The organism is Hyphomonas atlantica corrig. (genome assembly GCF_000682715.1).
Taxonomy (GTDB): Bacteria; Pseudomonadota; Alphaproteobacteria; order Caulobacterales; family Hyphomonadaceae; genus Hyphomonas; species Hyphomonas atlantica.
This window is the reverse complement of the sequence record NZ_AWFH01000006.1, coordinates 1-56306: the sequence shown is the minus strand read 5'-3', so window position 1 is coordinate 56306 and position 56306 is coordinate 1. Positions and strand designations below refer to the sequence as shown.

Annotated in this window: 56 protein-coding genes (1 of these 56 running past the window's edge); 28 read left to right on the top strand and 28 right to left on the bottom strand. The window is 58.6% G+C overall.

Annotated features, from left to right (window positions below; genetic code table 11):
* On the top strand, positions 1–786 hold the 3' portion of the coding sequence (gene amt / locus HY36_RS05710) for an ammonium transporter (RefSeq protein ID WP_035549687.1). 594 nt of this gene lie to the left of the window's left edge; the window shows 786 of its 1380 coding nt (coding positions 595–1380); its start codon lies beyond the left edge, outside the window; it ends in the stop codon at positions 784–786.
* An 85-nt stretch (positions 787–871) separates the two neighbouring features.
* On the opposite strand, the gene HY36_RS17690 is transcribed toward amt, so the two are convergent.
* Positions 872–1747 carry a fasciclin domain-containing protein gene (locus HY36_RS17690; RefSeq protein WP_051602540.1) on the bottom strand — a complete coding sequence of 292 codons (876 nt, stop codon included), beginning with the start codon at positions 1745–1747 and terminating at the stop codon, positions 872–874.
* 274 nt (positions 1748–2021) lie between these two features.
* Between HY36_RS17690 and HY36_RS05700 the strand changes: the two genes are divergently transcribed.
* Positions 2022–4481: a DNA translocase FtsK gene (locus HY36_RS05700; protein ID WP_035549685.1), complete on the top strand. Its 2460-nt coding sequence runs from the start codon at positions 2022–2024 to the stop codon at positions 4479–4481.
* Positions 4482–4560: 79 nt separating this feature from the next.
* Here the strand turns inward: HY36_RS05700 and HY36_RS05695 are convergent, their stop codons facing one another.
* Both HY36_RS05695 and HY36_RS05690 read right to left on the bottom strand, forming a co-directional pair.
* On the bottom strand, positions 4561–5577 hold the full coding sequence (locus tag HY36_RS05695) for an aldo/keto reductase (RefSeq protein WP_035549683.1): 1017 nt from the start codon (positions 5575–5577) through the stop codon (positions 4561–4563).
* A 62-nt stretch (positions 5578–5639) separates the two neighbouring features.
* Positions 5640–7148 carry a tetratricopeptide repeat-containing sulfotransferase family protein gene (locus tag HY36_RS05690; RefSeq protein ID WP_051602539.1) on the bottom strand — a complete coding sequence of 503 codons (1509 nt, stop codon included), beginning with the start codon at positions 7146–7148 and terminating at the stop codon, positions 5640–5642.
* 263 nt (positions 7149–7411) lie between these two features.
* Here HY36_RS05690 and HY36_RS05685 point away from each other — a divergent pair, with 263 nt between their 5' ends.
* Positions 7412–9916: a TonB-dependent receptor gene (locus tag HY36_RS05685; RefSeq protein WP_035549681.1), complete on the top strand. Its 2505-nt coding sequence runs from the start codon at positions 7412–7414 to the stop codon at positions 9914–9916.
* A gap of 79 nt (positions 9917–9995) precedes the next feature.
* Here the strand turns inward: HY36_RS05685 and HY36_RS05680 are convergent, their stop codons facing one another.
* On the bottom strand, positions 9996–10505 hold the full coding sequence (locus tag HY36_RS05680) for a prolyl-tRNA synthetase associated domain-containing protein (RefSeq protein WP_035549792.1): 510 nt from the start codon (positions 10503–10505) through the stop codon (positions 9996–9998).
* Positions 10506–10563: 58 nt separating this feature from the next.
* Here HY36_RS05680 and HY36_RS05675 point away from each other — a divergent pair, with 58 nt between their 5' ends.
* Positions 10564–11298, top strand: a complete 735-nt coding sequence (locus tag HY36_RS05675) for a DUF6065 family protein (protein ID WP_035549679.1) — start codon at positions 10564–10566, stop codon at positions 11296–11298.
* A 114-nt stretch (positions 11299–11412) separates the two neighbouring features.
* Entirely contained in the window at positions 11413–12384 is a 972-nt protein-coding gene (locus HY36_RS05670; RefSeq protein WP_035549677.1) for a glycosyltransferase, read from the top strand.
* Here HY36_RS05670 and hisE read toward each other — a convergent pair.
* A complete protein-coding gene (gene hisE / locus HY36_RS05665) occupies positions 12381–12722 on the bottom strand; it encodes a phosphoribosyl-ATP diphosphatase (RefSeq protein WP_051602538.1) in 342 nt (113 codons plus the stop codon). The genes HY36_RS05670 and hisE overlap by 4 nt on opposite strands.
* Before the next feature lie 109 nt (positions 12723–12831).
* On the opposite strand from hisE, the gene HY36_RS05660 reads away from it, so the two are divergent.
* Positions 12832–13650 (top strand): crotonase/enoyl-CoA hydratase family protein, encoded by an 819-nt coding sequence (locus tag HY36_RS05660; protein ID WP_035549673.1) that lies wholly within the window; start codon positions 12832–12834, stop codon positions 13648–13650.
* Here the strand turns inward: HY36_RS05660 and HY36_RS05655 are convergent.
* Both HY36_RS05655 and hisF read right to left on the bottom strand, forming a co-directional pair.
* Positions 13647–14063: a GFA family protein gene (locus tag HY36_RS05655; RefSeq protein WP_035549672.1), complete on the bottom strand. Its 417-nt coding sequence runs from the start codon at positions 14061–14063 to the stop codon at positions 13647–13649. The two genes, HY36_RS05660 and HY36_RS05655, sit on opposite strands and share 4 nt — an antisense overlap.
* An 89-nt stretch (positions 14064–14152) precedes the next feature.
* Entirely contained in the window at positions 14153–14920 is a 768-nt protein-coding gene (gene hisF / locus HY36_RS05650; RefSeq protein ID WP_035549669.1) for an imidazole glycerol phosphate synthase subunit HisF, read from the bottom strand.
* A gap of 147 nt (positions 14921–15067) precedes the next feature.
* On the opposite strand from hisF, the gene HY36_RS05645 reads away from it, so the two are divergent.
* The 5 genes from HY36_RS05645 to HY36_RS17680 all read left to right on the top strand — a co-directional run bounded on the left by HY36_RS05645 (position 15068) and on the right by HY36_RS17680 (position 17756).
* The gene (locus HY36_RS05645) at positions 15068–15280 is read left to right on the top strand and encodes a hypothetical protein (protein ID WP_155841732.1); all 213 of its coding nucleotides are present in this window, start codon (positions 15068–15070) and stop codon (positions 15278–15280) included.
* A gap of 165 nt (positions 15281–15445) precedes the next feature.
* On the top strand, positions 15446–15646 hold the full coding sequence (locus tag HY36_RS05640; RefSeq protein ID WP_155841729.1) for a hypothetical protein: 201 nt from the start codon (positions 15446–15448) through the stop codon (positions 15644–15646).
* A gap of 65 nt (positions 15647–15711) precedes the next feature.
* On the top strand, positions 15712–15900 hold the full coding sequence (locus HY36_RS05635; RefSeq protein WP_035549661.1) for a hypothetical protein: 189 nt from the start codon (positions 15712–15714) through the stop codon (positions 15898–15900).
* A 178-nt stretch (positions 15901–16078) separates the two neighbouring features.
* Positions 16079–16858 carry a GGDEF domain-containing protein gene (locus tag HY36_RS17685; protein ID WP_051602537.1) on the top strand — a complete coding sequence of 260 codons (780 nt, stop codon included), beginning with the start codon at positions 16079–16081 and terminating at the stop codon, positions 16856–16858.
* 115 nt (positions 16859–16973) lie between these two features.
* The gene (locus HY36_RS17680) at positions 16974–17756 is read left to right on the top strand and encodes a GGDEF domain-containing protein (RefSeq protein ID WP_051602536.1); all 783 of its coding nucleotides are present in this window, start codon (positions 16974–16976) and stop codon (positions 17754–17756) included.
* A gap of 842 nt (positions 17757–18598) precedes the next feature.
* Here HY36_RS17680 and HY36_RS05620 read toward each other — a convergent pair.
* The 3 genes from HY36_RS05620 to hisH all read right to left on the bottom strand — a co-directional run bounded on the left by HY36_RS05620 (position 18599) and on the right by hisH (position 21241).
* The gene (locus HY36_RS05620) at positions 18599–18886 is read right to left on the bottom strand and encodes a GIY-YIG nuclease family protein (RefSeq protein ID WP_206741156.1); all 288 of its coding nucleotides are present in this window, start codon (positions 18884–18886) and stop codon (positions 18599–18601) included.
* A gap of 893 nt (positions 18887–19779) precedes the next feature.
* Positions 19780–20502 carry a 1-(5-phosphoribosyl)-5-[(5-phosphoribosylamino)methylideneamino]imidazole-4-carboxamide isomerase gene (gene hisA, locus HY36_RS05615; protein WP_035549659.1) on the bottom strand — a complete coding sequence of 241 codons (723 nt, stop codon included), beginning with the start codon at positions 20500–20502 and terminating at the stop codon, positions 19780–19782.
* 91 nt (positions 20503–20593) lie between these two features.
* Complete coding sequence (gene hisH / locus HY36_RS05610; RefSeq protein ID WP_035549657.1) at positions 20594–21241, bottom strand: imidazole glycerol phosphate synthase subunit HisH; 648 nt, start codon at positions 21239–21241, stop codon at positions 20594–20596.
* A 113-nt stretch (positions 21242–21354) separates the two neighbouring features.
* Between hisH and HY36_RS05605 the strand changes: the two genes are divergently transcribed.
* Complete coding sequence (locus HY36_RS05605) at positions 21355–22791, top strand: amidohydrolase (protein WP_035549779.1); 1437 nt, start codon at positions 21355–21357, stop codon at positions 22789–22791.
* A gap of 58 nt (positions 22792–22849) precedes the next feature.
* The gene (locus HY36_RS05600) at positions 22850–23437 is read left to right on the top strand and encodes a class I SAM-dependent DNA methyltransferase (protein ID WP_035549655.1); all 588 of its coding nucleotides are present in this window, start codon (positions 22850–22852) and stop codon (positions 23435–23437) included.
* Here HY36_RS05600 and hisB read toward each other — a convergent pair.
* Positions 23434–24030 carry an imidazoleglycerol-phosphate dehydratase HisB gene (hisB, locus tag HY36_RS05595; protein ID WP_035549652.1) on the bottom strand — a complete coding sequence of 199 codons (597 nt, stop codon included), beginning with the start codon at positions 24028–24030 and terminating at the stop codon, positions 23434–23436. The genes HY36_RS05600 and hisB overlap by 4 nt on opposite strands.
* Before the next feature lie 123 nt (positions 24031–24153).
* Between hisB and HY36_RS05590 the strand changes: the two genes are divergently transcribed.
* Positions 24154–25905, top strand: a complete 1752-nt coding sequence (locus tag HY36_RS05590) for a putative bifunctional diguanylate cyclase/phosphodiesterase (RefSeq protein WP_155841725.1) — start codon at positions 24154–24156, stop codon at positions 25903–25905.
* Here the strand turns inward: HY36_RS05590 and HY36_RS05585 are convergent.
* The 5 genes from HY36_RS05585 to HY36_RS05565 form a co-directional block, all read right to left on the bottom strand.
* Positions 25902–26423 carry a GNAT family N-acetyltransferase gene (locus HY36_RS05585; RefSeq protein ID WP_035549649.1) on the bottom strand — a complete coding sequence of 174 codons (522 nt, stop codon included), beginning with the start codon at positions 26421–26423 and terminating at the stop codon, positions 25902–25904. The genes HY36_RS05590 and HY36_RS05585 overlap by 4 nt on opposite strands.
* 14 nt (positions 26424–26437) lie before the next feature.
* On the bottom strand, positions 26438–26866 hold the full coding sequence (locus HY36_RS05580; protein WP_241764152.1) for a nuclear transport factor 2 family protein: 429 nt from the start codon (positions 26864–26866) through the stop codon (positions 26438–26440).
* Between the two features lie 12 nt (positions 26867–26878).
* Entirely contained in the window at positions 26879–27310 is a 432-nt protein-coding gene (locus HY36_RS05575; RefSeq protein ID WP_051602534.1) for a hypothetical protein, read from the bottom strand.
* A 59-nt stretch (positions 27311–27369) separates the two neighbouring features.
* A complete protein-coding gene (locus tag HY36_RS05570) occupies positions 27370–28425 on the bottom strand; it encodes an HpcH/HpaI aldolase/citrate lyase family protein (RefSeq protein ID WP_035549646.1) in 1056 nt (351 codons plus the stop codon).
* Between the two features lie 64 nt (positions 28426–28489).
* Complete coding sequence (locus HY36_RS05565; RefSeq protein ID WP_155841723.1) at positions 28490–29134, bottom strand: putative 2OG-Fe(II) oxygenase; 645 nt, start codon at positions 29132–29134, stop codon at positions 28490–28492.
* A gap of 209 nt (positions 29135–29343) precedes the next feature.
* On the opposite strand from HY36_RS05565, the gene HY36_RS18085 reads away from it, so the two are divergent.
* On the top strand, positions 29344–29517 hold the full coding sequence (locus tag HY36_RS18085) for a YqaE/Pmp3 family membrane protein (RefSeq protein WP_081806048.1): 174 nt from the start codon (positions 29344–29346) through the stop codon (positions 29515–29517).
* A gap of 1 nt (position 29518) precedes the next feature.
* On the opposite strand, the gene HY36_RS05560 is transcribed toward HY36_RS18085, so the two are convergent.
* From HY36_RS05560 to HY36_RS18815, 4 genes are all read right to left on the bottom strand, one after another.
* A complete protein-coding gene (locus HY36_RS05560) occupies positions 29519–29755 on the bottom strand; it encodes a hypothetical protein (protein ID WP_035549640.1) in 237 nt (78 codons plus the stop codon).
* Between the two features lie 89 nt (positions 29756–29844).
* Positions 29845–30762 carry a tyrosine recombinase gene (locus HY36_RS05555; RefSeq protein WP_035549636.1) on the bottom strand — a complete coding sequence of 306 codons (918 nt, stop codon included), beginning with the start codon at positions 30760–30762 and terminating at the stop codon, positions 29845–29847.
* A gap of 40 nt (positions 30763–30802) precedes the next feature.
* Complete coding sequence (locus tag HY36_RS05550; protein ID WP_035549633.1) at positions 30803–32404, bottom strand: hypothetical protein; 1602 nt, start codon at positions 32402–32404, stop codon at positions 30803–30805.
* Positions 32394–32528 (bottom strand): hypothetical protein, encoded by a 135-nt coding sequence (locus tag HY36_RS18815; protein WP_272981750.1) that lies wholly within the window; start codon positions 32526–32528, stop codon positions 32394–32396. Before HY36_RS18815 ends, HY36_RS05550 begins: the two co-directional genes overlap by 11 nt.
* A 149-nt stretch (positions 32529–32677) precedes the next feature.
* Between HY36_RS18815 and HY36_RS05545 the strand changes: the two genes are divergently transcribed.
* The 3 genes from HY36_RS05545 to HY36_RS05535 are packed head-to-tail and all read left to right on the top strand — an operon-like array spanning position 32678 to position 35610.
* Positions 32678–33196: a shikimate kinase gene (locus tag HY36_RS05545; protein WP_241764151.1), complete on the top strand. Its 519-nt coding sequence runs from the start codon at positions 32678–32680 to the stop codon at positions 33194–33196.
* The gene (gene aroB, locus HY36_RS05540) at positions 33193–34323 is read left to right on the top strand and encodes a 3-dehydroquinate synthase (protein WP_035549768.1); all 1131 of its coding nucleotides are present in this window, start codon (positions 33193–33195) and stop codon (positions 34321–34323) included. The genes HY36_RS05545 and aroB overlap by 4 nt, the downstream gene beginning before the upstream one ends.
* 24 nt (positions 34324–34347) lie before the next feature.
* The gene (locus HY36_RS05535) at positions 34348–35610 is read left to right on the top strand and encodes an HlyC/CorC family transporter (RefSeq protein WP_035549627.1); all 1263 of its coding nucleotides are present in this window, start codon (positions 34348–34350) and stop codon (positions 35608–35610) included.
* Here HY36_RS05535 and HY36_RS05530 read toward each other — a convergent pair.
* Entirely contained in the window at positions 35590–35934 is a 345-nt protein-coding gene (locus HY36_RS05530; protein ID WP_035549625.1) for a hypothetical protein, read from the bottom strand. The genes HY36_RS05535 and HY36_RS05530 overlap by 21 nt on opposite strands.
* Positions 35935–36012: 78 nt before the next feature.
* Positions 36013–36285 (bottom strand): BolA family protein, encoded by a 273-nt coding sequence (locus HY36_RS05525; RefSeq protein WP_035549623.1) that lies wholly within the window; start codon positions 36283–36285, stop codon positions 36013–36015.
* A gap of 31 nt (positions 36286–36316) precedes the next feature.
* Between HY36_RS05525 and HY36_RS05520 the strand changes: the two genes are divergently transcribed.
* From HY36_RS05520 to HY36_RS05510, 3 genes are all read left to right on the top strand, one after another.
* Complete coding sequence (locus HY36_RS05520) at positions 36317–36940, top strand: J domain-containing protein (protein ID WP_035549620.1); 624 nt, start codon at positions 36317–36319, stop codon at positions 36938–36940.
* A gap of 1 nt (position 36941) precedes the next feature.
* Positions 36942–38429, top strand: coding sequence for a glycerol-3-phosphate dehydrogenase (locus HY36_RS05515; RefSeq protein WP_035549619.1), 1488 nt, complete (start codon positions 36942–36944; stop codon positions 38427–38429).
* 165 nt (positions 38430–38594) lie between these two features.
* Positions 38595–39599, top strand: a complete 1005-nt coding sequence (locus tag HY36_RS05510) for a complex I NDUFA9 subunit family protein (protein WP_035549617.1) — start codon at positions 38595–38597, stop codon at positions 39597–39599.
* A 1-nt stretch (position 39600) separates the two neighbouring features.
* Here HY36_RS05510 and HY36_RS05505 read toward each other — a convergent pair whose 3' ends face one another.
* Positions 39601–40452 (bottom strand): undecaprenyl-diphosphate phosphatase, encoded by an 852-nt coding sequence (locus HY36_RS05505; protein ID WP_035549615.1) that lies wholly within the window; start codon positions 40450–40452, stop codon positions 39601–39603.
* A gap of 233 nt (positions 40453–40685) precedes the next feature.
* On the opposite strand from HY36_RS05505, the gene HY36_RS05500 reads away from it, so the two are divergent.
* Together HY36_RS05500 and gltB are read left to right on the top strand one after the other, a co-directional pair.
* A complete protein-coding gene (locus HY36_RS05500) occupies positions 40686–42131 on the top strand; it encodes an NAD(P)-dependent oxidoreductase (RefSeq protein ID WP_035549613.1) in 1446 nt (481 codons plus the stop codon).
* Between the two features lie 4 nt (positions 42132–42135).
* The gene (gene gltB, locus HY36_RS05495; protein WP_035549612.1) at positions 42136–46668 is read left to right on the top strand and encodes a glutamate synthase large subunit; all 4533 of its coding nucleotides are present in this window, start codon (positions 42136–42138) and stop codon (positions 46666–46668) included.
* Between the two features lie 42 nt (positions 46669–46710).
* Here the strand turns inward: gltB and HY36_RS05490 are convergent, their stop codons facing one another.
* Together HY36_RS05490 and HY36_RS05485 are read right to left on the bottom strand one after the other, a co-directional pair.
* A complete protein-coding gene (locus HY36_RS05490; RefSeq protein WP_035549611.1) occupies positions 46711–47607 on the bottom strand; it encodes a DUF4349 domain-containing protein in 897 nt (298 codons plus the stop codon).
* A 78-nt stretch (positions 47608–47685) separates the two neighbouring features.
* Positions 47686–49233, bottom strand: coding sequence for an acyl-CoA carboxylase subunit beta (locus tag HY36_RS05485; RefSeq protein ID WP_035549609.1), 1548 nt, complete (start codon positions 49231–49233; stop codon positions 47686–47688).
* A gap of 173 nt (positions 49234–49406) precedes the next feature.
* Between HY36_RS05485 and HY36_RS05480 the strand changes: the two genes are divergently transcribed.
* The 4 genes from HY36_RS05480 (at position 49407) to HY36_RS05465 (ending at position 53293) form a co-directional block, all read left to right on the top strand.
* A complete protein-coding gene (locus HY36_RS05480) occupies positions 49407–49709 on the top strand; it encodes an SCP2 sterol-binding domain-containing protein (RefSeq protein WP_027842057.1) in 303 nt (100 codons plus the stop codon).
* Positions 49710–49785: 76 nt separating this feature from the next.
* Entirely contained in the window at positions 49786–50739 is a 954-nt protein-coding gene (locus tag HY36_RS05475; protein ID WP_035549607.1) for an alpha/beta fold hydrolase, read from the top strand.
* A gap of 15 nt (positions 50740–50754) precedes the next feature.
* Positions 50755–52209 (top strand): AMP-binding protein, encoded by a 1455-nt coding sequence (locus HY36_RS05470; RefSeq protein WP_035549605.1) that lies wholly within the window; start codon positions 50755–50757, stop codon positions 52207–52209.
* A gap of 79 nt (positions 52210–52288) precedes the next feature.
* Entirely contained in the window at positions 52289–53293 is a 1005-nt protein-coding gene (locus HY36_RS05465) for a zinc-dependent alcohol dehydrogenase family protein (RefSeq protein WP_035549604.1), read from the top strand.
* Here HY36_RS05465 and phbB read toward each other — a convergent pair.
* The gene (phbB, locus tag HY36_RS05460; protein WP_035549603.1) at positions 53290–54015 is read right to left on the bottom strand and encodes an acetoacetyl-CoA reductase; all 726 of its coding nucleotides are present in this window, start codon (positions 54013–54015) and stop codon (positions 53290–53292) included. The genes HY36_RS05465 and phbB overlap by 4 nt on opposite strands.
* Before the next feature lie 150 nt (positions 54016–54165).
* Here phbB and phaR point away from each other — a divergent pair, with 150 nt between their 5' ends.
* Positions 54166–54732: a polyhydroxyalkanoate synthesis repressor PhaR gene (phaR, locus tag HY36_RS05455; RefSeq protein ID WP_035549601.1), complete on the top strand. Its 567-nt coding sequence runs from the start codon at positions 54166–54168 to the stop codon at positions 54730–54732.
* A 61-nt stretch (positions 54733–54793) separates the two neighbouring features.
* On the opposite strand, the gene HY36_RS05450 is transcribed toward phaR, so the two are convergent.
* Together HY36_RS05450 and HY36_RS05445 are read right to left on the bottom strand one after the other, a co-directional pair.
* On the bottom strand, positions 54794–55261 hold the full coding sequence (locus tag HY36_RS05450; protein ID WP_035549766.1) for a hypothetical protein: 468 nt from the start codon (positions 55259–55261) through the stop codon (positions 54794–54796).
* A 188-nt stretch (positions 55262–55449) separates the two neighbouring features.
* The gene (locus HY36_RS05445; protein ID WP_035549599.1) at positions 55450–56166 is read right to left on the bottom strand and encodes a hypothetical protein; all 717 of its coding nucleotides are present in this window, start codon (positions 56164–56166) and stop codon (positions 55450–55452) included.
* Between the last annotated feature and the right edge of the window lie 140 nt (positions 56167–56306).

Here is a 56306-nt window from a genome sequence, read left to right as displayed (position 1 = left end):
GACTCCGCTTGGGACTTCTCTGACTTTGCTGGCTCCACTCTGGTTCACTCAACCGGTGGCTGGGCAGCTCTGGCAGGCGCCATCATCATCGGGCCACGTATCGGCAAGTATTTCGGCAAGCAGGTAAATCCGATGCCGGGCAACAACATCCCGCTCGCCGCTCTCGGTACGTTTATCCTCTGGTTCGGTTGGTTCGGCTTCAACGGTGCGTCCCAGTTGGCCGCTGGCTCTATCGCTGACATCAACTCCGTCAGCCAGATCTTCGCCAACACGAACCTCGCTGCAGCAGGTGGCGTAATCGCGGCAATGTTCACGACAGCTATCCTGTACAAGGGCAAGATCGACGCCACGATGGTCTTCAATGGTGCGATCGGTGGTCTGGTGTCCATCACGGCTGAGCCGCTGGCACCAAGCATGGGTGCGTCCATCCTCATCGGCGCTGTCGGTGGTATCCTGGTTGTTGTCTCCGTACCGCTGCTCGACAAGTTCAAGATCGACGATGTGGTCGGCGCTATCCCGGCTCACCTGGTCTGCGGCATCTGGGGCACAATGGTGGTTCCGTTCTCCTACACGAACGCCATCATGCCGAACGAAGCTGGTGACCCGAACTATATCGGCCAGTTGGTCGGCGTGGTTCTGACCGGTGTCTTCGTGATGATCGTGTCTGCCATCATCTGGTATGTTCTCAAGCTCACCATCGGCGTGCGTCCGACGGCCGAGGAAGAGGAACTCGGTCTCGACAAGTCCGAGATCGGCCTGGAAGCCTATCCGGAGTTTGCAAACTAAACTGCGTAACCTCCCAAGAAAGAAGCCCCGGCAGAGCGATCTGCCGGGGCTTTTTCCTTGGCACATGGCCAGAAGGGGAGGAGCCTTATGACTCTGTCTCTTCTTCGTCGGTCAGATCCAGATCAACTGGAATGATGACCGTATCGACTGCGTGGATCACACCATTTGATGCGTCGATGTCAGCAGCGACGACCGTCGCATTGCCAATTGTAACGCTGTCGCCTGTCTTGCGGACAATCAGGTCTGCGTCTGCCATCGTAGCGACTGTGTTGTCGCCTTCGACCAGCGCGCTGCTCATGGTTTCACCCTCGACAACATGCGTCTTCAGAATTGATTTCAGCGTGTCGTTGGCTTCACCGGATTTCAGCTTGGTGACCAGTTCAGGGTCAAGCTTTTCAAAGGCGGCATTCGTCGGCGCGAAGACAGTGTATTCGCCGTCGGCGTCCAGTTTTTCACTCAGGCCAGCCTGCTCAACCAGTGCAACGAGGGTCGTGAAGCGGGCGTCTTCGGAGGCAAGCTGGGCGATAGTGCCCTGCATCGCGGTATCGGTCATCGCGGCGGTTTCAGACGCGTAATCAGGTCCGCCCATACCCATTTCTGTATCGGCTTCCAGATCAGCCTCTGCAGTGACCTGCTTGTCCATGTCGGCCTTGTCCCATTCATGGGACTTGGTGTCGCCGGTCGGATGTGTGCGATCAGCATCGGCCGTCATCGTGTCGGTGTCTGCCTGCGCGGTGAATATCTGCTCTTCGCTGGCCTCGGTCGTGTCAGATGATTCAAGAACATCCAGCTGAAGCGCGTTCAGCTCTTCAACAGACATTTCATCAGTGTTTACGTCTGCCTCTGCCTCGATTGCGGCCGAGGTGTTAATTTCTGCGGCGGATTCGTTAGTTTCCTGCGCCGTAGCGGCCATACCGGTTAACAGGGCGATGGTTGCGGGAACGATCAGTGTGCGTTTCATATCGAGCTCTCCTTTGGGGTTGGTCTCGCTCGATCAATGGCGCCCCCGGCCTGAGAGTTCCCAAGGTTACAGAGAATACACGCGATTCCGCACACGCGATCAGCCTTCTTGATCTGGATCAATTCGGTCTTCAAAATCATCAAGGTCCAGGCACTCATGGTCTCCGAAAAGTTAATTTGCGCGCTGCAAAAGTTTTACGCGCGTTTGCCGGGCGTTAAGCGTGTTGCGGCAGAGTGAGGGCTCCCCCGCGACCCCAGTGGAGATGCCTCACCCCATGACAGATTACGTTTACACTGAAGACGACCTCCCAAGTGTTAGTGACCCGATCTGGCGGATCCTGACAGGGGCGGCGGCCTTCGGTCTGGGCGTATTCATCTGCGGAAGCGTTGGCTCTTACATGCCCAGCGATCCCAGCTGGAATGCAGCAACAGACGCGGAAGTGCAGAACCTGTTCGGCGGGCCCGGCGCGATCTTTGCGGACTTGTCGCGGCAGATGCTCGGCTGGTCGGCCTGGGCGGCGGGTCTTGCCATGATGATTGGCGGTGCCATGCGTACTGTGTTGATCGGCATGCCGCGCGTGCGCCGCTGGCTCATGGGTTTTGCGTTCGTGCCGCTTTCGGCTGCATTCTTCGCGGCATGGCCCGTCCCGGAATCCTGGCCATTGTCCGCCGGGCTCGGCGGCATGGTCGGGGATGCGCTATTCTATTATGCCTCCATGCCTTTCCGCGCCTTGCTCTTGCCATCACCGAACACTTGGGCGGGGGCCTTGCTCGGCGCGGCCTCCATGTGGGCCGCCTTGTCGGCCATGGGTTTCCGTCGCCGCGATGCGCAATTGTTGCAGCATGCCGCGACACAGTCCGGGCGTCATGCCGCGCGCAAGGCAACCGGTATTGGTGGCTTCCTTGTTTCTGTCGCTTCGCACTTCAAGCCAAAGGCCCAGGAAGTGGATGAGGAAGAGGTGGAACGCGTCAACCGCGGCGCACGCGTCGTCAAAGGAGATGAGGAGTACGCCGATGCAGACTCCTATGATGTCGACTTTGACGAGGAAGACGACGAGTCCTATGAGGAAGACGAGACGTCCCTCGATGAGGATGAGATGTATGAAGATGAGGACGACGATTTCGAACCCATCCAGACGCGTCGCCTGTCTGTACCTGTGTCGAAACCAAAGGCGCCGAGCCAGCCGCGCGTGACCAAATCCGAACGTCGCCGCAAATCAACACGCCTGCCTTCCATCGACCTGCTCCAGATGCCAGAGGAGCGCGGCGACACGGTGGACGAGGATGCCTTGCTCGAAAAGGCTGCGCGCCTGACAGATGTGCTGAAAGAGTTCGGCGTGCGCGGCCGTATCAAGGAAGTGCGCCCAGGCCCGGTGATTACTTTGTTCGAGATGGAACCCGCCCCCGGCGTCAAGTCATCTCGCGTGATCTCTCTTGCAGACGATATTGCCCGGTCAATGAGCGCTATCTCTGCCCGTGTGGCCGTCGTGCCCGGCAAGAATGCCATCGGGATCGAGCTGCCGAACGAGGATCGCGATACGGTCTTCCTGCGCACACTGCTCCAGTCCGAAGCCTATGTCGGAACGCGGGCCAGCCTGCCTATGGCGCTGGGCGAAGACATTGGCGGTGTGCCCACCGTGGTCGACCTGTCCAAGATGCCTCACTTGCTGATCGCGGGTACAACCGGATCCGGTAAATCCGTCGGCGTGAATGCGATGATCCTGTCACTGCTCTACCGCCATTCGCCAGAGCAGTGCCGCTTTATCATGATCGACCCGAAAATGCTCGAACTGTCGATCTATGAGGGCATTCCACACCTGCTGGCCCCGGTTGTGACCGATCCGAAGAAGGCCGTGAACGCGCTGCAGTGGACTGTGCGCGAGATGGAAAGCCGGTATGAGCTGATGTCCAAGGCAGGTGTTCGGAACCTGGCTGGCTTCAACGACAAGGCCGCCAAGTATCGCAACAATGGCGACGAACTGATCCGCAAGGTGCAAACAGGCTTCGACGAACACGGCAAGCCGGTTTATGAATCAGAAGTTCTGCCTACAGATCATATTCCTAACATTGTTGTTGTAATCGACGAGATGGCAGACCTCATGATGGTTGCCGGCAAGGAAATTGAGGGCTGTGTTCAGCGACTTGCACAGATGGCGCGTGCCGCGGGCATTCACCTGATCACGGCTACGCAGCGTCCATCTGTAGACGTTATTACGGGTACGATCAAAGCGAACTTCCCGACACGGATTTCCTATATGGTCACCACGAAGATCGACTCCCGGACGATTCTTGGTGAGCAGGGTGCGGAACAATTGCTCGGCATGGGTGACTTGCTCTATCAGGCTCCCGGCAAGAAATCGCAACGTCTTCATGGCCCGTTTGTGTCGGATGAGGAAGTTGGATCTGTTGTCGATTGGCTCAAGGAGCAAGGTGAGCCTGACTATGTCATGGATGTGCTCGAAGCGCCTGACGATGGTTCCACAGGATCAGCTGTCATGGATGCGATGCTCGGCACCAGTTCCGGCGACGAAGAGGATGACCTCTACGCCCAGGCGCTTGCCATTGTTGTGCGTGACCAGCGCGCCTCGACCTCATATCTCCAACGTCGCCTGAAGATTGGCTACAACAAGGCTGCTGGTGTTATCGACAGACTGGAAGAAGAAGGCGCGATCTCTGCGCCGAACCATGCTGGCAAGAGGGAAGTTCTCGCCAGCGCACGGCCAAGCCCGGAATAGTCCCACAAGCTTTGGTGGGTCACAAAGGAAGAGCCTCCATCCGACACAGAAGCGGGTGGGGGCTCGACCTTTTTAAACCTCAGCCCATCGGATACATGACATCCTTGGCAACCGCATCACACGCTTTCATGACATCGTCTGACAACTCCAAGTCAGTTGCCGCCAGTATATCCGCCAGCTGATCGAATTTGGAAACGCCAACAATGGTGGAGGCAACGAAATCATGCTGTTTTGACCACGCTGTGGCAAGCGTCACCGGAGCCATGCCCGCGTCCTTCGCGATGTCCATGTATCGGCGCGTTGCTTCCAGAGACTTCTCATTCACGAAGCGTCCAGCCATCAGTGTCTGGCGCCCGCCATGCTGAAGATAGCTGGAAAAACGTGCGCCTTCCGGAAGCGCGCCGTCCTGATACTTGCCAGACAGAACACCACCCGCAAGTGGTGAGTACGGGATCAGGCTAACGCCTTCGCGCCGACACACTTTGGCGAGCGCATCTTCGAAGCGCCGATTGTTCAGGCTAAAATTGTTCTGAATGGTATGATAGCGCACCGTGCCCAGACGGTTGGACGTCTCGATACTTTTCATCAGGCCCCAGGCGTCTTCATTGCTGCAGCCGACGACGCGAACTTTTCCCTCGCGGACCAAGTCGTCCAGCGTTTCCATCGTCTCTTCGAAATCGGTGCCATGATCTGGCCAGTGCGTCTGGTACAGGTCGACATAGTCCGTCTGCAGGCGTGTCAGGCTGGCCTCGATCGCGCGGCGGATATTGTGTCGGTCCAGCGCCGTCATTTCCCCGCGCTGAGAGCCCTTGATCCATCCATGAGACGGGCCGCACACTTTCGTGGCGACGATGATCCGGTCGCGATCCTTGGTCTTCATCCAGCGGCCAAAGATCTCTTCCGTCCGCCCGGCCCAGTCCACCTTTGGCGGCACGGGGTAGTTTTCTGCCGTGTCATAGAAGTTGATCCCGGCGTCGAAGCAGGCATCCAGGATCTTGTGAGATTCGGCTTCATCGGTTTGCGACCCGAAAGTCATTGTGCCCATGCAGATATCGGACACGTAAATGGCGCTCTTGCCGAGGCGGCGGTGTTTCATGGCGTGTGACTCCCTCTGTCAGGGACAAGTCTAATGCCTCGCTCAGCTATGACCAGAGTTGCCTAAGGGGCAGCGCGCTCGCTTGGCTGGATGCAGTCAGCCGCTTCCAATATGTCCAGCGCCGGGCCGAGATAGGCTTTGTAGCGTTTCCACCGGGCCAGCGCGCGTGTGTAGAGCGGCTCACGTACCTGAGCGGAACTGGCCGTCGCGACAGGCGCAGCATTCCGATGGAAATCAATACATTGCGGCTCAAAGGCAAGCCCGCAGAAGTCAAGCAGGCGCCGGGCTTCGCCCTCAATGTCTGCCACCACGTCCTCATAATGCACTTGCGTAAACCGGTCAGCGGGCAGTGTGTCCGAGAAATGGCGGATCATGCGATCGAAGCCCACATAATAGTTCGCTGTCGCTTCCAGGTTCAGCGCGTAATCATAATACGGATACCGCGTCGCGAACAGTTGGCGGTAATTGCTGAGCACCGTATCGGCCGGATGCCGCCGCAGGCAGATGATCCGCGCGTTTGGCAATGCGGACAGGATAATCGGCGCATAGATCGCGTTTAGCGGCAGCTTGTCGATGAACCGACCCGACAGGCCGAGCGTGGCCTTCACCCGCGCCATATAGGTCTGGCCCACCGTCGCGGCATCCACCCGAGCGGCGGCATTCAGTGTTTCCGCATCCAGCACATAGTTCGACCGCGTGCCTGACAATTGTTTCAGGGCGAGGCCGAAATCAGCCAATTCCCCGGCTGAGGTGACCTCGCTGTGACTGGAGAGGATCCGGTCGACCAAAGTTGTGCCGGTGCGGGGCATCCCCACGATGAAGATCGGCGCGGCATCTGTAAAACCGCCAGCTCCCGGCTCATCCGCCGCGCGCTTTGCGGCCTCGAACACAGCCGCATCGAACGCCTCGTCATGGTGCAGGCCCGCCCATTTTACGGCCTTCGCGCGCGCTAGCCAGTGCATCGCATCTGCCGGACGGTTGAGGTCTTCATGCGCCTTGGCGAGTGCATGGCCGATGCGCAGGGCGTCATCGGCATCGTCCGCAATCGACGGGAAAACCTGCTCCAGCTGAGCGATCTCGTTCTGACTTTCTGTCTGTTTCGTGATCTGCACAATGGCTGCGCGCGCCCGCGTATCGGACGGGTCCAGCGCAAGACATGTGCGGTAGGCATCGCGCGCTTCATCCATACGCCCGGCAAACTGTAGTGCCGCGCCATGATTGTAGTGATAGGCCGCCACATCCGACGCCGCATCTGTGGCACGCTGGTAAAAACCTAGGGACCGCGCGTGCAGGCCGGCCCGGCTGAAGACAACACCAAGCGTGTCCAGCGTGAACGCGTCATCCGGTTCCAGCTTCGCCGCCGCCTCAGCGCTCTGTACAGCTTTTTCCCGCTGGAGCAGGGCGATCTGGCACCGGGCCTTCTGCGCCAGAATGTCCGAACGGGGTGTCCCCACCGCCAGGGCCCGGTCAAACAGCTCAATTGCTTTTGAATGATTTGAATGGTCCGCCGTGAGAATACCAAGCAGGTAAAAGGCGCGCATCTCTGCCGGGTCAGCCTGCAGCGCTTTCATGCACAATCCATGCGCCTCCCGGTATTCCCGTCTGGCCAGCATGGCGGCTGCCTCGTCTAGCAGGGCGCTTTGCGGTGAATTTGCCCAATTATTGGTCAGAGCTGTGCTCCTTTCATCCTGTTCTGCAGACGGGTGACGCACAGGCGTGCCAAAAATCTTACTCCTTGGGAACAATCGTGCTGCCGTATGGGATGGCGGCGTGAGGGAGGGGTCCCTCCGATGTCCTGCTCAGGAAGGTGAGGTAGGAACTTAAGGAGAATTTTATGTCGAAATCCAGCTTGTTAAGACAGACCAGCCTCGCCGTTCTTGCGACGGGCCTGGTCATGGGCGCCAATGCCCAGGAAGACGCCTCAGGCGACAGCGAACTGCGTGCGCAGACAATCACTGTAACGGCAACTCGCCGCGCCGAAAGCGTTCAGGACATTCCGTTGAACATTGCAGCGGTTGGCGGCGAACAGATCGAGGAGCAGGGCTTCGACGAACTGTCCGATATGCTGTCCTACGTGCCCGGTATCAACGTGGTGGATCGCGGGGGCCGTCAGGGCAACCCGTTGATCGTGCGCGGCCTGAATGCGGATGGCCTCGGCTCCGGCGATGGCAACAATGACGGCGGCGGCACGGTCGCAACCTATATTGGCGAAATTCCGTTGTTCGTGGACCTGAAGCTGAACGACATGCAGCGTGTCGAGGTTCTGCTTGGGCCACAGGGCACACTCTATGGTGCCGGCACGCTGGGCGGCGCCATCCGCTACATTCCGAACAAGCCGGATTTCGGGGGCGATCTTCTCGAAGTCCGCTCCGAGGTTTCGAAATATTCCGAAGCCAGCTCGCTCAGCTACGAGACCGGCCTGACCTTCAACAAGGCGCTGGCCCCGAACTTTGCCATCCGAGGCTCGATCGACTTTGAAGATGATTCCGGCTTCATCGATTATCCTTATATCGTTCAGGAAATCGGCGTGTCTGACCCGGATCCGGATTTTTCCGATCCGTCTGATGTGGCCGCAAACCTGCGCGGCGTGACAGATGCGAATGGTGAACGGACGGTGTCGGGACGCCTTGCTGCGCGCTGGGAGCCGCTCGACTGGCTCGATGGTACGGCAACCTATTACTATCAGAAGTCGGACATTGATGGCCGCCAAGGCTCCAGCTGGCGCAATACGCTCAACACCGGCAAGTATGAACTGGCCAAGCGCGTCGAAGAGCCGAACGAGATCACGAACCAGCTGCTCGCGCTTGAGCTGACAGCCGATCTCGGCTTTGCCGAACTGACCTCTGCCACCGGCTATTCCCGCTTTGATGATGACGGCCAGCGCGACCAGACAGATCTGCTGATCTCTCTGGAATACAGCTATGAGTTGTTCCCGACCTTCACCTCCTTCACGCATGAGAAGGGACGTGAAAACACCTTCAACCAGGAGGTCCGCCTCGTCTCGACGACGGAAAGCCGATTCAACTGGATCATTGGCGCGTTCTACAACAACTCAGACGTCACGTCGTATTCACAGGAATACACGCCGGGCTATGCGGACTATGTTGGTTTCGACCGTCCGGACGATCTGGAATACTATTCCCAGTTCTTCTCCGAGCTTGAGGAAATGGCTCTGTTCGGTGAAATCGGGTTTGAGATCACAGACAAGTGGACCGTCACGGTTGGCGGTCGCTACTATGAGTACGATCTTGAATCCTTCAGTGATGTGGATTTCCCCTTGTTTGACAGTGGCCCGGACTATCTGCAGCCGGTCGGCATCAATGATCTGGAAAACAGCCTGAAGTCTGACTTTGCGGCCGGCAGCCCCAACGGTACCGAACGCACCAGCCAGTCAGACGACGGAACACTTTTCAAGTTCAACACGTCTTATGAGTTCACTGACGATATTCTTGGCTATTTCACAGTCAGTGAAGGCTATCGTATCGGTAACTCAAACGGTATCGGCGTTTGCCCGGATTATGATCCGACAGACAACCAGCAGGGCGCCTGTGCGCTGTTGCCGGGGCAGCAGTTCGGGCCGGGTGCGGGCGATATCTCCACACGGGATGAGTCGCAGTACGGTCCTGACACCACAACCAATTATGAGCTCGGATTCAAATCAACACTCATGGATGGCCGGGTGACGCTGAACGGTGCCGTCTACTTCATCGAATGGTCCGATCCGCAGCTCACCTCCGCCACGATCAACGCATCTATTCCGATCACGGTGAACGCCGAAGGTGCGGAATCAAAAGGCTTCGAAGTCAGTGGAGCCTGGGCTGTAAACGAAAACCTGTCTGTCCGCGGCAGCTACAGTCACACTGAGGCCAAACTGACCGCTGACGCGCCGGGTCTTGTCGGTACCATTTCGCCTCCAGGCTTTGGCACAGTCCTTCTGGACGGCAGCGATGGCGACCGCCTGCCGGGCTCTCCTGAAGACCAGCTGTCCGTGTTTGGTACCTATGTCATGCCGTTTGCTGATGGCGAACTCGCCTTCAATGCTGGCTACACATGGCAGGGCGACGTGCTCAGCCGGACCGGCGGACTTGGCGATGGCCTGACGTTGGATTCCTTCGGCCTTGCCAACGTCTCCGCGGTGTATGACACGGGTGACTGGCAGGCGACCTTCTTCGTGAACAATCTGTTCGATGAGTTCTACGAAACCGGCGTCGTCGGCACGAATCTCTACAATCAGGTTCTGTCCGATGATCTCGGCGGTCCAGTCTATCAGCGTACCTACTACACGCACGTCGGCGCACCGCGCTCGATGGGTGTGCGTCTGAAATATACATTCGATTAGTCAGTCAAAAGACTTCTCAGCAAGTCAATCCCCGGGGTCGCCTGTCATGGGCGGCCCCTCCCTTTTTTGGGGCATGGGATCAGCCCTCGTCCAGCAATTGAGTGAAGTCCACCACTTCGAACCCGTGTCCCGTTGCGCGCGCGAATACTTCCAGGTCGTCCCGCGCGATGGCCGTTGTGCCTGTATTGGTCAGCGGGTGGAAGTTCACCGGATCATGCGCCATCAGGGCCGCATCCACCAGAAAGCGCACGCGTCCTTCCCGGTCATTCATCAATGCGAACGCCGTAACGGATCCCGGTGTGACGCCCAGAACCTCTTCCATCAATTCCGGCGCGCCAAAGGAAAGCCGCCGCGTGCCGATCAGCCGGTGCAGCCGGTTCAGCTTCAACTGTGAGTGCGCCTCCGCTGCAATCAGGATGATGGTGCCATCCTTGTCGGTCAGGAACAGGTTCTTCGTATGCCCGCCCGGCATCGACGCTTTCAGGTCCCGGCCTTCCTCCACGGTGAAGACGGGCGCGTGCCAGTGCGTGGTGTGGGCAATGCCCAACTCATCCAAATAGGCGAACAGATCATCGGGGGTTGCGGTCATGGCGCCCTTTGGGCCAAGACTTGAGGCCTCGTCAAGCTTTGCCCCGGATACCGCTTCCATGCACCTCGACTGCTACAAGATCTATGATGTCGCGCCAGACCTTGTGCCCGCGCGCTCCAATCGCGACTGGATGGATGCGTTCACGGATCGCCACCCCTATCGGTGCCTGCCGCTGACCATGGCAAACGCCACCGGCTGGGAATTGCTGTGCCCGATGGACATCAAGATCAAGTGGAATGGCGGCAACCGGAATGAAGACATCCAGTTGCTGACCCGCGGCGATCCGAACGCCATCGCCAGCTTTGCGGATGCTCATTTCATGCGCGGAATCGTCACTTTCCATACAGGCCATCTGTTCCGCACGCCGCCCGGCTGGGGCGTCTGGGTCACCGGCCCGCCAAACTGGCCGAAGGATGGCATCTACCCGCTGACAGGCCTCGTTGAGACAGACTGGCTACCGTTTCCGTTCACGATGAACTGGCAGATGACCCGCCCTGGCGAGGTGATCTTCGAAAAGGGCGAGCCCTTCGCCTTCATCACGCTGATGGAACACAAGAAGCTGGAAGAGATCGAGCCGGAGCGGAAACTGTTACGCTCGAATGAGGAACTGGTGAAGGAATATGACGCGTGGCGCGACAGCCGCGCTGATTTCAATACGCGTCTCGCGGGTGGCGAGGAAAACGCCATGAAAGAACGCTGGCAGCGCCACTATATGCGCGGCGAAAAACCCACCGGCGACAAGGCCGACACCCACCAGACCAAACGCCGCCTGAAACCGCCGAGAGAGGTGTAGCGCGCTGAATATTCGCGCATGTGTCCGGATTTCCCGCCTCGCTGGCACATTCGCCTTGCTTGGCGCGGATATTGCTTTCGCGATAAGGTGTCCCGGCAGGCAGGAACAGATTTTATGACAAGGTATCCCGGCCTTTCGGTCATCATGGAATGGGAGAACGCCAAGCTCGCGGAGGCGGATCGCGCCGCAGGCATGCTCGAATGTGTGTCCGGACAGATTGCGGCCCTGGCTGACCGGTTTGCGGACCCTGCCGAAATCCTGATTCTGCATGATCCAGAGGCCATTGATTCAAGCGCCCTGAAGCAATTCGTGGACTCGGCCTGGAATCCGGAGGCGCGCGCCGAGATCCGCATCGAAGCCGCCCACGATCTGGAATATTACGAGCAGAAGAATCTTGGCGCGACCCTCGCGACGCGGCCCTGGTTATGTTTCATCGACAGTGATGTCGTGCCGGAAGAGGCTTGGCTCGAAACGTTGCTGGAAGCTCGTCGCACCAGCAATGCGGTCATTGTCGGCGGCCAGACCTATGTCGAACCTGTCAGCCTGCTGGACCGGGCCTTCGCCCTGTTCTGGTTCTTCCCGCCGCGGTCGCCTGCGACAGAGGCTTTTGAAAGCGATCGCTTCTTTGCCAACAATTTCCTGATCGAGCGGGAAACCTTTCTCCGCGCACCGTTCCCGGACAGCGACCTGGTGCGGGGGCGCTGCTATGTGCTGGCCGACCAGTTGCGCAAGACAGGAGAACAGATCGAGATCTGTCCGGCCGCGCGCGTTTCCCATCCGCCGCCAAATGGCCTCGGCCACTTTCTGAAGCGTGCCGTCATTGATGGCCATGATGCCTGGTTGATGGACCAGACGCTCCGGCCGCAGTCTGATCCGCGTCCGTCGCTGTTCCCGCTGCGCAAGGCGAAGTGGAATCTCTCAGGTGCGTTCAGGCGCATCGACGAAGGGGCCGATGGTATGAAGCTCGGCGCGCGGGGGCGTCTCGTCGCCAAGGGGCTCGCGACCACCTATTATGGGCTTTCGATGATCGGGCACACCGTGTCCCCGCTTGCGCCCTCGCTCGTTCGCCGGGCGTTCAACGTCTAGCGACTGGCCTTCTCGTCAATCCCGCTGATGCCCTGCCGCTTTTCCAATGCGGCGGCCACATCATCGAGGCTCACACCGCGGGAGCGCAGCGCGACGAAAGCGTGGTAGAGGACATCTGCCGCCTCGCTGGCGACGTTCGCATCACTCTCGCGGCGCACCGCTTCGGCCAGCTCCATGCCTTCCTCATGCACCTTTTCCGCGCAGGATTCCGGCCCCTTGGCCAGCAGCTTAGCCGTCCAGGATTTTGAGGCATCACCTTCCTTCGCGCGCGCGTCGATTGTGCTGCCGAGATGAGCGAGGGCCGCAGCAAGGCGGTCAGAAGAGCCGAGATCCGTCATACCTCCGCCATAGCGCACTTACGCGACGTGAGGAAGCGCGGGCGCTTGACGCGGGGCCCCGCTGGCGCACTTTTACGAAAGGAAACGCCACCAGATCAGGAACAGAGTCATGAAAGACCGGGTCTCAATCACCATGCTGGACGATGGCATTGCCGATGTCCGCTTCATTCGCACCGACAAGATGAACGCCCTCGACCCCGCCATGTTTGACGGCATCAATGAGGCGATTGCCCAGTTGAAAGAGACCAAGGGCTTGCGCGTCGTGGTTGTCTCGGGGGAGGGGCGCGCCTTCTGCGCGGGGCTCGACCTGTCCAGCCTCGGAAGCGATTCCGGCAGCGACAAGTCCAAGAGCGTCACGGGCAGCAAGGCCAGCACGCTGGCCGAGCGGACACATGGCATTGCCAACCGCGCCCAGCATGTGGCCTGGGGTTGGCGCGAGATACCGGCACCGGTCATCGCGGCGGCGCATGGTGTGGCCTTTGGCGGCGGCTTCCAGATCCTTTCCGGCGCCGACATTCGGTTCGTGCATCCCGATACACGCTGCGCCATCATGGAATTGAAATGGGGCCTCGTGCCGGACATGGCCGGCTTCCCACTCTGGCGCGGCAATGTCCGCGACGATGTGCTGCGTGAATTGACCTATACGAACCGTATCTTCAATGGCGCCGAAGCGAAGCATATGGGCTTTGCCACCCATGTCTCCGACACGCCTCTGGAAGATGCGATGGCGCTTGCTACGCAAATCGCGAACAAGAACCCGGACGCCATTCAGGCTTCCAAGCGCATCTTCAACATGATGCAGGATGCAACGGATGCGGAATTGCTGCAGGCCGAATCAGACGAGCAGGACAAGATCATCCGTACACCAAACCAGATGGAAGCGGTGTTCGCAGAAATGCAAAAGCGCAAGCCGTCCTTTGCGGACTAGTCCTCTTCGTTGTTTGAGGCCTCAAATGCAGCGAATGCTTCCTCACCGGTAAGTTTTGGCGTGTCGTTTGCCAATTCGTAAAAGTCTGGCTTCTGATCAATGAAGATCTGCTGGCTGATTTTCTTGAGCGGCACGTCCTGGAATAGCCCGGCTGACAGGGCGAAGTGATCGTGAAATTTCAGATGGTAGAACAAATGGCTACCGCATTTGCTACAGAATGCGCGCTCTGCCCAGTCGGATGATTGGTATTCGGAGATATTCTCCTCGCCCTCAATCTCCAGTTTTCCATCATGGTCTACGGTAAACAACGGCCCGCCACCCCAGCGACGGCATGTTGCGCAATGGCATACAGCGACTTCGCTTATGTCTGGAATGGTGATCTTGACGGCACCACAAATGCACTCGCCTCTCATGTTCGTTCCCTTCCTGTGTTTTGAAGGGAAAGACTACGCCGATGCGCGGATGACGCAATTGAAGCCTTTATGACGAATCTGAAAGGGGCTCAGTTTGCAAGCGGCCGAACAGGCGCGCCTGCGGTGGCAAGGGCGGCGCGCGCCTCGGCAATCGTCGCTTCACCGAAATGGAAGATCGATGCGGCCAGAACGGCAGTTGCCCCACCTTCGATCACCGCGGGGGCGAGGTCTCCCACCTTGCCCGCCCCGCCACTGGCGATGACGGGGATGTTCACCGCGCCGGTGATCGCCTTCAACAGGGGCAGGTCGTATCCCGATTTGGTGCCATCCCGGTCCATGCTGGTCAGCAGGATTTCCCCGGCGCCGCGCGCTTCGGCTTCCTTGGCAAAGGCCACCGCATCAATACCGGTTTCCTTGCGGCCGCCATGGGTGAAGATCTCCCAATGGTCGCCCACGGCCCGCGCGTCGATCGCCACGACCACCGCCTGAGATCCTGCCTTGGCGGCGCAGCGTGAGATCACCGACGGGTCCGCCACGGCGGCGGAATTGATCGCCACCTTGTCTGCGCCCGCGCGGAGCAGGGCCACCATGTTCTCGGCGCTTCTTACACCGCCGCCTACGGTCAGCGGCATGAAGCATTGCTCCGCTGTCGCAGAGACAATGTCCATCAGCGTGCCCCGGCCTTCATGCGTGGCAGAGATATCGAGGAAGCACAGCTCGTCCGCCCCCTGCGCATCATAGGCCTTGGCCAGCGCCACTGGGTCGCCCGCATCTTTCAGGTCAACGAAATTGACGCCCTTGACGGTGCGTCCGTCTTTTACGTCCAGGCAGGGAATGATGCGGGTTTTCAGGGTCATGAAGGGGGCTTTAGCCGTCCGGCGCGCGGAAGGGAAGCGCCTTGCCGCTCTGTCATGGAACATCGATCGGGGCCCACCCATTGATTGGGGGAATGCGATGACAATCCCGCCCCGCATGAAACCGAAGCGAACCAAAGGAGACACGATATGAAGACCCGTAATCAGTTAATGATCGCCGCTGGTGTCCTGGGCGCTGCAGGCGCCGCCTTTGCCGGCCAGAAATATGGCCGCAAATTCCTGCGCCAACACCGCGATGACGACACTTCTGCGAAAGCGCGCAATGGCGAAGATACCTCTAGTGAATTCCGCGCGCACAAGGGCGTGTCCAGCCCACATGGTGACCCGGTCACCGCGCACTGATGCGTGAGAAGATTGATGCTTGAAACGGGGCCGCAATTTATGCGGCCCTTTTTCGTGCGCGCTATCCTGACAAGGCTTTCACTCAGGCTGCCGTCTCCTGTGTGCTATACTCCCCAAATGGCGGGCCTTCCGCCCGCCCTCGCAACATCAGCAAGGGAGACTGAGATGAATTTCTGGAAAACCATGCGCCGCGCCGCTGACAAGGCCGCGACCCGTCCCGAAGATGCCTATGTGCGACAGGGCCTGCGCCACGCACGCCTGGACCCGGAACACCCAGATCGCGCGCCGGACGCGCCCGGCCTGTCAGATGTGGCCCATGCGCTGAAAACTCGCCGGATGATGCCACCCGTGATGGGGCGGCGCTAAGCCATTCGGAACCGGCGGGCGAGGGCGCGCATTGATTGGGTGAACGCCATACAAAGGAGCCTGACATGAAACTCTGGAAACAGATCGCCATCGCCGCCGGAACCGCTGCCGCAACGACGAGCGCAGCCTATGCCGCTCGCCGCGCAACGCTTCACTTCCTCGGGCGTCGCCAGTCCAAAAGCCCGCGCCTCATTCCGGCCGTGGCCGAGCACGTCACGAATGTTGCGAACAAGCCGCGCCAGATGGCACGCTAATCGCGCCCGAATACGCCAGGAAAGCCGGTCCATGAGGCCGGCTTTTTTCATGCGCGGACCCCGCCCCGATCCATCATGGATAATCAGACCCTAACTGCCCCTGACCAATTCCCCTGCGGAAATAGGGACCCGCTTAATGCGGCTATGCGATCAATCTCCGGTGGGACAGGGAGACGCAATGTCTATTTCACAGGATGTGTCGAACGCGATCAGAACAGGAGTTCTGGTAATCGCGGGGTCGGTGTTGGCTTCAGTGGTGATGGTGGCGATCTGGATACAGGCGCTGCAGGAGATCACGCCAATCGATGTGCTGATCATGGCAGCGATCATGCCGATGCTGATTGCGCCGGTTTTCTGCTATTTTGTCCTGAAGGATCATATCCGCGCCGCCCGCCTGGCGCGTGAGAATTACCGCCTCGCCCATATGGACGAGCTGACCGGCCTGCCCAATCGCCGCGCCTTCTTTGAGGCAGCCCGCCAGATCCAGGCCCGCGCAGGCTTTGTCGGCCACCATTTTTACTGCGCCATCGCAGATGTCGACAATTTCAAGCGCGTGAATGACCAACTAGGCCATGAGGCCGGCGACCAGGTGTTGCGAGAGATTGCGGCCACGCTGAATGCCAAGGCGCCGGTTGATTCCATCGTGGCCCGGCTCGGCGGAGAGGAATTCTCCATGGCCGGCATGTTCCCGAGTGAGGCCGATGCGGCCCGCGCCTTCCGGGCCCTTGTTGCCGTGGTGGACCGCACGCCCATCCTGACCCCAGACGGCCCGCTGCCGGTGACGATCAGCCTCGGCTATTGCGAGGGGTCCCGCACGACAGAGCTGTCCTCGATCCTGTCCCAGGCCGATCGCGCGCTCTACGCGGCCAAGCGGGGCGGCAAGAACCGCGCGCTGGACTTCAACCACCCCTCCCGCCAGACCGGCAGCTTCGCCCGCTCGGCCGGCACCGCTGCTTAACAGCCGGTAAACACACTTCCTCAAATCCTTACGCCGCTATGGGTATGGGCGTTAACGGCCTACCGTTACAAACGATTGCAATAATAAATACAAATCGTGTTGGAGGGTCGTCAGGATGACGATTTCAAAGGAAGTCCGCCGCGCCATCGGCTTTGGCGTCTTGATTACGCTAGGCGCAATTGTGCTGGCGGTCGTGCCGGTCATCGCCTGGCTGGCGATGGACCCTGTCACCACCCGGTCTGACACGCTCCTGCGTGCCATCCTCCTGCCCCTGCTGATCGCACCGATCTGCAGCTTCTTCATCCTGCGCGCCGACATGCGCTCGCGAGACCTGGCGCGTGAGAATCATCGCCTCGCCTATCTGGACGAGCTGACCGGCCTGCCCAATCGCCGCGCCTTCTTCGATGGCGTCCGGGAGATGCGCAGCCGTGCCAGCGGGTCCGGTCGCCGTTTCTTCTGTGCGCTGGCCGATGTGGACGATTTCAAGGCCGTGAATGATCGCTGGGGCCATGATGTGGGTGACATCGTGTTGAGGGACCTTGCCGAAACGCTGAACACGCACGCACCAGATGAGTGCCTGATCGCGCGGCTGGGCGGAGAAGAATTCGCGATTGCGGGCATCTTCTCTTCAGAGGTCGAGGCCGTTCGCGCCTTTCGCCGCCTTGTGGAAGTCGTCGGCGCGTCTCCGGTCTACACGCGGGAAGGGGATCTTCCGGTCACGATCAGTCTTGGCTATTGCGAAGGCGCGCGCCCGTCTGAAATCTCCACCCTGCTGTCCCGCGCAGACAAGGCGCTCTATGCCGCCAAACGCGCCGGCAAGAACCGCGCCCTCGGCTTCTCGCGCCCCTATATCGCCATCGACAGCGGCGCCTCTCTCCTCACCCGCCGCGCCGGTTAAGCCGCGCCCTCCATTCTACCGTGTGGGGATAGAGTCCCGCCCTCTCCTCCTGGCGTCACCCCCGACCGCGCCAGCGGTCTGGGGGCCCATCACGGAACAGAGCCGCCAAATGCGTCCTGCACGGTTCAGGGGATTCAGTCTCCTCCGTCCCGTATCTCCGGCGCATGCCGGAGTCTCCTGCGGCTGGCTCCGCGCCCTAACGGCGGGAGACCCCGGCATGCGCCGGGGAGGCGGACTTTGTGGGAGAATTAGGATTTCCCCTCTCCTCCGCAGGCCCCTGCGCAGGCAGGGGCCCATCTCTGGCTGTATCCTCAAGCGCTTCAGGCGATGGCAGGAGATGGATACCTGCCTGCGCAGGCATCTTCGGAACGGGGGAATCCGTCTGATAGCTTCCCACCCCATACTTCCCTCCTGCCCTCACGGGAGCCGGATCAGGTGCCGTTCTGGTTGTGGGGTCAGGGACGGGATGGGCCTTGCGGGAGATAGACGGTCCCGCCGGGCCCTAGGCAGGTCAGGCCAGGGTGAGCCGAGGAAGCTCGGTTGGGAATCCGCCTCGTCCGGACGCACGGGAGTAAGGCCTCCCCGGATCAGCCTTTCGTGTGAAAAGCACGGAGGCAATGTTCGCGCGGCGCCGGTAACGAAGACCCGGGATCTTGGGCCCTTTCGAGGTGTCCGCTGAAGACCCTGTCCGGCGCGGCGGGCGGTAACGCTCCATTCCGTAGCCATTCCAAAACCAAGGCGGAGCGCCACGGCGCCCGCCGCGCTGTCGGTTCCATCAGGGGCCGGGAATACGGGATACCCGGATGGTGAGAGCCAGTCCGGATATTTGTACAGGACAAAGACTATTGATTCAAACTGAACCACAAATCCTTCCAGTCGGGGTTGGTCTCTTCAATCAGGCGGATCTTCCAGTCGCGTTTCCATTTCTTGATCTGGTATTCTCGCGTCTTCGCCGCCTCTCGCGTGTCGTGCGCTTCCATCCAGACAAGGCGCTTAATGTTGTATTTGCTTGTATGGGCTGCGCCGCGTCCCTCCCGGTGGGCCAACACACGGGCCGCGATATTGTCCGTATGGCCTGCATACAGCGCACCATTCTTGCGGTTGGCCATGATGTACGCATAGAACGCCACGATATTCCCCCAGAAACGGCGATATCAGAACCCTACATGCCTCAGGCAAACAGGAAAAGACTGGCACCTTCCCACCTCCGAAGATACCTGCGCAGGCAGGTATCCATCCCCGGCTTTTGCCTCATGCACCGTGCGGAACGGTTCCGAGATAGCCCCCTGCCTCCGCAGGGGGCTGCGGCTAGTAGGGGCACGGATAATTCGAATCGTCGTTGACAGCAGCGATTCGATCTAGCGTTCAAACAAGCATACTTGAAGTAGAGTTTGATGAGTTATTAGCGCAGTGGTTGTGAACAAACAGAGAATATACCCTCGAAACACCTAATTTTTGGGTGAATGGCCGTGGAATTCACACGCGTGATACTGGACTCGCTGACCAGCGCTTAGTCTACTGTGTGGGATGCACACAGATTGTGCGTCCCGAGAGGGCACGGCTACTCGATTTCGAAGGCAAGTACCGTGTCCCCTCGGTCCATTAACCGCCGAAGCGGTATGCCTTTTTTAGGGGTGATTTCCCCATCCGGCAACCCTCCGGCAAAGTACGGAGACATAAAATGTCTAGTTACTATGTGAATGACCGCGCCCAACTGAATGGGGACCACGAAGTACATGTAACCGGCTGCAGCAGGATGCCCGAAATGTACAACCGGACATACTTGGGAGAATTCGCAAGTTGTGGACCAGCGGTTCTTGAAGCCAAGAAAAAGTACATTCAGTCGAATGGGTGCTACTATTGCTGCAAAGCTTGTCATACGACGTAAATTCAATCGTAGCGGCGCGGGACGTGATCGACGTTTCGCGACGCTGCCTTGAATGGTTAGCGGAGGCAATAACGTGCCCGCTGTCGTTCAAGCGAAACATGGCGCTGGCGCGCAAACCCAAATCAATATGATGAACTAAACAACATCAATAACCTCCGCCGCCACAATGTCCCCGTCATAGAGCGCGCGGCCCAGGATCGACCCCGCGATCGGGGCATCGGCGGCGATCAGGGCGCGGATGTCGTCCGTGCTGGCGACACCGCCGGAGGCGATGATTGGAATGCTGACGGAGTTGGCAAGCTCTGCCGTGAACGGAACATTGACGCCGGTTTTCAGCCCGTCGCGGCCAATGTCTGTGGCGACGATGGCCGCGACGCCGCAGCCTTCAAAGGCCTTGGCCAGTTCGGTCGCCCTCATGTCGCTGGTCTCGGCCCAGCCTTCTACGGCGACCATGCCATCCTTCGCGTCGATGCCGACCACGATCTTGCCGGGCAGGGCGCGGGCGGCCTCTTTCACAAGCTCCGGATCGCGCAGCGCCGCCGTGCCCAGGATGACGCGGGAGATGCCGGCCTCCAGCCAGGCATCGATCTGCGCGCGGGTGCGGATGCCGCCGCCAAGCTGCACCGGCGCATCGGTCGCGCTCAGGATCGCCTCCACAGCGGCGCGGTTCACGGCCTTGCCTTCAAAGGCGCCGTTCAGATCCACCACGTGAAGATGCGTGAACCCCGCCTCGCGAAAGGCGCGGGCCTGGTCAGCCGGGCTGTCAGAGAAGACGGTCGCCTTGTCCATCTCGCCGCGCAGCAGGCGCACGCACTGGCCGTCTTTCAAATCGATCGCGGGGTACAGGGTAAAACTCATAGTCGCTCCTTGGCGCTCATCCTGAGCGAAGTCGAAGGAGAGCGCGGGCTGGGAGAGGCTCGCCCTTCGACTTCGCTCAGGGTGAGCCGGTTCATGGGTCCCAGCTCAGGAAATTGGACAGGATGCGCAGGCCAAGGGCTTGCGACTTTTCGGGGTGGAATTGCGTGCCGAACAGATTGGCCCGCGCCACCGCTGCGGTGATCGCCTCTGCGCCATAGCTCGCCGTGGCGGCCATATCGGCGGGGTCGGCTGTCGTGAAGGCGTAGGAATGCGTGAAATAGACGTGCGGCTCAGCGCCCAGACCTGACAGGACCGGATGCGGCGCGCCGCGCAGGGACAGCTCGTTCCAGCCCATGTGCGGCACGCGAAAGGCGTCGCCCGGCTGGATGCGTGCAACCTCCCCGGCGATCCAGCCGAGGCCCGGCGTCGCGCCGTCTTCACGGCCCGTCTCGGCCAAAAGCTGCATGCCAACACAGATGCCGAGGAAGGGCTTGCCGCCCTTCAGGCAGGCCGTCTCCAGTGCCTCAACCACGCCGGTCTGGGCCCGCAGGCCCGCGGCGCAATCTGCGAAATGACCCACGCCCGGCAGCACCACACGTTCTGCCGCCAGAATGTCTTCGGCGCGGTTCGTGATGCGGATCTCGTGGCCGGTCTCGCCAAGGCGCGCCGCTTCCCGCAGCGCCCTGCCGGCGGAGTGCAGGTTTCCGGATCCGTAATCGATGAGGGCAACAAGGCTCATGGCCGCGCTCTTAGCCTTGCCGGGGCCGTGAGGGAAGGGGCCAGCCACCCTTGCGCCCAGGGGCAAGGTGCCGCAAGCTCGGGCGCATCATGCCAATTTCACGGAGCTTGCTCATGCGATCCATCCTGCCCGCGTTTACCGCCTGTCTGCTGGCCGCCTGCGCCGCCACCCCTGCCTGGCCCGACGCGGCCGAGAGCGCTGCGCTGGACGAAGCGCGCAGCCAGGCCGAGTTGACGGCGTACTTGTCGGACAGCCTGTGGGACTGGGCAGAGCTTGGCTATCAGGAAGAGAAGTCTTCCACCCTGCTTCAGGAAACCCTTGCAGATGCAGGCTTCACTGTAACGCCAGGCGTGGCAGATATTCCGACAGCCTTCGTGGCCGAATACGGCTCTGGTGGTCCGGTCATCGCGCTGCTGGCCGAAATGGACGCGCTGCCAGGTATCAACCAGTCGGCCCTGCCAACGCGCAAAGGTGTCAATGGTAAGCTCGCCGGTCACGCCTGCGGGCACAATCTGTTCGGGGCGGGGTCTGTCTCGGCGGCCATCGCCATTCGGAACTGGCTGGAAGAGAGCGGGACACCGGGCCGTATCCGCGTCTATGGCACACCGGCCGAGGAGGGCGGCTCCGGCAAGGTCTACATGGTCCGCGCGGGCCTGTTCGAAGATGTCGACATCGCCATTCACTGGCATCCGGGGGATCGCAACTCTGCCGCGGCCAACACGACGCTGGCGAACCGGTCTGCGAAGTTCCGCTTTTCCGGAATCTCTGCCCATGCGGCTGGCGCTCCGGAACAGGGGCGGTCCGCGCTGGATGGCGTTGAAGCGATGAATATGATGGCCAACATGATGCACGAGCACATCCCGCAGGATGCGCGGATGCATTACGTCATCACCTCTGGCGGTTCGGCCCCCAATGTCGTGCCGGACTTTGCGGAAGTGTTCTACTATGTCCGCCATCCCTCCCCAGACGGCGTTGAAGCGATCTGGTCGCGTCTGGAAAACGCTGCGCGGGGCGCGGCACAGGGAACCGGAACTGAAGTGGAGTGGGAAGTCATCCACGGCAACAACCCACTGCTCGTGAACGAAACGCTGGCGCTTCTGATGGACGAGAAGCTTCGCATCGTGGGCGGCGTGGAATATACAGAGGCTGAACTGGAATTCGCCGAGACCATCTCCACAACGCTCGCCAACCAATCGTTGCCACTGTCATCAGCCTCGGAAGTACAGCCCTTCGAAGTGTCGCTTGGCTATGGCTCAACGGATGTGGGGGATGTGTCTTATGCAGTGCCAACCGTCGGACTGCGCACAGCAACCTGGGTGCCGGGAACACCTGCGCATTCTTGGCAGGCTGTTGCGGCCAGTGGCACATCTATCGGCCACAAGGGGACGCAAGTTGCCGCCGAGACGATCACGCTCGCCGCTGTCGAGTTGTTCACGAATGAAGATTTGCGGAAAAAGGCGCGCACAGAATTCGATGAAGCCCGTGGTCCGGACTACGAATACAAATCCCTGCTCGGCGATCGTGACCCACCGCTCGACTATCGCAAATAGGACCTGAATCCTGACACACCGGCCTGACGCTTCTGACCTCTCTGCTATCCGCCGCGATATGCAGGGAGTCTATGAGCGCCAAGCTGGTGTCTGGCATCGCCACCGGATGCGCGACCTGAATGAGCGTAAATGGCTCGACCCCTTTCTTGCCTCGCTTCCCCTGCGGCCCCGGGTGTTGGATCTTGGCTGCGGATCAGGTGTCCCGCTTGGGGCATTTCTTCTGGCCCAGGGCTGTGATCTTACAGGCGTTGACTATTCTGGCGCCATGATCGCGCTGGCCCGCGAACATGCCCCGTCAGGCAATTGGCAGGTGCAAGATATGCGGGCCCTTGATCTGGTGGGTAATTTTGATGGAATCGTCAGCTGGGACGCCTTCTTACACCTCAGCCAGGATGAACAGCTGCAGCTGCTGCCGATACTCGGCAGGCTGGTCCGGCCCGGCGGCGCGCTGCTGCTGACAGTCGGGCCTGGAGGCGGCGAAGTAACAGGCATGGTTGGCGGTGAAGCCGTGTACCATGCCAGTCTTGACCCTGAAGAGTATCGCAGGCAGCTGGAAGCGCTTGGCTTCAAAGACATCGCTTTCACGCCGGAAGACCCCGAAGTGATGGGGCGGAGCGTTTTACTGGCCACGGGGAAGGGAGGTTAGAGGCTGCCTTTGGTGCTGGCTGGTTTGCCGCCGAGCTTCGGGTCCTCCGCAATGGCCGCACGCAGCGCCCGGGCAGTAGCCTTGAAGCAGGATTCTGCAATGTGGTGGCAATTCTCGCCGTAGAGGTTCTCCACGTGCAGGCACATGCCGCCATTGCCAGCCAGGGCGTGGAAGAACTCCTTGAAGAGTTCGGTATCCATTTCGCCGATCTTGTCGCGGCTGAAGTGCACTTTCCACACCAGATAAGGCCTCTTGCAAAGGTCCAGAGAGGTGCGGGAAAGCGTTTCGTCCATTGGCACATAGGCATGGCCAAACCGGGTGATGCCGGCGAAATCGCCCAGCGCCTTCATGATGGCCTGACCGATAACAATGCCCGTATCCTCGACGCTGTGGTGCATGTCGATGTGCAGGTCGCCCTTGCAGCGAACCGTCAGGTCGATCGCTGAATGCTTGGAAAATGCTTCCAGCATGTGATCGAAGAAACCGATGCCGGTTTCGATGTCAGACTTTCCCGTCCCATCCAGATCGACGGTAACCGAAATGTCGGTTTCCTTGGTGGTTCGGGTAACTGTAGCAGTGCGGTTCGTAGTCATGCTGGCCCATATAGTGCGTTGGAAGCGCTACAGCTAGCGCGTTTTGTTCACTGATTCCTAAACATATTCCGGAAACATGGTTACCGCACACAAATGTGGTGACGTGGTAAGGACGTTCTAAGCGTGGACAAACAGAGTTTCATCTCGAGACTTCTGGGCCGTATGACCATTCCGGGGTTTGCGGCTTGGTCTGCAGCAATTGCAACAGTCATCATCTTTGTCGGAGTCTGGGCAATCGAACAGGCGTATGGCGCGCTTATCGAAGGCAAGGCCTGGACAGACATGTCCCTTCCTCTCTGGGCAATCTTTGTGTTGTTGTCGGCATCGTCCGCTGTTGCTGCTGTAACCGCATGGTTTTTCGCTCGGGAATTCCAGAACGTCCTGGTCAACTTCACGCGGTATCTTGAGGTCGCTCAATCAGACTCCACTGCGCGCTTGTCCAACGTGTCTTTTGTTGAGTTGCGTCGACTGCGCTCGGTTGTGATCCGCTCTGTTGGAAAACTCCGCCGGGATAACGAAGCGCTGCGCCAGACTGCATATGAAGACCCGCGCACCGGTATGCCAAACCTGATTGCGCTGGAAGAACACATACACAAGACGCTGCCTCGCGCGAAGTATGAAACCCCTGCGGCGCTGATCGTACTGGATCTGGACAATTTTACACGTTCATCCGAACGTCTCGGAGCGTTGGCAAGCGAAGCGCTTTTGAAGACGTGTGGCGAGCGCATGTCTGCTGCGTTGGCCTCGCTTGAGGGGCCCGTTCGGAATGGGCTGAAAGATTCGATGCTGGCCGCGATGCAGGCCGATAGTTTTGCACTCTATTTGCCTTGCGCAGTCAGCAGGGATTATGTGTCCAACATAGCGCGCGCAATTCGCTTGGCGTTCGCGGAGCCTTTCGTAGTGGCGGGGCAGTCTGTCACGCTTGGCATATCAGGTGGCATTGTGATTGCGCCCGAAGATGCCGACACTGTGCACAAACTATTCCGGCACGCTGAACTGGCGCTACGTCAGGTCCGCAGTGATACCGGGTCGGGATTTCGTTACTTTTCTCCACGTCTCAACCGAGTGGCGCGTGGCAAGTACATGCTTGAGGCAGAGCTTCGCGACGCGGTGGCAAATCGGGAGTTCAAGACGCACTTCCAGCCAAAGATCGACTTCATGACGGGTCAGGTTGTCGGCGCCGAAGCGCTTGCGCGCTGGATTCGTCCGAATGGCAAAATCATATCGCCGAATACCTTTATTCCGCTCGCAGAGGAAACGGGACTCGTTACGCAGATCGGTGAACAGGTTCTTGAAGCTGCGTGCGAGTCGGCCCGGATATGGATGCAGGAAGGGTTCAATGCCACTGTTGCGGTGAATGTGTCGCCGCGCCAGTTCCAGGCGACGGATCTGACCGAAACAGTACTATCCATTCTCAAACGTACCGGTTTGCCGCCGAACCGGCTGGAACTTGAGATTACTGAAAGCATGGCCGTGTCCGAGCCGGAAAAGGTGGCGCGGGTTATGCGTCCACTTCGCAGTCTGGGTACCAAGCTGGCAATTGATGATTTCGGGACCGGCCACTCAAACCTGTCCATCCTTACGCAACTGCCCTTCGACGTATTCAAGATTGACCGTCAATTTGTTTCGGCACTTGAATCCGATGAGCAGGCTCCAGCGATCATCGAGATGATCCTTGCGATGGCAGAGACACTTGGGCTGAAGACCGTCGCTGAAGGCGTCGAAACAGAACGGCAGGCCGATTTCCTGCGGCGCCGAGGATGTTCGATGGCGCAGGGTTTCCTGTACAGTTCAGGACTTCCGCATGAAGCATTCATGGATTTCATCCGGGGCTGGACCAGTAACAGTCAGTCCCCGCGCCAAAAAGTCAGCTAAGCCAAATTTCTTCTGTACACGTTGACAGATGTCCCGCGGTATTCTGACGCTCGCCAGAACTTGTATCCACATTTCTCCGCAACACGAATCGAACCGGCGTTGCCAGGATCAATAATGCAAACGCTCTGTCCGGGCTTGTTCTGATCAAGCCATTCATGCATCGCGCCGACAGCTTCGCTTGCGTAGCCTTTGCCCCAAGCCTTCTCAATGAATACCCAGCCGGCCTCGGGCCAGCCGGAAAGGTTCGGGTTCATGCCGCGCTCAAAATCAGCGAACCCCCCTTCACCAACGAACTCGCCTGTCTCTCGATCTTCAATTGCCCAGGAACCATAGCCAAGCAATTCCCACATGCCGCGATTGCGGCAGATTGTGAACCAGGCTTCCTGCCGGGACCGGGGTTTGCCACCGATGTGACGGGTGACGTTTTCGGACGCCCACATCGTGGCGGACGGTTCGAAATGGTGAATTTCCGGCGGGCGTAGAACCAACCTGTCTGTGAAAAGGATGGGCAGATGCATGGAAACCTGTTTGGCTAAGCTCTTTGCTTCATCTTTTCCAGCATGGCCCCCATCGCGGCGTGTACCGCCTGCATACCTTTCAAGGGGCGGACCATGACTTTGAAGTCCATGATCTTTCCGTCCGTGTTCCACTCGATCATGTCGACTCCGTTTACGAGAATTCCGTCCATCTCGCATTCGAACTCGAGAACAGCCTTGTCGCCGCAGTCGAACACGCGCGTGTAGCGAAATGTATCCCCACCGAGCGTCGCGCCTGCGGCTGTCAGGTAGGCCATTGTAATAGGCTTGCCAGCTTGCGGAGTGTGAACGACAGGACTCTTGAAAACAACGTCATCAGCCAGCTGTGCTGACAGTCCTTCAGGCGAATGATCGCCATTCATCCAGTCAAACCATGCTTGTAGGTTTGAACTATGCCCGGTCATCGGTATCAAGTGTTCGGCCATCGGAGGGTTTCCTTACTGTTCTATACTGCCAGTGACCGGTTTTCCGATCAGATAGTCGCTCGGTTGGTTGAAGCAATTTCCACGCAATGCGACCCAGCCGCCGGGAAAGTCTGGCTCAATAAAAACGAGATCGACTCGGCCCCAATTATAGTGAGCCTCTCCCGTCACCGGATTTGTGATGGCGACGTCGCACAGCTCAATATCGGAGCTTTCCGGTTCCACCCAGATACCTGCATATGCGCCGCGCTCTTCATACACGCCTGCGAGATCCTTCAGGTAGACAGTGCCTCTCGCGTCCAGACCCGGATAGGACCAAACGGCCCACCCCTCAGGCGTGTCCGCTTCGTAGACGACGTCGCCGATGGGGGTCGACCAAACCTCGTCCGCTGCAGCATTTAGCGCTGCCAAACCCATTCCCGCCAGAGCGAGCACCAAATTCCGCATGCTGAGTCCTCCCTTTTCTGGAGTGACCCTAGCATGCGAATGGGACAGGTGAAGTAGAATTACGCGGAGTAGGCGGCCGCGAGGTCGGGATCCTTGCTGGCGACAAGGTCGGCCAAGTCTGAAATCACCTTGGCCTGTTTCCAGGTCGCGTCATCCTGCATCTTGCCATCGATCATGGCGACGCCGGAGCCATCTGGCATGGCGTCGAGGATCTTGCGGGCGAACTTCACTTCGTTCGGGTCCGGGCTGAACACCTTTTTCGCGATGGCGATCTGGTTTGGGTGCAGGCTCCATGTGCCGGAACAGCCGAGCAGGAAGGCGTTGCGGAATTGTTGCTCACAGGCGTCCAAGTCCGCAATGTCGCCAAACGGGCCGTAAAAGGCGTTGATGCCGGCCATTCGGCATGCATCGACCATACGGGCAATCGTATAGTGCCACGGGTCTTGCTGGGCCGAGGCACGTGCGCTGCCGTCTTCGTTCGGATCGTCGATGACGCGATAGAATGGATGTCCGCCGCCCACTCGGGTTGTTTTCATCTTGCGATCGGCGGCTAGGTCTGCCGGGCCGAGACTGATGCCTTGCATGCGCGGGCTTGCCAAGGCGATCTCTTCGACCCGGGCCATGCCCTGCGCTGTCTCGAGGATTGCGTGGAACAGGATCGGGCGGGTCAGGCCGGCTTTCGCTTCCAATTGGGCAACGTATTGGTCCGCAAAATGAATATCCCAAGGCCCCTCGACCTTTGGCAACATAATGACGTCCAATTGATGCCCGGCTTTCAGGATGAGTTCGCTGACGTCTTCCTGAAACCAGGGAGAGTTGAGCGGATTTACGCGGCTCCAGAACCCGGTGCCGTTGCCCTGCCAGTCATACATGGAGGCCATTTCGATCGCGCCGGCGCGGGCCGCATCCTTGGCATCGGCTGGAATGGCGTCTTCTAGATTGGCCAGCATGACGTCCACACCCGCCGCCATTTGCGGTACCTTGGCGCGCACCTTGTCCAGATGTGGCGGGACGAAGTGAATCATCCGTTCCAGCCGGACCGGCAGGTCACGCATCGGGGCGGGGGCGCCGATAGCGAGAGGTTTGAAAAAGTCTCTTGGGGTTTTCGTGCTCATGCGTTCCTCCTTGTTGCGGCGCAACATAGAGGCAGCGCAAAGCGCGTCAATCAGCCAGAAAGGCTCACGTCTCGGATTCCTCCACGGAAAGGTTCATGCTGAAAGACCGCCGCTCCCCCGGCGTCTTGAACGGATAGACGCTGTGAAACATGTAGGATGGGAAGATATAAAAATCCCCGACACGTGGCCTGATCATGAAGTTGGATACCGAGTAATGGGTATCGGTTCCGTGTGCGAATTGCAGGTGCCCGTGGGTCGGGTGATGGTCGCGATCATCTTCTGCCCATTCCTCATCAATGCCCTCTGGTAGCTTCAGATATCCCACGCATGACAAGGCGCAGCCGGTATGGATGTGGAGAGGATTGTACTCATGCGCGTATTGACGCACGAACCAGCCTGCCATGACATTCAATTCAAATCGTTTTGATCGATGGTCGTAGTCGCCAAAACTGCCGCGGCGGCTTGCACGCACATGATATTCGATCAGGGCGTTCCCCAAAGTGCCGGCAGTCGCATCGACTAGGTGTTTCGGAAAGCGAAGTTCCTGACGAACCTTCCCGACCAGGCTCGCGGAATGGTCTTCCAACTGGTCGCTCATGGCAGCGTTAAGATGCTCGACCAGCGCAGGTGGCATTCGCACAAAGCCCATCATTGGGCCGAACGGCGTAAAGAACTCTTTGTCTCCCGTAGGAGTGAATATGGCCGACACAGCGGACTCCCGTCACGCGGCCGCACACCACACCCGGTACGGTCTGATACTAAACTTCCTTGAAACGCCCTGCCTGCTGTCTAGACGTGCGTTTGGGGAGGGGTCAATGGCAGTTTGCCAACACCGCAAGATGACTTGTGGATAGAAGCTTGGAACAGGTTTCGGGATTGGACGTTGCAGAAGCAGACCATTTACAAAGGAAATCTGCCATGTCCCTTCTTATGATTTTGCTCACAATCTTTCTGCCGCCGGTCGCTGTTGCCCTGAAGGAAGGTATCGGCGTTCAGTTCCTGATCAATTTGGTGCTGACCCTGATTGGCTGGTTGCCGGGCGTTATTCACGCATTCTGGGTCGCAACGCGCGGATCAGCGTCCACGGTTTAACTCAGGCGCTTTCTGAATCGGACGCAGCTTCAATCACCGCTTCGGGGCGGGAAGCGCGGCGATAAATTGCAACCGCTAGCGCAGCAACACCGATTGCGGTAACGACCTCGCCACCGATGATGACATTTACCCCTGCATGAAGCTCGGACAGAATTGCCCACGTCGCGGTCATGAAAGTGATCGCGGCGATTTCTGAGATCAGAAATGTCGGAATAAAGGCATTCAGGAAACGTTTCATTGCGGGGCTCGTCCAGAATTGAGGGTGTCGTTGAGATCAGCATATCGGGAGCCGGTCTGATTTCGGCAATATGCGCTTACGCAGCCAGTTCAGTTTTTTTGCGCGAGCGGGTGAGCTGTTTCCAGAAGCTCTGCCAGCTCGTCAGTCAGAACATGCGTGTAGATCTGCGTGGTGGCGATATCTGCATGGCCAAGAAGCGTTTGAACGCTCCGCAAATCCGCGCCGCCCATCAACAGATGCGTTGCATAGGCGTGGCGAAGTGCGTGCGGGTGTACGCGGTCTGGTCGAATGTTCGCCGAATGGGCAAGGGATTCGAGTAATTGGCCCAGCCGCCTGCGCGTCAGGTGGCCCGATTTTCCACGGGATGGAAACACAAAACCTTCTGCCCTGTCACGCGCAAGTGCTCCTTCGGGCAGGTGTGTTTCCCGGATCGAGAGCCAATTCGACAAGGCATCCAGAGCAGGACGTCCCAACGGGCAAAGCCGCTCCTTGCCACCTTTTCCTCGAACGATCACGTCAGTTGTGATCCAGCGATCACCCTTCCGGCGTGGCAACTCGCCCAGCTTCAACGAGACAAGCTCGGTGGCGCGCAGGCCAGCGCCGTAGAGCATTTCAACAAGACAGGTCAGCCTGAGGTCATCGGCGCAAGCTGCGAGCAACGCCGCCATTTCTTCGCGAGACAGCACATCCGGCACATCTCGTGAAGGCTTCGGACCGTCGACCTTTGCGGTTGGGTCATCCTTGCGGTCGCCTTCTTCAAACAGGAAGCGAAAGAATCGGCGAACGGCAGACAGCTTGCGTGCCTGGGAAGAAGGGGCCATGCCGCGCCTGGACAGGTCCCGCAGCCAGCCCGAAATGTCTGACCCGTCCGCGTCGCACAACGCGCCGCCGCAATACTCGGAGGCGTCCAGCAGATCGCGCCCATACGCATCCAGCGTGTTGGTCGATGAGCCGCGTTCGGCGGACATCATTTCAAGAAAGGCTTCGATGCGAGCGCGGTCGGTCATGCCCGCATCATTGCACCTAGCCCTTTAGAGCGTGTGAATGTCAGGACGCTTTCCAGTACCCTGCAGCTTCCAGTGCCATTTCCCGGGCTGCGTCCTCTGCGCCAATGCGCTCGAGCGCGTTCAGCAAGAGCACAAGGCTTGCATTGTCCAGCGCAGTCGGGTCGCCTTTGGTCATGCCTACGGTCGATAGAATGACTTCACCTGCAGCATCGGCTTCGGCAGCGCCGAGAATGCGCAGCAGATGGGGGGTGATGGCCGCGCTCGTGTCACTGTCCGGCGCTTCCACCACCATGCGGCGTGCATCTGCAGGGGGCGCGATGCCCATTGCAGTCCACAAGGCGAACAAGCGAACGGCAGACCGCTTTTGCGCATCGGTTTCGGCTTGGGCAGCCAGTCTCACCCCGGCATACGCGATTTCGCTTCGCGACGCGTCCAACCCGGCGAGGATCAGCAGCGCTGACATGAAGGCGGAATCAAAGCTTCCGTCCTCTGGTGCGCCTTCCATGGTGTTGGCATCAGCCCATTTCTGCGCCGTTTCAAGCTCACCGGCGGCGAGAGAGGCCCGGGCAAAGACGGCAGCGCTTGCCGCTGTGGATGAATTGATCGGCAGGCGCGCGATTTCGGGCCAGAGAAGACGGGCAACCGCATCAAAATGGGCCGGTGTGTCTGTCGCTTCCTGCAGCGCAGCGGCTAGAGCAAAGCTGCGATCCTCATCGGTAACAAGTGGATCGCGCGCCGCAAACAGGGCGCTCTCCAATGGGGTCGTCGGGACAAATTCCGGCTCTGACAGCATATCCAGGAATAGCGTTCTGTAGTCATTTGTCGCCAGCATGTCGGATTTTGTCGCCATATGTGCCGCTTTGACGCGCAACTCGATGGGTAAGTTGCGATGCATTGCTATGGCCGCCGACAAATCCGGGCGATTGGCGGGGATCGGGTCTACCGGAGGGGTGAGGCCAGCTTTGGCAGAAATGGCGAGATTCAGCCCCGACGAATAATCGGCTTCAGGTGGCTCTGGTAGTTCGCCGGATGTCGCGAACACGGCAGCGAGCAGCCAGGAATCGACGGCGTCCTGCTGCAGCGCCATTTCAATTGCCAATTCCGCACCGGCTGAGTTGCCCTCGAGAGCCGCGCAAACCGCGCGCAGTTTCGCCCAATATCCTGAGAGCCGATCCGGATCGTTCAGCATGGCGCAGGCAGTAGCCTCATTGCCGAGCGCGAGATTCACGTCCGCAATGATTTCGTCTGCATTCATGCCGGGCGGGGGGGTGTCGAGGCGCGCCATCAGGCTGGCTGCAGCTTCGGCTTCGCCCAGATCGTACATGATGCGAGCGCGTTCGGCGCGCAAATGCGGTTCCTGGATTCCGGAAGGCGGTGTTGCCGGCGACAATGCCATGCGGCGCATCAGGGTGCGTTCTGCCGGGGTCAGGTCATGTGTGCGGACATCGCGCATCAAGGGCAGCAAATCGTCTGCATCGGATGCGCGCCACATATCCGTCGGAAGGGAAGGCTCACCCGCTTCGAGGAAGCTCATGCCCCAGGGATTGACCAGCTCCAGGCCAGAATCCTCAATCTGGGCGCTGGCAAATGGCCCGACACCCAAGGCAAGGAGGGTGGCGGCAAGTGCGACCCTAAAGGACATCGTCGACCTCGATGCGAATCTCGCCGGGTTCGGGCTTGCCCTTTTCCGCTTGTCCGCCGAGCCACCAGGCAACACCGAGAACAAGGATTGCCAGCAGGCCTAAAAGGATCAGAAACTTGCGCATGCCTAATTACCCCTAGATACAGAATTTCGGCGCTGGATTGCGAACGCGCCGCAGCAACTATAGGACAAGAACCGAACGGAGCCCGAAAGTCCAGAATGCCATCTGATAGTGACAGTACTTCCAGACCCGATGGCGCGACATTGCCTTACATGTCGCGGACGGTCGCGCTCGTGGGATTGATGGGGGCAGGAAAATCCACGGTTGGCCGCAGGCTGGCAGACAAGCTGGGTCGTGAATTTTACGATAGTGATTCGGAGATCGAGAAGGCGGCGGGCCTGTCGATCACCGATATCTTCGCGCTGCACGGTGAAGAAGATTTCAGGAGAGGGGAACAGCAGGTGTTGAAACGCCTGCTGGAGCAGCCGCCACATGTGCTTGCTACGGGCGGCGGCGCGTACCTGAACGCAGAAACACGCGAATTGATGCGCGATAATGCTGTCACTATCTGGCTGAATGCGGATCTCGAAACCCTGTGGCGGCGGGTTCAGAAACGCGACACGCGCCCGCTGCTGCGGCGGCCGGATGCGAAGGATGTCCTGACCAGCCTTTTGGCTGAGCGCGAGCCAATCTATTCGCAAGCCGATTTAGTGGTGCCATCGAAGGATGGTCCGCACATCAATACAGTCAACGCCATCTACAAAGCCCTTCAGACATGGACGCCGAAGTGACCACAACCCTTTCCCCACTTGATACGGTGACCGTAGACCTCGCGGATCGCAGCTACGACATTCTTGTTGGTCATGGTGCGCTTGACCATTTGGGGGAGCGCCTGACGCCGATGCTGAAACAGCCACGCGTCTTTGTGCTGACAGATGAAACCGTAGAGCGGATACATCGTCATCGGCTTGACGAAGCGCTTGCCCCGACGGGCGTGACGACAATCTGGAAGTCCCTCCTGCCAGGAGAGAAAACGAAATCCTTCTCCAATCTCGAAGACATACTGGATTGGCTGTTGGAATCATCAGCAGACCGCGGCGACGTATTGATCGCGCTCGGCGGCGGCGTGATCGGTGACATCACCGGGCTGGCGGCCAGCTTGATGAAGCGGGGCATGAAGTTCGTTCAGGTGCCGACGACTCTGTTGGCGCAGGTGGATTCTTCTGTCGGGGGCAAGACCGCCGTGAACACGCCGCGCGGCAAGAACATGATCGGCGCTTTCTATCAACCCCAACTGGTCATTGCAGACACGGCACTGCTCGAAACCCTGCCTGCGCGAGAGCTGCGGGCGGGCTATGCAGAGATTGTGAAGTACGGCCTGATCAATGATCCGGAGTTTTTCGCCTGGCTCGAGGCGAATGGCGAAGCGGTCCTGGCGTTGGAGGCCGAAGCCATCACGCATGCTGTCGCCACATCCTGCCGGGCGAAAGCGGCGATCGTTGCCGAAGATGAACGCGAAACCGGCGCGCGAGCCCTGTTGAACCTGGGGCATACATTCGGCCATGCGCTTGAAGCCGCGAACGGGTATGCCCCTGATTTGTTGCATGGTGAAGCGGTCGCCATCGGCATGGCGCTCGCCTTCCGCTTTGGTGCGTCTCGAGGGCTTACGCCGCAGACGGATGCCGATCGCGTGACCGCACATCTGAAGGCGACGGGCCTTCAATATGCGATTCCAGGACGACAGGGCGGGCCATATACAGCTGCTCGTCTGGTCGAACTGATGCAGCAGGACAAGAAGGCAAGCGGTGGCCGTGTGCCGCTCATCCTCGCAAGAGGCATTGGCCAATCCTACATCCACAAGGATGCAGACTTATCCCTTGTCGAAGCATTTCTCAGCAACGAATTGCTGGAGACCTGATCCTCTCGCCATGAGACCCACACCATGATTATCGGTTATGCCATTTCCATCCTGCTGCTGCTTGGCATGTCAGGCTTTTTTTCTGGTTCGGAAACCGCACTGACAGCGGCGTCGCGCGCCCGAATGCACCAATTGGAGAAGGATGGCGACAAGCGTGCCGCAACGGTGAACCGGTTGATCTCCAATCGGGAAAACCTGATCGGGGCGATCCTGCTCGGCAACAATCTCGTGAACATTCTTGCCTCGGTTCTGGCGACGTCGCTGTTTACGGCGCTGTTTGGCCAGGGCGGGTTGGCCCTCGTCATGGCGACGGGCGTCATGACCATTCTTGTGCTGGTGTTCGCCGAAGTGTTGCCGAAGACGTATGCGATTTCACGTCCGGATACGATGGCAATGAGTGTGGCCAGACCGATCAGCGCCCTGGTTCTTGCCGTGTCGTGGATCGTCGTCCTGATCCAGTTTGTGGTCAGCGTGACGCTTCGTGTGCTCGGTCTTGGTACTCCGGCGGAAGCGGTTTCTGCGGAACAGGAAATTCGAGGCGCGATTGATCTCCACGCATCCGAGGGCGGTGTGGGCGCCGAAGACCGGCTGCGCCTTGTTGGCGCGCTGGACCTGAAGGAACTGACAGTCGAAGACGTCATGATCCACCGCAAGAACATCAAGATGCTGAATGCGGATCTCGAGCCGCGCCAGCTTATCATGAAGGCCATGGCGAGCCCGCACACGCGCTTGCCGCTTTATCGCGGCGAGAAGGAAGAGATTGTCGGCATTCTGCACGCAAAAGACCTGTTGCGTGCTGCGTTACCCCTTGGCGGAGACTTGTCGTCGCTCAATCTTGAAGACCTGCTTCGCAAGCCGTGGTTCGTTCCGGAGACAACGCCAGTTCAGGATCAGCTCGATGCGTTCCTGCAAAAGCGGAGTCACTTTGCACTCGTCGTGGACGAGTATGGCGAGCTCCAGGGACTGATCACGCTCGAAGACATTCTTGAAGAGATCGTCGGCCACATTCATGATGAGCATGACGTGGCGGTGCAAGGCGTGCGCCCGCAGCCGAATGGGTCTGTGAATGTTGATGGCTGGGTCCCTATTCGGGACTTAAACCGCGCGACCGGATGGAATTTGCCCGACGAGGAGGCCGTGACGGTCGCGGGCCTCGTCATTCATGAGGCGCAAACCATCCCTGAGCCAGGCCAAAGCTTTGTGTTCCACGGGTATCGGTTCAACGTGTTGCGCCGACAGCGCAATCAAGTGACCGGCCTGAATATTTCAGAGGCCGAGACGAGCTGATTCGGTTTTCCGGCTGGCCATCTGCAGCGTATCGGCTGGGTCTTCGTCGCACCCATTGGCCTTAAGCCAGTTCTTTTCGTTCAAGGACACGATGTGGGCCGAATTCGGATCGGGATTGTCCATCGCGATGACCGCCCACTCCCCCTGAAGGGTTGGAATATCATGCGAAACCGGCACGAAGACGATTTCGCGATCTGGTGTGCAAACCGTGTCGCGAATCCAGTGCATCATGCCCAGATTCATCTCATCAGATACAGGCTCGGCGCTCGCTGAACCCATGAACATTGCGCCCGCAGCTGCGGCGATCATCAATTCTCTTACCATCACCCGTTCTCCTCGACGGCTGTGGAATTAATGAACGAGTCATAATTCGGTTCCGCCAGAAGATAGGAAATTCAAGAATCAGGCCGGTTTCGCCTTCAGCGCAAGAGCATGAAGCCCGGTATCGAATTCAGGCTGCAGTACCAGCATAACGGCGCGCTGCGTCTGGACGCGGGACAATCCTTCGAATGCAGCGGATGTGATTCGCACGGAATAATGGGTTTCGCCACCCGGTGCGGCCCCGGCGTGCCCGGCGTGTTTGTGGCTGTCATCCGTGATTTCGAGCTCTGTGGGTTCGAAAGCCTCGGTCAAAAGGTCACGAATTCGCGATAACCTGTCACTTGGCGGTGGCATCTTTAACCTGCTCTCCTTATTATGCCGGGCCATGTCAGACAGTGACCCATTTTCCTATCGCGTGAAGTTCAAGGATATACGCATCAAGCCTCCCAAAGACGAGGCTTCACGTGCGCGTGCCCAGAAGACTCGTGTTTGTGACCACAAGGAATGCGACCTTGAGGGGACGCATCCTGCGCCGAAACGCAAAGGAAATGGACGCCATTGGTTCTGTCAGGTTCATGCGGCGGAATACAATCGCAGCTTCAACTTCTTCGAAGGTATGTCGGAGGCGGAAGCCGCGTCCTTTGCCCGTCAGGAACGGTTTGGCCACAAGCGTACCTGGAAATTTGGAACAGGTCCGCTGGCGGGAGAAAAGAGCGCTCAGAAGCTTGATCCGCGCCGTTGGGCGGGTAGCCGGTTCTTCAACATGGATGACGTGGCAAATGGCGAGGCCGCGAGTTCGAGCAACCGCAATACGCTTCAGACCCGCGCATTGAAGGAACTGGATCTGGAAACAGACGCGACGCCAGCACAAATCCGTGCGCGCTACGCGGAATATGTGCGGCGGTTCCATCCGGATTCGAACAAGGGTGACCGTTCTTCGGAGCACAAGCTGCAACGCGTCCTACGCGCAGGGAAGCTGCTGAAGGCCGCCGGCCTGATGAAAGGCTGAGATGCACGACATTCTGGTGATCGGCGGCGGGATCAACGGCACGGGGATCGCGCGCGACGCCGCGGGCAGGGGGCTTGATGTCGTCCTGTGCGAAAAGGATGACTTGGCCCAGCACACATCCTCCTCCAGTACCAAACTGATTCATGGCGGCCTGCGTTACCTCGAACAGTATGATTTCAGCCTCGTTCGCAAGGCACTGATTGAACGGGAGATCCTGCTCAAGGCCGCGCCTCACATCATATGGCCGATGCGGTTTGTCCTTCCGCACCACAAGGCGCTGCGACCAGCCTGGCTGATACGGCTGGGACTCTTCATCTATGACCATCTCGGCGGACGAAAGATCCTGCCAGCCACGACCACGCTTCGCCGAAAGTCGACGTCTAAACTCGATGCTTTGAAAGATGAGTTCAGGCTCGCCTTCGAGTATTCAGATTGCTGGGTGGAGGATTCGCGTCTTGTCGTGTTGAACGCGGTTGATGCGAAGGCGCGCGGCGCCGAAATCCTGACGCAAACCCGGTGCACATCACTCACGCGCCACACCGATCACTGGGAAGCCGTTCTCGAAACCTCAGGCGAAACACACACCCGGCAGTTCAAGGCCGTCGTCAACGCGGCCGGCGCGTGGGTTGATGACATTCTGGACCTCGATAGCAACCAGCCGGACGTGACGCATCTCCGACTCGTCAAGGGTAGTCACATCATCGTGCCGCGATGGCATGAGGGTGATCACGCCTATTTCTTCCAGAATGGCGATGGCCGGATCATGTTCGCAATTCCGTATGAACGCGGAGAGTTCACCCTGATCGGCACAACGGATGTTCCCTATGATGCTGATCGCGACAAGGTCGAGATCACTCAGGATGAGATCGAATACCTCTGCGACGGGGCGAGTGAGTACTACAAGGTGCCGGTGACACCAGCAGATGTCGCGGCCACCTATTCAGGCGTACGCCCACTTTACGATGACCACGCTGCTAACGCCTCCAAAGTTACGCGGGACTATGTTCTGAAACTCGATGATGGGGCAGGGGCCCCGATCCTTTCGGTCTTCGGCGGAAAGATCACGACCTATCGGGAGCTTGCCGAGGACGCGATGGCGACCTTGGCAGGTATATTTTCTGAAACCGCGCCGGATTGGACCCAAACCGCAAGCCTGCCTGGAGGGGATATCCCGGACGCTGATTTCTCTTCATTTCTGGGCGAATTGCTGCGCGAGTATGCGGCGCTAGACCCTGCACTGATTGAGCGGTTGGCGCGGGCGTATGGCACACGGGTCCGGCTTCTGCTTGGAAAGGCAGAAAGCGAAGCGGGACTCGGGCGGGCGTTCGGGGCGGGACTGTTCGAGGCGGAGGTCAACTATCTGGTCGAGTCGGAGTTTGCGCGCTCAGCCGAGGACATTCTCTGGCGTCGGTCGAAGCTTGGCTTGCACATGAGTGAGAACGAGCGACGGGCGTTTGCCGATTGGTTTGCAGAACATTACGGGGCATAGATTCCAGATTTCCGATGCCGGATTGGGCAACCCGGCAAGTCGAATGGGACAATCTGCACGTCCGCGCTGATTCGCCCGCGCTCGCTTGGTAGACAGGCGGGAGGGTCTATGATCAAAGGCCCCAATCGAATTATCGCGGCATGGCCGCCATGAGAGAGACTGAAGATGACCAAAGGCTTGGTAACTGTTTTCGGCGGGTCGGGGTTTATCGGTCGCTATGCTGCCCGTGAACTCGTGAAAAAGGGCTGGCGTGTGCGCGTTGCGTGTCGCCATGTGAATACGGCGGGTGATGTTCGCCTCGCAGGCCCTCCAGGATGGGTCGATATCGTTCAGGCCAATATCCGCAACCGGGAATCCGTTGATCGCGCGCTGGAAGGCGCCGATGCAGTGGTCAATCTGGTTGGCATCATGTTCGAAAAGGGTGCGCAGACGTTTGAATCCGCTCAACGCGAGGGAACTAAAGTTCTTGGCGCTGCTGCGGCCGAGAAGGGCATCACACGCTTCGTTCAAGTCTCCGCAATTGGTGCAGACGCCGATTCTGATGCAGACTATGCGCGCACGAAAGCTGAAGCCGAAGCGGCTGTGCGCGAAGCCGTGCCAACGGCGACGATTCTGCGTCCTTCCATCGTGTTCGGCCCGGAAGACGAATTCTTCAATCGGTTCGCCGCGATGGCGACGTCACCCATCATGAGCGTGCTGCCGCTGTTGCCTGCGCTTGGCGGTGGGAAGACGCGCTTCCAGCCCGTGTATGCAGGGGATGTGGCTGAAGCGATTGCGACTGCGGTGGATAATGAGGCGGCTGCCGGCAAGACCTACGAATTGGGCGGCCCGCGGACTTACAGCTTCAATGAGCTGTATGACGTGATCTTCTCCACCATCGACAAACGCCGGTTCACCGTGCCGTTGCCCTTTTTCGTGGCCAAGCCGATGGGTTATCTGAGCGCTGCTGTGTGGCGCTACGTCCCACCATTCTCTTGGGGCTTTCTCGGTGATCCGCCGCTGACAGCCGACCAGGTTGAAATGTTGAAAACCGACAATGTGGTGGCCGACGATGCGCTGACCATGAAGGATCTTGGCATTACTGATCTTGAATCGGTGGAGGCCATCGTGCCGGGCTATCTGTGGCGCTTCCGGGATTATGGCGAGTTCCACAAAGCTTCTGAAGCCTGATCTAGAGCAGCCCGATCATGGGTGAGCCCAGGATCAGGACGGCCCCGAGCGCAAAACGGTAGATAACGAAGGGCAGGAAGCTCATTCGGCTGAGCAGTGACATCAGAAACCAGATGGACGCGAGACCGGTGATGAATGAAATACCCGCAACAACCAGGCCATCCTGAAGCGTCAAGACTGAACCGGCAGGATCAGCGGACATGAGGCCGATGAGGCCATATCCACCGGCCGCCGCCAGTATGGGGGCACCAATCAGCATCGAGAAGCGGGCGGCTTCCGTGCGATCATAGCCCAATGCTCGCGCGGCCGTCATTGTTATGCCGGACCTGCTTGTCCCCGGCAAAATGGCTGCGATGGCCTGCGTGGCACCGATCAGGAATGCGTGCCAGAGCGTCATGTCTTCTTCTGTGCGTGTTCGTGCGCCCTTGGCGTCGGCCCACCAAAGGAGCGCGCCGAACACTATAGTGGTTGCTGCAACCACGTAGATGCTTCGCATTGTCGAGAGCATGCTTTCTGGCAGGAACAATTCGTAGGAAACGGCGACAATCAGGGCGATGGGGGTCGCGACGATGACGGCGGCGGCGAGGCGTGCCCCTTTCGAAAGAGGTGATTTCGAAACAGGTGCGGCGATCAGTTCGAATCCGCCCGCAACGGCATCTGCGACGTCTTTCCTGAAGTAGATGAGCATGGCCAGCAGAGTGCCAATATTTGAGACTGCGTTGATGAGCAGTTCATCCGCAGGACTTGCACTGAAATAGCCTGCTGCAAGCAGAACGTGCCCCGAAGACGAAATCGGCAGCCACTCGGTGGTACCTTGAAGGAGGGCTATGATGGCAAGCTGCAGGAGTGACATGGCGCGAACCTAGTTGAATTCCGACAGTTTGCACCTAGCCCAATTCGGTAAACCAACCATCAAATCACTACATATCAAAATAATACGAAAATATGAGACTGTTTCTCATATTGGAGTGTTTTTTGCGATTGTGCAGAATTACGCATATCGAAACAATATATAAAGCGCGATATACTATTGCGCACAAGGCGCTCACGCCGTAAGCCCGGGCTTCCAAGGTCAGGAGCGCCACTATGGCAGAAAAGATGCTGAAATTCATCAAGGTCGAGCGAAGCATGCCGACAAAGCGATCCGCGACGGATCGCAAGGACGATTTCGATGAAATCTATGCAGAGTTCAGCAAGGACAAGGCGAAAGAGCAGGCAACGCGCTGTTCCCAATGCGGCGTTCCATTCTGCCAGCAAGGCTGCCCGCTATCGAATAATATCCCGGACTGGCTGAAACTGGCGGCGGAAGATCGCCTGGAAGAGGCATATCAAGTGTCCTCTGCGACGAATAACATGCCGGAGATCTGTGGCCGCATCTGCCCGCAGGATCGTTTGTGCGAAGGTATTTGTACAATCGAGCAGTCCGGTCATGGCACGGTGACAATCGGCTCGATCGAGAAATATATCACAGACAATGCCTGGGAGCAGGGCTGGGTAACTCCTATCAAGCCACCACGGGAGCGGGCTCAATCGGCAGGCATTATTGGCGCTGGCCCGGCGGGTCTGGCGGCGGCGGAACAGCTGCGCCGCAAGGGCTACCAGGTTGTCGTGTATGATGCGTATGATCGCGGGGGTGGTCTGCTGGTCTACGGTATTCCGGGCTTCAAGCTCGAGAAAGATGTCGTCGAGCGTCGCATCAAACGGCTGGAAGATTCCGGCATCGCGTTCAAGTTCAATACGCGCGTTGGGGAGACTGTTTCTCTTGCGACCCTGCGCGAAGAACATGACACGGTTCTGATCGCGACCGGCGTGTACCAGGCGAAGGACCTGAAATGCCCCGGTAGTGGCAATGAAGGCGTTTTCCCGGCGCTGGAATACCTGACCGCTTCCAATCGCAAGAATTTTGGCGACGCCGTTCCAGCCTATGATGATGGGACGCTGAACGCCGATGGAAAAAGAGTTGTGGTGATCGGAGGCGGCGATACCGCAATGGACTGTGTCCGGACTGCCATTCGCCAAGGGGCAAAGAGCGTCACGTGCCTCTATCGCCGGGACCGCGCCAACATGCCGGGGAGCCAACGGGAAGTGGCGAACGCTGAAGAAGAGGGCGTCACGTTCGAATGGCTCGCGTCACCGGAGGCAATTCTCGATACGAAAGCCGGCAAGCTGAAAGCCGTGCGGGCTAGCCGCATGAAACTGGGTGAGCCCGATGCATCCGGTCGCCAATCTCCGGTGAGGACCGGTGAAACCTTTGACCTGAAGGCCGACATGGTCATCAAGGCGCTTGGCTTTGATCCGGAAGACCTGCCTGAGCTGTTTGGAGAAGAGACGCTGACCGTGAACCGTTGGGGCGCGGTGCGGGTCGATTACGCCACAATGGAAACCAGCTTGCCGGGCGTTTACGCCGCGGGCGATATCGTACGCGGAGCATCGCTCGTCGTTTGGGCCATCAAAGATGGCCGTGACGCAGCGGACGCAATGCACAAGGCGATGAAAGCACAAGAGCGCGCCTCTAAAGTGGCGGCGGAGTAAATACATGTCAGATTATGTAAAGCAGTATGAAGCCAACCGTCAGCGCTTGATCGACGGCCATGCCTATGACCCTGAGTTCGAACACGATGCGTGTGGCGTTGGTCTGGTGGCTGCGCTGGATGGCAAGCCGCGCCGCGAAATCGTTGAAATGGGCATCGAGGCTCTGAAAAATGTCTGGCACCGCGGAGCGGTGGATGCTGACGGCAAGACAGGCGATGGCGCCGGTATTCGCGTGGAAGTGCCTCAGGATTTCTTCCGGGAACATGTCACGCGCACGGGCCATAACCCAACAGATGACCCGATCTGCGTTGGCCAGATCTTCTTGCCACGAACGGATTTTGCAGCGCAGGAAGCTGCGCGGACATTGGTGGAGACTGAAGTCCTGCATTTCGGCTTCTACATCTATGGTTGGCGTCAGCCGCCGGTCGATGTGACCGTTATCGGTCAGAAGGCGAAAGACACACGCCCGGCAATCGAACAGATCATGTTCCGTGACGCGATGGGACGCAGCCCCGAAGACCTGGAGCGTGCGCTTTATATTTGCCGCCGGCGGATCGAACGCCGTGCCCGCGAAGCGGCCATTCCATCTTTCTACGTCTGTTCGCTCAGCCACTCGTCCCTGATCTACAAGGGCATGTTCCTTGCTCAGGATATCGACAATTTTTATCTGGATCTGAAAGACGAACGTTTCGTCTCTGCCTTCGCAATTTATCACCAGCGCTACTCGACCAACACCTTTCCCCAATGGTCATTGGCACAGCCCTTCCGAATGATTGCGCATAATGGCGAGATCAATACGGTTCGCGGCAACAAGAACTGGATGAAGAGCCATGAAATCCGCATGGTGTCCGAGGCATTTGGTGGCCATGTCGACGACGTGAAGCCGGTTATTCCGGATGGCACATCAGATTCCGGGGCATTGGATGCAGTCTTCGAAATCCTCTGTAAATCGGGGCGCTCAGCTCCGATGGCAAAAGCCATGCTTATTCCTGAAGCCTGGTCCAAACGCGATTCCGTGATGCCCACGTCGCATCAGGCTCTGTACGATTACTGCAATTCCGTGATGGAGCCGTGGGATGGCCCGGCTGGCATCGCGGCTTATGATGGCCGTTGGGCAATCGCTGGCCTTGATCGGAATGGTCTGCGCCCTCTGCGCTATGCGTTGACGGCGGACGGTATTCTGGCTGTCGGGTCGGAAGCTGGCATGTGTCCGCTTGGCGATCACGAAGTGACGAAGCGCGGCCTGATTCAGGCCGGCGGCATGATTGCGGCGGACCTCAAGACCGGCAAATTCTATGAGCATGGTGAGCTTGTAGACCTGCTGGCGGGCAAGGCGCCTTACGAAGACTGGCTCAAGGCTGTCACAGAACTCGAGCCGGAAATCGGACCAGGGCCCGAGCCACTGATGTTCAACAAGGAAGACCTGCTGCGACGTCAGACCGCGGCGGGATACACGCTTGAGACGTTGGAGCTCATCCTGTCGCCAATGGCAGAGGGTGGCAAGGAGGCCATCGGTTCGATGGGTGATGATACGGCGACAGCCGTGCTGTCATACTCCTATCGCCCAATGAGCCATTTCTTCAGGCAGAATTTCAGCCAGGTGACAAACCCGCCTGTTGACCCACTGCGCGAAGAACGCGTCATGAGCTTGAAGACCCGCTTCAAGAATCTCGGAAACGTGCTGGACACGGATAAATCCCAGCAGGAAGTGTTTGTGCTGGAGAGCCCGGTTCTCACCAACGGGATGTATGACCGGTTGATCGATCGGCTGGGTGTCGGGACCGCAGAAATCGACTGTACGTTCGACGAGTCTGATGCGGCCGGCGACGGCACAGCTCTCAAGAACGCCCTCAGCCGTATCCGTCAGGAAGCGGAAGATGCGGTACGTGAAGGTCGTGAGCACATCATTCTGACCGATCAGCATCAGTCTGCTGATAAAATCGCCATCCCTATGATCCTTGCGACGGGCGCGGTTCACTCTCATCTCGTAGCCCAGGGTCTACGGACGTTCTGCTCCATCACGGTGCGGTCTGCAGAGTGTCTCGACACGCATTATTTTGCGGTTCTGATTGGTGTCGGTGCGACTTGCGTGAACGCTTATCTGGCGCAAGATATCATCGCCGACCGCCAAGCAAGAGGGCTGTTCGGGGATCTCGATCTCAATGAATGCGTGCTGAACTTCAAGAAAGCCATCGAGGGCGGGTTGTTGAAGATCATGTCCAAGATGGGCATTTCCGTAATCTCGTCTTATCGCGGTGGCTATAATTTCGAAGCATTGGGTCTCTCCCGCGCGCTCGTAGCGGACTACTTCCCAGGCATGAGCAGCCGGATTTCCGGGCTCGGGCTTGCGGGCCTTGAAGAGAATGCGCTCGTCAGACACGAGGCCGCATTCGATGAGGACGTGGTTTCGCTTCCCGTGGGTGGCTTTTACCGCTTGCGTGCATCCGAAGAGCCGCATGCCTTGGATGGAAATCTGATCCATACGCTTCAGGCTGCGTGTGATCGCGGCGATTATTCCATCTATCGCAAATACGTCGAGGCTGTTCACTCGCGCGACCCGATTCAATTGCGTGACTTGCTGGACTTCAAGCCTGCCGGGGCACCGGTTCCGGTATCCAGCGTTCAGTCGATTAATGAGATTCGCAAGCGCTTCGTGACACCGGGCATGTCTTTGGGCGCCCTTAGTCCGGAAGCGCACGGTACGTTGAATGTTGCCATGAACCGTATCGGCGCGAAATCCGTTTCCGGGGAAGGCGGCGAAGACCGTGCGAGGTTCCGTCCTCTTCCAAATGGCGACAATATGAATTCTGCAGTCAAGCAGGTCGCATCTGGTCGATTTGGTGTGACGGCGGAATATCTGAACCAATGCCGAGAAATCGAGATCAAGATCGCCCAGGGTGCGAAGCCGGGTGAAGGCGGCCAGCTGCCTGGCTTCAAGGTGACGGAACTCATCGCGAAACTTCGCCACGCAACGCCGGGCGTTACGCTGATTTCGCCACCGCCGCATCATGATATCTATTCGATCGAAGACCTCGCGCAGCTGATCTATGATCTCAAGCAGATCAACCCAGAGGCACGTGTCTGCGTGAAGCTGGTTGCCCAATCGGGTGTCGGCACGGTTGCCGCCGGGGTTGCGAAGGCAAAGGCAGATGTCATTCTGATTGCAGGCGGAATTGGTGGTACCGGTGCAAGCCCTCAGACCTCGATCAAATATGCTGGCCTGCCTTGGGAGCTTGGCCTGGCTGAAGGGCACCAGATCCTGTCGCTCAACAATCTGCGCAACAAGGTGACGCTCAGGACAGATGGTGGCCTGCGCACCGGTCGGGATATTGTGATTGCGGCCATGTTGGGCGCGGAAGAATACGGTATCGGCACGGCCGCGCTCGTCGCCATAGGCTGCATCATGGTCCGCCAGTGTCATTCTAACACATGCCCCGTTGGTGTTTGTGTTCAGGATGAAGCTCTGCGTGCGCACTTTACCGGGTCTCCGGATAAAGTCGTTAATTTGATGAGCTTCATCGCCGAAGACGTGCGCGAAATTCTGGCATCTCTCGGCCTGAAATCGCTGGATGAAGCGATCGGACGGACAGATCTGCTGACTCAGGTCAGCCGTGGTTCCACGCATCTGGACGATCTCGATCTCAACCCGCTTCTGGTGCAGGTCGATACAGAAACGCCGGTCATCTATCAGCCGAATCGTCGAGAAGAAGTTCCGGATACGCTGGATACCCAGATCCTGCGCGATGCCGAACCATTCTTCGAACGTGGCGAGAAAATGCAGCTGGAATACGGCGTTCAGAATACGATGCGCGGTATTGGCGCGCGGTCGAGCTCTGCCATCACGCGCAAGTTCGGTATGCAAGCCTTGCCCGAAGGCCGCCTGCATATCCGCCTTGAAGGCTCAGCAGGCCAGTCACTCGGTGCGTTTTCCGTACAGGGTCTTTTGCTGGAAGTTATTGGCGACGCGAACGACTATGTGGGCAAAGGTTTGTCTGGAGCCTCCATCGTTGTCTCTCCCCGACCGAAGGAGCGCAATCGCGCCGGTGATGCGATCATCGGGAACACCTGTCTCTATGGCGCGACGGCTGGCAAGCTGTTTGCGGCAGGGACGGCGGGTGTTCGCTTCGCGGTTCGAAACTCCGGCGCTGTGACGGTGATCGAAGGCTGTGGCGCAAATGGCTGTGAGTACATGACAGGCGGCAAAGCCGTTATCCTTGGGCCGGTTGGTGACAATTTCGGCGCCGGTATGACGGGTGGAACGGCTTATATCTGGGATCCGGACAATCAGTTTGAGAAGATGGCCAACCCGGAAGCCATTGATTGGTATCCGCTTGCCGAGATGAAAGCGGATCATATCGCTGAAGCGAAGGCCCTCATCGAAGAACATTTCAAGCGGACCAAATCTCTGCGTGCGAAGGACCTGCTCGAGAATTGGGAAACAACGACCCGAGAGATCTTGATGATCGTGCCAAAGGAAATTGCGCATCTTCTGTTGGGCGACACGAAGCCCAAGTCCAGGAAGAAAGCACTGGCATAGGCCTGATGAAAAAGCCCCCGGAGCGATCCGGGGGCTTTTTCGCTATTGAGGTTTCTTCCGCCGTATCCGGGGCCAGACCAGTTTGAGCCAGATCCATAGGAAGACACCGATCAGGATCAACCACGGCAGCCCGACCGCAAAGGCAGTGATTACGGCGGCGAGGGCGCTGGATAGATTGTAGAAGAAGTCTCCAAACGCATTTCCAATTGGCGAGAGTGCACTTTGAGAAACTGGATTGCGTTTTGTCTCGTAGTTCACGCTGAGCTGGCTCATGTTCACGCGCAACATCAATGCTTTGAGCGAAGATTTCAGAGAGTCGATCTCACCATTCACCCTTGCCAGTTCCCGCTCGGTCGCCAGAAGGTCGCCGAGTTCTCCGTCTCGATTGGCGAGCAATTCCTCCAGACGTTTTTGCAAAGTCTGCTGAGCATTCAGCCGGGCGTCGGTGTCAATAATGGAAACGGTGAGGTCTTCAGCCGTCGTTTGGCGGTTCGTGACGTCTCCGTTCGCCTGCTTGGCTTCTTCGTCAATGCCGTTGAGGAATGTTTCTATCCAGTCAGGTGTCGCGCGTAGTTGGAGCGATCCAGAGGCCTCATCTTCGGAATAGGTGTTGAACCAGGAGTTTGTGACGATGCAGACGGATGGCCCTGCGGCGTTGCAGGCGGCTACATGCCCCTGCATCACTGGTTCAATCTGTTTGACTGGCAGGCGCAGTCCGAGGGAATGCGAATAGGCAATGTATTGTTGCGCAACGTCGTCAACTGGCGCGCCATCGGTGCCCGATTTAGAGAAAGCCTCGCCCACGGCCATGTCCTGCTCCATCATCGGAGCAGCTGCCGGGGCAGACATTCTGGAGCGTTCGATTGGCTCCCCGCTTGGCCCGCCGCATGCCGCGAGCAAGAGCGCTGCGGCTGTGAATGTTGGTATCTTGAGTTTCATCTGGTCCCTCCACGTCCGTGCGGACTTCCACATGAAACCAGCAAAATGGCAAGATCAGGTTGGAAATCAGGCAGGGTGTCAGGGACGAAACCCAATGCGTCTTTCTCCGGGCTCCAGCGTTCGCCAGGCGTGGTGGATAAAGTCCACGAGTAGGGGGCGCGTATCGCGCGGGTCGATGATTTCCTCTGCGTAGAAAGACTCTGCCGTGCGGAAGGGTGACCGGATCGCATCGAACTTCTTGTAGAGTTGGGCTTTCAACGCGTCCGGGTCCTCGGCCTCGGCCAGTTCCTTGCGGAATGCCGCTTCGATGCCTCCCGCCATTGGCAGGCTGCCCCAGTCGCCGCTCGGCCAGCAATAGCGCCATTTGGTACGGCTCTGGTTCATCATGGCAGACCCGGCCAAGCCGTAGGCCTTGCGGATAACCACAGAGCAGACAGGAACGTCTGCCTGGTAAATCGCGGTCATGGCACGCACGCCGGCGCGGGTAACGCCCGCCGTTTCCGCCTTCACGCCGACCGCAAAGCCGGGACAATCCACGAAGTGGACGACGGGCAGGTGGAACTGCGAACACAGATCCATATGGCGCGCGACCTTGTCGCAAACATCCGCCGTCCAGGCACCATCAAGGAAAAATGGGTCGCCAGCGAGAATGCCGACTGGATACCCGTCCAGCCGCGCGAAACCGCAAACGATACCGCGGCCCCAATCATGGCCGATTTCGAAGAAGCTGCCCTTGTCGACTGTCGCCTCGACGATCTTGCGCGGCTTGTAGGGTGTCTTGCCATCTGTTGGGACGATGGAGATGAGACTTTCTTCGCGTCGGTCGGGGGTATCATTCGGCTGTTCCCGTTCCGGAAGTTCGTGCACGGAGGCTGGGAGATAGGACAGGAAGCGACGGGCTGTTTCGAACGCCTCGGCTTCCGAATTCACCACATTGTCGACGGTTCCGTTCTGCCCCTGGATTTTCCAACCCCCCATTTCTTCCTTGGTGACATCTTCCCCAAGCGCAATGGCAACTGGCGGGCCAGCAACGAATACCTGGCTCAGCTCTTTCACCATGACAGAAAAATGGCTGGCGGCGACCCGGCCTGCGCCCATACCAGCACACGGGCCTAGCGCGAGGGAGACGAACGGAACCTGTGTCAGACCGTGAGTGATTTCGTTCCAGCCTGGTGTCTCCGGGATGTATGTGCGCGGATCCTTTTCCAGCATCTTTACCGATCCGCCGCCGCCCGTGCCATCAATCATCTGCACCAGAGGCAGTCGGTATTCGGCTGCCATCTTGATGGCCTGCACCATCTTTTGCCAGATTGAGGCATCTGCGGCCCCGCCGCGGACGGTGAAATCATCGGCCAGAATGACCGTGGATTTCCCGTTCAACTGCGCTCGACCCATAACTGAGTTCGAGGGCGTAAAATGCTCCAATTCGTCGTCTGCGCCATAGGTTGCATTGCCAGCGATCTTGCCGATTTCGTGGAAGCTGCCGGGATCGGCCAGGAACGCGACCCGTTCGCGGACCGTCAGTTTTCCGCGTCCTCGTTGTCGGGATACGGGCTCTTCGCCGCCCATTTTCTCTGCCAGCCGCTCGCGCCGACGCAATTCTTCAATCGATTTTTGCCAACTCATGCGCGTGAATTTCCATGCTTCCGCTACGCTAGGTCAAGCGGATTTCAAAACCTGAGCAATTCTCCGATTCCCCGCAACAGCTGAATCAAATCAAGTAAATGTCGCCGTTGAAGTCTTGCCATTCGCTGTCAGGATCGGCTTTATCGCCTCAAGTCCATTCAAGGAGGATTTCAATGGATCTCGCAGAACTTACTTCGAAAGCCGACTCCGCAGTCGAGGCTGGCGGCGACTTCACCAAGAAGGTGAAATTCGATTTCGGTGACGCTGGCAAGCTGTTCATCGACGGCGTGGCCGGCAAGGCCGACAATTCCGACTCTGACGCCGACGCCACCATCAAGGTCAACTGGGACGACTTCGTGAAGATTTCCGAAGGTGCCATGGACCCGACAATGGCCTTCATGCAGGGCAAGCTGAAAGTTGAAGGTGACATGTCTGTCGCCATGCAGCTGCAGAACCTGATGAAGAAGTTCAGCTAATCACGCTGAAACGAACTTGATCTCAGTGGCCGTCCGGGGAAACCTTGGGCGGCCTCTTTATATTTGGACGCTTTGCATGACGACGGCCCCTCACATCCTCGACGATTCCTTCGTTCTGGTCCCGGGAAATCCTCCGCCGGATGGCGCAGAGATTGTCTGGTTCAAGGGAAGTGGCGGGCGCAATCTAAGAGCGTGTATCGCGCCAGCCCTGTCTGCATCGAATCCTCGCGGTACGGTGATCGTTTGTCCGGGGCGAACGGAATTCATCGAGAAATACTTCGAGGTCGGGCGCGAGCTACAGGAGATGGGCTTTGCCGTTGTCATCCTGGACTGGCCGGGCCAGGGTCTGTCGGAGCGATTGCTGGACGATACGAAGAAGGGACACATTGACCGGTTCGAGACGTTCATGGGGGCGCTTGCGAACGGTCTGGAAAGTCTTCAAGAGCGGCTGCCGCGACCTCATGTTTCGCTCGCGCACTCCATGGGCGGTGCGATCGCGCTGGCGACCATTTCGCAGGGATTGGTCAAGGTCGATGCGGCGGCATTCTGCGCACCCATGTGGGGGCTGAAGTCACGTTTTCTTGGAATGCGATATCTCGTCTGGGCCATGCGCGCGACGGGGCGCGCCGGTGACTACGCTATCCAGCCCGGACCGCCGGAAACATTCGAAACCAATATTGTGACCCATGACAAGAAACATTGGGAAATGCAGCGCGCTCTGATCGAGGCGCGACCGGATCTGGAGCTTGGCCCCGTGACCTGGGGATGGCTTGGCGCATCGCTGAACATTCTCGATACATTCACAAAGCCGAAGACGTTGCAGCAAGTAACCATTCCGGTGTTTGTCGCGTCCGCTGAAGAAGAACAACTTGTCGACAATGCGTCACATGAGAAGATTTGCGCCAAGCTGCCAGATTGCGAACATGTGGTCGTCGAAGGGGCGATGCATGAAATTCTAATGGAAACCGAAGATCGCAGACAGGAGTTCTGGGAGGGTTTCCACCGCCTGCTGAAGCGCGCGGATATATAAAAGCGAGGAAATCCAATGCCAGTTCTGTCTCTATCACGCATCTTGAGTTTCTGGGCAGAGCAGCAGCCCGACCGTGTTGCCATCGATCACGAAGGCGACGCCATTTCATGGGCAGATCTGGACGCCTCCACGAACCGGTTGGCACGCGCATATGAAGCCTTGGGTGTGAAACAGGACGATTTCGTCACCATTGCCCTGCCGAACAGCATTGAGTTTTTCTCGGCCTGTTTCGCAGTCTGGAAACTTGGCGCAACACCGCAGCCTATTTCCGCGAAGCTTCCCAGACATGAGCGCGACCAGATCATTGAGCTTGGCAAACCATCGCTGATCATAGGCGTTCAGCCGGGAGAATATGAAGGGACGCCGTCCGTTTCACTGGGCTTTGAACCGGATGCCGCCCTCTCCGATGACGCGCTACCAGAGCGCACGGCCGCCTCACTCAAGGCCATGACCAGTGGTGGATCTACTGGTCGCCCCAAACTGATCGTGTCGGCCCAGCCTGCAACGTGGGATACGGAGCTTCCTTTTCTGGAAATCCAGCAGCAGGGTGCAATGCTGGTTCCCGGGCCGCTCTATCATAACGGGCCCTTTGTCTGGGCCATGACGGCTTTGTTCCGAGGGTGTACTGTGGCCATCACGACGCGTTTCGATGCCGAGAAAACCCTTGAAACGATTGAGCGCGTCCAGATCGACATTGTGTACATGGTGCCGACGATGATGCGCCGTATCTGGTCGCTGCCAGAAGACGTCCGTACAAAGTATGACATATCTTGTCTGAAGACGCTCTGGCATCTTGCTGCGCCATGCCCTGCCTGGCTGAAGGAGTGTTTCATCGATTGGCTCGGAGCAGAGGTCATCTGGGAACTCTATGCCGGAACGGAAGGGCAGGGCACAACCATGATCCGGGGCGATGAGTGGCTGGAGCACAAGGGCTCGGTCGGTCGACCGGTTGAGGCATGTGAGATCAAGATCGTCGATGAGACTGGGCAAGCTGTGCCCGCGGGCGAGGTTGGTGAAGTTTTCCTGCGCCCCCTGACGGGGCAGGGTTCCACCTACCGATACATCGGCGCGGAAGCAAAAGCGATTGATGGCGGCTGGGAGAGTTTGGGCGATCTTGGCTGGATGGATACCGATGGATATCTCTATCTCACAGATCGACTGTCCGACATGATCCTTTCCGGCGGTGCAAACATTTATCCTGCCGAAGTCGAGGCCGCGATTGATGCCTATCCCGGTGTGCGATCTTCGGCCGTCATCGGCTTGCCGGATGAGGATATGGGCGCGCGTCTCCATGCGATTATCGACCGGCCAGACGGCGCGGTTGATGACGCATCCATGCTTGCGCATCTGAACGAGCATCTTGTTCGCTACAAAATTCCTAAGAGTTTTGAATTCGTGTCTGACCCGGTTCGGGACGATGCCGGGAAAGTCCGGCGCAAGGCCTTGAGGGAAGCGCGGCTGACAGCTTGACCGAAACGGATTTCCCGGATCGCTTGACTTCCGTAGCGGAGGCATAGCTCCCCTGTTGAAAATTCAGGAGGAGACCAAGATGAAAGTTGCTGCCGTCAAGAAGCCCGGAGGCCCCGGCAATCTGGTGATTGAAGACCGTCCAGACCCGAAGCCGAAGGCCGGAGAGATCCTTGTTCGTATTCATGCGAGCAGTTTGAACTATCACGATTTTGTTGTCGTCATGGGGGGGATCCCCACAGATGATGGACGCATTCCGATGTCGGATGGCGCCGGAGAAGTCGTTGAAGTTGGCGAGGGCGTGACGAAGTACAAGCCCGGTGACAAGGTGCTGTCGCTCTTCTTCCCGAACTGGCAAGCTGGCGAGATCGAAGCCGCTGGCTTTGCAAGTGTTCCCGGAGATGGCGCCGACGGGTGTGGCGCGGAACTTGTCGCTGCGCCGGAAACCGCATTCACGCGTATGCCGGAAGGATACTCTTATCGTGAAGCTGCGACGCTCCCTTGCGCGGCGCTGACGGCATGGCGTGCCCTGATGGTCGAGGCGAAAGTGAAGCCCGGTGATTGGGTTCTGACCCAGGGCACAGGTGGTGTTTCCATCTTTGCACTGCAATTCGCCAAGGCCGCAGGGTGCCGTGTGATTTCGACTTCGTCCTCAAACGCTAAGCTGGAGCGCCTGAAGGAATTGGGGGCGGATCACGTTATCAACTACAAGGACACGCCCGACTGGGGGAAGGCGGCCAAGGCGATCACCGGAGGCCGCGGTGTTGATGAGGTCGTCGAGATCGGCGGACCGGGCACACTGGCCCAATCGATTACAGCTTCGCGTCCGGGTGGGCATATCTCCCTCATTGGTGTTTTGACTGGCGTGGCGGGTGAAGTGCCCACCGCCGCTTTGTTCTCCCTGAACATTACCCTGTCCGGGATTACTGTCGGATCCAGGCGGCATCAGGAGGACATGATTGCCGCGATCGAGGCCAATGGCATCAAGCCGGTTCTCGACAAGGACTTCCCGCTTGCCGAAATTGCTGATGCCTTTGCCCATCAGGCAAGCCAGCAGCATTTCGGCAAGATCACGCTGAGTCTCTAGCTCGCTATGTACTGCGCGCCGTTCACGGTCATTGTCGCACCAGTGATGAAGGCGGCTTCATCGCTGGCGAGGTAGGCGCACATCGAGGCGATCTCTTCGGCCTTGCCAAGGCGGCCGACAGGGATCGTCGCGATGATCCCCTCAAGGACCTTTTCCGGAACGGCCTGGACCATTTCTGTGTCGATGTATCCGGGGCAGACCGTGTTCACGGTGATACCCTTTTTGGCGCCTTCCTGTGCGAGCGCCTTGCTGAAGCCAATCAGACCGGCCTTGGCGGCGGAATAGTTTGCCTGACCAAACTGGCCTTTCTGACCGTTGATGGATGAGATGTTGATAACGCGGCCCCAGCCGCGCTCACGCATGCCTTCCCAAACCTGACGGGTGACATTGAAGGCGGATGTCAGGTCGATATCCATCACCTGTTGCCATTGTTCGCGGGTCATCTTGTGAAAGGGCGCGTCTCGCGTGACGCCGGCATTGTTGACGACCACATCGACAGGCCCGAGATCCTTTTCGATCTCCGCAAGGCCCGCGCCGACCGCGTCATAGTCGGCCACATCGAACTTGTAACATTTGATGCCCAGCTCTTTCGCGCATTCATCGGCGGCCTGCTGATTGCCCGCAAAATTTGCTGCGACCGCAAAGCCTTTTGCTTTCAGGGTTTCGCTGATTGCGCGACCGATTCCGCGCGTACCGCCAGTAACCAAAGCTACTTTCGCCATAACACATTTCCTCCCGTGTCGTTTGACGCCATCAGCTAGCCATTCCACCGGTGCGATAGCAATAGCGGATTGGTCACGGGCAATTTTTGTGCAAGACTTGCTGCATAGCACAATAATTGCTTCGACGAATTGAGAAGCAGAGGGCAGGACATGGCCAAGGGAAACGGATCAGACGATCTGATCATCATCAAGAAATACGCGAACCGTCGACTCTACGACACGTCGACTTCCTCTTACGTGACGCTCGACCATCTCTCGGAACTTGTCCGCGAAGGGCGTGACTTTGAAGTGCGCGATGCAAAGTCCGGAGAGGATCTGACGCGTCAGGTCCTGACGCAGATCATCTTCGAAAACGAGACGAAGGGCGAAGGGGCTTTGCCGTTGAATTTCCTGCGCCAGTTGATCGGCTTCTATGGTGGCGGCGCGCAGGCTTTCCTGCCGTCCTATCTGGAGATGTCGATGAACAGCTTCACCGAGGCGCAGAAGGAATGGCGCAAGGCGGCCAATCCGATGAATGCCTTCGAGCAGCAGGCCAAACGGAACATGGCCATGTTCGAAGAGGCGATGAAACTGTTCATGCCGACGCTCAAAAGCGCCGAAAAAGCCGCGCCTGCCGCAAATCCGATGATGGAATACCAGGCCGAGGCGCTGGCCAACATGCAGGCCCAGATGGCCGCGATCCAGAAGCAATTGTCTGACCTCTACAGCAAGGATTGAGGCCGGACGGTAAAAGAGCCCGCGGTGCGGGCTCTCAAAACTGGTTCATTTTGAAACAGGTCTAGATATCGCCCACGCCAAAGTCGCGTCGGGCGGAGACGATCGTGACCACGACGCCTGCCAGCACATCCAGCAACGTCATCGACATCAGGATGAAGAAGGTCGACGTTGCAAAATTCGGCAGCAACAGGAACTGGATCAGGCAGACGATGAAGAGGATCATCGAAACCGCGTGATTGATGATCGTCGCCGTGCCGGTTGAGGTCGACTTCAGGATTTCCAGAAACAGGAAAATCACGGCCAACAGGACAATGGCGTCTCCTTTGGTCAGGACCCATTCGACGCCGGAAATCATCGGCAGGCCGATAAACCGGTCGCTGAGCAGGCCGAGAATCGGCGCTGCATCCGAACGGATGATCTCGCCAAACTCATTCGCCGTTTCTACCGATCCGCCAAATCCGACGGCGAGAAGATTGTAGAGCGCTACCGGAATGACCAGCAGCGGAAAAATTCCGAAGATTGCGCGCATAAAAGACCCCTTTCTGGTTCTGCCGCCAGAGGCGTCATGTCCCCGACGCTTCTGATCCCGCCTTGCGATGGCCGCGCCTGAGATGGCCAATTTGGTTTCGCGATCCATGGCGGACTTACCCGTCCTTCGTCTGCATTAAAAACACGTTTACCGTAATGGCCTGCGTGTGGCGAGCCACTTCTTGGGTGTCAGAAATCCTGGGTCAGGAAAACCCGGAAGGTGGCATCGGGCGACCCGGACGTGACACCGAACAGGGCGCTCGTGCGCAGTGACAGGCTGTCGGTGAGCGGCAGGTCGGCAAATGGGCCGATCTGGTGGCTTTGCTCGGACAGGGGGAGGATATCGCTTGTCCGCCCGAAGGAATTGTAGAGCTCCGCGCCGACATCAATGTCCGGGGCAATCGCCCAGCCGAGGTCGCCTCGCGTTTGCAGGAAGGTGCCAGATTGCCGGTTTGAGCCGGTCTGGACAGTGCCAATCGCCGTGAACCGCGCTGTGAGCGTGTCCGACAGACGGAACTGGTTCAACCAGTGCAGGGAGACCTGGCCGGGCCGGTCATCGTCGCGCAGCCGGGCGTCAAACCGCAGACCAGACGCCCAGCGCGCACCATCGGGCGTCATCTGCCAGCGCAACTCGGCTTGGGCATAGTCAAAATCAACTGTTTCGGCGTCCGTCTTGCGGGCATGGATCACGCCCCGAACGAGCATACGTCCATTCAGCGCATAGTCGACGTGCACACGTTGAGCCAGACCGTTCGTATCCGGGTCATAGGCGGCGCGGTACCCTGCGGCTCGTTTCCCTTCGGACACTTCCGGTCCGGAAATGCCGCTGGTAAGTTGAGCTGAGGCGGGCAGGCCGAGGCCCGCCAGGGTGAAGGCAAGCATGAGGAAGACAGTGCGGATCATCATGATTGTATGGCTGTATTGAAAACGTCTTTAAAGATACGAAAATGTGTATTTTCAGCTTCAAAAGACCGCAGGCGTGTCGCTCTCAGCGCCCAAAGCCGGACTGGCTCTCACCATCCGGGTATCCTGTAGTCCAGCTCCGT

Excerpts from the sequence above, each read along its gene's own strand:
- HY36_RS05580 (WP_241764152.1), bottom strand. The coding sequence starts at position 26,866 with ATGGCCGAACACTTGATACCGATGACCGGGCATAGTTCAAACCTACAA.
- HY36_RS05515 (WP_035549619.1), top strand. The coding sequence starts at position 36,942 with ATGCACGACATTCTGGTGATCGGCGGCGGGATCAACGGCACGGGGATC.
- HY36_RS05575 (WP_051602534.1), bottom strand. The coding sequence starts at position 27,310 with ATGCGGAATTTGGTGCTCGCTCTGGCGGGAATGGGTTTGGCAGCGCTA.
- hisB (WP_035549652.1), bottom strand. The coding sequence starts at position 24,030 with ATGACTACGAACCGCACTGCTACAGTTACCCGAACCACCAAGGAAACC.
- phaR (WP_035549601.1), top strand. The coding sequence starts at position 54,166 with ATGGCCAAGGGAAACGGATCAGACGATCTGATCATCATCAAGAAATAC.
- hisF (WP_035549669.1), bottom strand. The coding sequence starts at position 14,920 with ATGACCCTGAAAACCCGCATCATTCCCTGCCTGGACGTAAAAGACGGA.
- HY36_RS05675 (WP_035549679.1), top strand. The coding sequence starts at position 10,564 with ATGCACCTCGACTGCTACAAGATCTATGATGTCGCGCCAGACCTTGTG.
- gltB (WP_035549612.1), top strand. The coding sequence starts at position 42,136 with ATGTCAGATTATGTAAAGCAGTATGAAGCCAACCGTCAGCGCTTGATC.
- HY36_RS05465 (WP_035549604.1), top strand. The coding sequence starts at position 52,289 with ATGAAAGTTGCTGCCGTCAAGAAGCCCGGAGGCCCCGGCAATCTGGTG.
- HY36_RS05445 (WP_035549599.1), bottom strand. The coding sequence starts at position 56,166 with ATGATGATCCGCACTGTCTTCCTCATGCTTGCCTTCACCCTGGCGGGC.
- HY36_RS05520 (WP_035549620.1), top strand. The coding sequence starts at position 36,317 with ATGTCAGACAGTGACCCATTTTCCTATCGCGTGAAGTTCAAGGATATA.
- HY36_RS05470 (WP_035549605.1), top strand. The coding sequence starts at position 50,755 with ATGCCAGTTCTGTCTCTATCACGCATCTTGAGTTTCTGGGCAGAGCAG.
- HY36_RS05545 (WP_241764151.1), top strand. The coding sequence starts at position 32,678 with ATGTCGCGGACGGTCGCGCTCGTGGGATTGATGGGGGCAGGAAAATCC.
- HY36_RS05585 (WP_035549649.1), bottom strand. The coding sequence starts at position 26,423 with ATGCATCTGCCCATCCTTTTCACAGACAGGTTGGTTCTACGCCCGCCG.
- HY36_RS05475 (WP_035549607.1), top strand. The coding sequence starts at position 49,786 with ATGACGACGGCCCCTCACATCCTCGACGATTCCTTCGTTCTGGTCCCG.
- HY36_RS05535 (WP_035549627.1), top strand. The coding sequence starts at position 34,348 with ATGATTATCGGTTATGCCATTTCCATCCTGCTGCTGCTTGGCATGTCA.
- hisH (WP_035549657.1), bottom strand. The coding sequence starts at position 21,241 with ATGAGCCTTGTTGCCCTCATCGATTACGGATCCGGAAACCTGCACTCC.
- HY36_RS05525 (WP_035549623.1), bottom strand. The coding sequence starts at position 36,285 with ATGCCACCGCCAAGTGACAGGTTATCGCGAATTCGTGACCTTTTGACC.
- HY36_RS05635 (WP_035549661.1), top strand. The coding sequence starts at position 15,712 with ATGAAACTCTGGAAACAGATCGCCATCGCCGCCGGAACCGCTGCCGCA.
- HY36_RS17680 (WP_051602536.1), top strand. The coding sequence starts at position 16,974 with ATGACGATTTCAAAGGAAGTCCGCCGCGCCATCGGCTTTGGCGTCTTG.
- HY36_RS05510 (WP_035549617.1), top strand. The coding sequence starts at position 38,595 with ATGACCAAAGGCTTGGTAACTGTTTTCGGCGGGTCGGGGTTTATCGGT.
- HY36_RS05530 (WP_035549625.1), bottom strand. The coding sequence starts at position 35,934 with ATGGTAAGAGAATTGATGATCGCCGCAGCTGCGGGCGCAATGTTCATG.
- HY36_RS05485 (WP_035549609.1), bottom strand. The coding sequence starts at position 49,233 with ATGAGTTGGCAAAAATCGATTGAAGAATTGCGTCGGCGCGAGCGGCTG.
- HY36_RS05680 (WP_035549792.1), bottom strand. The coding sequence starts at position 10,505 with ATGACCGCAACCCCCGATGATCTGTTCGCCTATTTGGATGAGTTGGGC.
- HY36_RS05655 (WP_035549672.1), bottom strand. The coding sequence starts at position 14,063 with ATGAGAGGCGAGTGCATTTGTGGTGCCGTCAAGATCACCATTCCAGAC.
- hisA (WP_035549659.1), bottom strand. The coding sequence starts at position 20,502 with ATGAGTTTTACCCTGTACCCCGCGATCGATTTGAAAGACGGCCAGTGC.
- HY36_RS18085 (WP_081806048.1), top strand. The coding sequence starts at position 29,344 with ATGTCCCTTCTTATGATTTTGCTCACAATCTTTCTGCCGCCGGTCGCT.
- HY36_RS05660 (WP_035549673.1), top strand. The coding sequence starts at position 12,832 with ATGAAAGACCGGGTCTCAATCACCATGCTGGACGATGGCATTGCCGAT.
- HY36_RS05640 (WP_155841729.1), top strand. The coding sequence starts at position 15,446 with ATGAATTTCTGGAAAACCATGCGCCGCGCCGCTGACAAGGCCGCGACC.
- HY36_RS05600 (WP_035549655.1), top strand. The coding sequence starts at position 22,850 with ATGCAGGGAGTCTATGAGCGCCAAGCTGGTGTCTGGCATCGCCACCGG.
- HY36_RS05670 (WP_035549677.1), top strand. The coding sequence starts at position 11,413 with ATGACAAGGTATCCCGGCCTTTCGGTCATCATGGAATGGGAGAACGCC.
- HY36_RS05700 (WP_035549685.1), top strand. The coding sequence starts at position 2,022 with ATGACAGATTACGTTTACACTGAAGACGACCTCCCAAGTGTTAGTGAC.
- HY36_RS17690 (WP_051602540.1), bottom strand. The coding sequence starts at position 1,747 with ATGAAACGCACACTGATCGTTCCCGCAACCATCGCCCTGTTAACCGGT.
- HY36_RS05690 (WP_051602539.1), bottom strand. The coding sequence starts at position 7,148 with ATGAAAGCGCTGCAGGCTGACCCGGCAGAGATGCGCGCCTTTTACCTG.
- HY36_RS05645 (WP_155841732.1), top strand. The coding sequence starts at position 15,068 with ATGAAGACCCGTAATCAGTTAATGATCGCCGCTGGTGTCCTGGGCGCT.
- HY36_RS05500 (WP_035549613.1), top strand. The coding sequence starts at position 40,686 with ATGGCAGAAAAGATGCTGAAATTCATCAAGGTCGAGCGAAGCATGCCG.
- HY36_RS05605 (WP_035549779.1), top strand. The coding sequence starts at position 21,355 with ATGCGATCCATCCTGCCCGCGTTTACCGCCTGTCTGCTGGCCGCCTGC.
- HY36_RS05550 (WP_035549633.1), bottom strand. The coding sequence starts at position 32,404 with ATGTCCTTTAGGGTCGCACTTGCCGCCACCCTCCTTGCCTTGGGTGTC.
- HY36_RS05560 (WP_035549640.1), bottom strand. The coding sequence starts at position 29,755 with ATGAAACGTTTCCTGAATGCCTTTATTCCGACATTTCTGATCTCAGAA.
- hisE (WP_051602538.1), bottom strand. The coding sequence starts at position 12,722 with ATGACGGATCTCGGCTCTTCTGACCGCCTTGCTGCGGCCCTCGCTCAT.
- HY36_RS05480 (WP_027842057.1), top strand. The coding sequence starts at position 49,407 with ATGGATCTCGCAGAACTTACTTCGAAAGCCGACTCCGCAGTCGAGGCT.
- HY36_RS05490 (WP_035549611.1), bottom strand. The coding sequence starts at position 47,607 with ATGAAACTCAAGATACCAACATTCACAGCCGCAGCGCTCTTGCTCGCG.
- HY36_RS05695 (WP_035549683.1), bottom strand. The coding sequence starts at position 5,577 with ATGAAACACCGCCGCCTCGGCAAGAGCGCCATTTACGTGTCCGATATC.
- phbB (WP_035549603.1), bottom strand. The coding sequence starts at position 54,015 with ATGGCGAAAGTAGCTTTGGTTACTGGCGGTACGCGCGGAATCGGTCGC.
- HY36_RS05505 (WP_035549615.1), bottom strand. The coding sequence starts at position 40,452 with ATGTCACTCCTGCAGCTTGCCATCATAGCCCTCCTTCAAGGTACCACC.
- HY36_RS05450 (WP_035549766.1), bottom strand. The coding sequence starts at position 55,261 with ATGCGCGCAATCTTCGGAATTTTTCCGCTGCTGGTCATTCCGGTAGCG.
- HY36_RS05555 (WP_035549636.1), bottom strand. The coding sequence starts at position 30,762 with ATGACCGACCGCGCTCGCATCGAAGCCTTTCTTGAAATGATGTCCGCC.
- HY36_RS05570 (WP_035549646.1), bottom strand. The coding sequence starts at position 28,425 with ATGAGCACGAAAACCCCAAGAGACTTTTTCAAACCTCTCGCTATCGGC.
- HY36_RS17685 (WP_051602537.1), top strand. The coding sequence starts at position 16,079 with ATGTCTATTTCACAGGATGTGTCGAACGCGATCAGAACAGGAGTTCTG.
- HY36_RS18815 (WP_272981750.1), bottom strand. The coding sequence starts at position 32,528 with ATGCGCAAGTTTCTGATCCTTTTAGGCCTGCTGGCAATCCTTGTTCTC.
- HY36_RS05685 (WP_035549681.1), top strand. The coding sequence starts at position 7,412 with ATGTCGAAATCCAGCTTGTTAAGACAGACCAGCCTCGCCGTTCTTGCG.